This window comes from Sphaerisporangium melleum (assembly GCF_014646695.1).
Taxonomy (GTDB): Bacteria; Actinomycetota; Actinomycetes; order Streptosporangiales; family Streptosporangiaceae; genus Sphaerisporangium; species Sphaerisporangium melleum.
Genome location: NZ_BMNT01000002.1, coordinates 250,930 through 292,948 on the forward strand (window position 1 = coordinate 250,930; position 42,019 = coordinate 292,948).

Annotated in this window: 40 protein-coding genes; 20 read left to right on the plus strand and 20 right to left on the minus strand. The window is 72.4% G+C overall.

The features are described 5' to 3' along the window. The 5 genes from IEY93_RS37760 to IEY93_RS02890 all read left to right on the plus strand — a co-directional run. Window positions 1-829, plus strand: an 829-nt coding sequence (locus IEY93_RS37760; RefSeq protein WP_308425730.1) for an acyl-CoA carboxylase subunit beta, incomplete at its 5' end; no start/stop codon positions are given. Window positions 830-838: 9 nt separating this feature from the next. Continuing rightward, window positions 839-1,042, plus strand: coding sequence for an acyl-CoA carboxylase subunit epsilon (locus IEY93_RS39665; RefSeq protein WP_189161343.1), 204 nt, complete (start codon window positions 839-841; stop codon window positions 1,040-1,042). A gap of 104 nt (window positions 1,043-1,146) precedes the next feature. Then, entirely contained in the window at window positions 1,147-2,091 is a 945-nt protein-coding gene (locus IEY93_RS02880; RefSeq protein WP_189161344.1) for an NYN domain-containing protein, read from the plus strand. A gap of 258 nt (window positions 2,092-2,349) precedes the next feature. After that, the gene (locus IEY93_RS02885; protein ID WP_189161345.1) at window positions 2,350-3,945 is read left to right on the plus strand and encodes an AlkA N-terminal domain-containing protein; all 1,596 of its coding nucleotides are present in this window, start codon (window positions 2,350-2,352) and stop codon (window positions 3,943-3,945) included. Continuing rightward, window positions 3,942-4,448 (plus strand): methylated-DNA--[protein]-cysteine S-methyltransferase, encoded by a 507-nt coding sequence (locus IEY93_RS02890; protein ID WP_189161346.1) that lies wholly within the window; start codon window positions 3,942-3,944, stop codon window positions 4,446-4,448. Before IEY93_RS02885 ends, IEY93_RS02890 begins: the two co-directional genes overlap by 4 nt. Before the next feature lie 452 nt (window positions 4,449-4,900). Here IEY93_RS02890 and IEY93_RS02895 read toward each other — a convergent pair whose 3' ends face one another. The 13 genes from IEY93_RS02895 to cutA all read right to left on the minus strand — a co-directional run bounded on the left by IEY93_RS02895 (window position 4,901) and on the right by cutA (window position 17,484). Next, the gene (locus IEY93_RS02895; RefSeq protein ID WP_189161347.1) at window positions 4,901-5,551 is read right to left on the minus strand and encodes an MOSC domain-containing protein; all 651 of its coding nucleotides are present in this window, start codon (window positions 5,549-5,551) and stop codon (window positions 4,901-4,903) included. A gap of 208 nt (window positions 5,552-5,759) precedes the next feature. After that, window positions 5,760-6,695 (minus strand): hypothetical protein, encoded by a 936-nt coding sequence (locus tag IEY93_RS02900; RefSeq protein WP_189161348.1) that lies wholly within the window; start codon window positions 6,693-6,695, stop codon window positions 5,760-5,762. Next, window positions 6,692-7,384: a hypothetical protein gene (locus tag IEY93_RS02905; RefSeq protein WP_189161349.1), complete on the minus strand. Its 693-nt coding sequence runs from the start codon at window positions 7,382-7,384 to the stop codon at window positions 6,692-6,694. The genes IEY93_RS02900 and IEY93_RS02905 overlap by 4 nt, the downstream gene beginning before the upstream one ends. 149 nt (window positions 7,385-7,533) lie before the next feature. Continuing rightward, window positions 7,534-10,689 carry a bacterial transcriptional activator domain-containing protein gene (locus tag IEY93_RS02910; protein ID WP_229690799.1) on the minus strand — a complete coding sequence of 1,052 codons (3,156 nt, stop codon included), beginning with the start codon at window positions 10,687-10,689 and terminating at the stop codon, window positions 7,534-7,536. Window positions 10,690-10,717: 28 nt separating this feature from the next. After that, window positions 10,718-11,125, minus strand: a complete 408-nt coding sequence (locus tag IEY93_RS02915; RefSeq protein ID WP_189161350.1) for a pilus assembly protein TadG-related protein — start codon at window positions 11,123-11,125, stop codon at window positions 10,718-10,720. Window positions 11,126-11,160: 35 nt separating this feature from the next. Continuing rightward, window positions 11,161-11,526, minus strand: coding sequence for a TadE/TadG family type IV pilus assembly protein (locus IEY93_RS02920; protein WP_189161351.1), 366 nt, complete (start codon window positions 11,524-11,526; stop codon window positions 11,161-11,163). A gap of 47 nt (window positions 11,527-11,573) precedes the next feature. Beyond that, the gene (locus IEY93_RS02925; RefSeq protein ID WP_189161352.1) at window positions 11,574-11,810 is read right to left on the minus strand and encodes a hypothetical protein; all 237 of its coding nucleotides are present in this window, start codon (window positions 11,808-11,810) and stop codon (window positions 11,574-11,576) included. After that, window positions 11,811-12,746 (minus strand): type II secretion system F family protein, encoded by a 936-nt coding sequence (locus IEY93_RS02930; protein ID WP_189161353.1) that lies wholly within the window; start codon window positions 12,744-12,746, stop codon window positions 11,811-11,813. Then, window positions 12,739-13,653: a type II secretion system F family protein gene (locus tag IEY93_RS02935; protein WP_189161354.1), complete on the minus strand. Its 915-nt coding sequence runs from the start codon at window positions 13,651-13,653 to the stop codon at window positions 12,739-12,741. The genes IEY93_RS02930 and IEY93_RS02935 overlap by 8 nt, the downstream gene beginning before the upstream one ends. After that, entirely contained in the window at window positions 13,653-14,960 is a 1,308-nt protein-coding gene (locus tag IEY93_RS02940) for a TadA family conjugal transfer-associated ATPase (RefSeq protein ID WP_189161355.1), read from the minus strand. The genes IEY93_RS02935 and IEY93_RS02940 overlap by 1 nt, the downstream gene beginning before the upstream one ends. Before the next feature lie 114 nt (window positions 14,961-15,074). Beyond that, a complete protein-coding gene (locus tag IEY93_RS02945) occupies window positions 15,075-15,866 on the minus strand; it encodes a CpaE/TadZ family protein (RefSeq protein ID WP_189161356.1) in 792 nt (263 codons plus the stop codon). A 1-nt stretch (window position 15,867) separates the two neighbouring features. Next, window positions 15,868-16,569: a hypothetical protein gene (locus IEY93_RS02950; RefSeq protein ID WP_229690800.1), complete on the minus strand. Its 702-nt coding sequence runs from the start codon at window positions 16,567-16,569 to the stop codon at window positions 15,868-15,870. A gap of 585 nt (window positions 16,570-17,154) precedes the next feature. Continuing rightward, complete coding sequence (gene cutA / locus IEY93_RS02955; protein ID WP_189161357.1) at window positions 17,155-17,484, minus strand: divalent-cation tolerance protein CutA; 330 nt, start codon at window positions 17,482-17,484, stop codon at window positions 17,155-17,157. 566 nt (window positions 17,485-18,050) lie between these two features. Between cutA and IEY93_RS02960 the strand changes: the two genes are divergently transcribed. Next, entirely contained in the window at window positions 18,051-22,829 is a 4,779-nt protein-coding gene (locus tag IEY93_RS02960; protein WP_203968304.1) for a type VII secretion EssC family protein, read from the plus strand. Between the two features lie 37 nt (window positions 22,830-22,866). Here IEY93_RS02960 and IEY93_RS02965 read toward each other — a convergent pair whose 3' ends face one another. Next, entirely contained in the window at window positions 22,867-23,412 is a 546-nt protein-coding gene (locus IEY93_RS02965; RefSeq protein ID WP_229690801.1) for a TadE/TadG family type IV pilus assembly protein, read from the minus strand. A 10-nt stretch (window positions 23,413-23,422) separates the two neighbouring features. Further along, window positions 23,423-23,695, minus strand: coding sequence for a WXG100 family type VII secretion target (locus IEY93_RS02970; RefSeq protein WP_189161358.1), 273 nt, complete (start codon window positions 23,693-23,695; stop codon window positions 23,423-23,425). A 229-nt stretch (window positions 23,696-23,924) separates the two neighbouring features. Here IEY93_RS02970 and IEY93_RS02975 point away from each other — a divergent pair, with 229 nt between their 5' ends. The 7 genes from IEY93_RS02975 (at window position 23,925) to IEY93_RS03005 (ending at window position 31,366) form a co-directional block, all read left to right on the plus strand. Next, window positions 23,925-25,673, plus strand: a complete 1,749-nt coding sequence (locus IEY93_RS02975; RefSeq protein ID WP_189161359.1) for an acetyl/propionyl/methylcrotonyl-CoA carboxylase subunit alpha — start codon at window positions 23,925-23,927, stop codon at window positions 25,671-25,673. Window positions 25,674-25,778: 105 nt separating this feature from the next. Next, window positions 25,779-27,179 (plus strand): hypothetical protein, encoded by a 1,401-nt coding sequence (locus IEY93_RS02980; RefSeq protein WP_229690802.1) that lies wholly within the window; start codon window positions 25,779-25,781, stop codon window positions 27,177-27,179. 91 nt (window positions 27,180-27,270) lie between these two features. Continuing rightward, complete coding sequence (locus IEY93_RS02985; protein ID WP_189161360.1) at window positions 27,271-27,711, plus strand: helix-turn-helix domain-containing protein; 441 nt, start codon at window positions 27,271-27,273, stop codon at window positions 27,709-27,711. Between the two features lie 288 nt (window positions 27,712-27,999). Beyond that, window positions 28,000-28,521: a hypothetical protein gene (locus IEY93_RS02990; protein ID WP_189161361.1), complete on the plus strand. Its 522-nt coding sequence runs from the start codon at window positions 28,000-28,002 to the stop codon at window positions 28,519-28,521. After that, on the plus strand, window positions 28,505-29,437 hold the full coding sequence (locus IEY93_RS02995) for an oxidoreductase (RefSeq protein WP_229690803.1): 933 nt from the start codon (window positions 28,505-28,507) through the stop codon (window positions 29,435-29,437). Before IEY93_RS02990 ends, IEY93_RS02995 begins: the two co-directional genes overlap by 17 nt. 61 nt (window positions 29,438-29,498) lie before the next feature. Next, window positions 29,499-29,813: a hypothetical protein gene (locus IEY93_RS03000; protein ID WP_189161362.1), complete on the plus strand. Its 315-nt coding sequence runs from the start codon at window positions 29,499-29,501 to the stop codon at window positions 29,811-29,813. A 275-nt stretch (window positions 29,814-30,088) separates the two neighbouring features. After that, window positions 30,089-31,366 (plus strand): pentapeptide repeat-containing protein, encoded by a 1,278-nt coding sequence (locus tag IEY93_RS03005; RefSeq protein WP_189161363.1) that lies wholly within the window; start codon window positions 30,089-30,091, stop codon window positions 31,364-31,366. Between the two features lie 13 nt (window positions 31,367-31,379). Here IEY93_RS03005 and IEY93_RS03010 read toward each other — a convergent pair whose 3' ends face one another. After that, window positions 31,380-32,771 carry an NAD(P)H-quinone dehydrogenase gene (locus IEY93_RS03010; RefSeq protein ID WP_189161364.1) on the minus strand — a complete coding sequence of 464 codons (1,392 nt, stop codon included), beginning with the start codon at window positions 32,769-32,771 and terminating at the stop codon, window positions 31,380-31,382. A gap of 220 nt (window positions 32,772-32,991) precedes the next feature. Here IEY93_RS03010 and IEY93_RS03015 point away from each other — a divergent pair, with 220 nt between their 5' ends. Then, complete coding sequence (locus tag IEY93_RS03015) at window positions 32,992-33,444, plus strand: gamma-glutamylcyclotransferase family protein (RefSeq protein ID WP_189161365.1); 453 nt, start codon at window positions 32,992-32,994, stop codon at window positions 33,442-33,444. A gap of 28 nt (window positions 33,445-33,472) precedes the next feature. On the opposite strand, the gene IEY93_RS03020 is transcribed toward IEY93_RS03015, so the two are convergent. From IEY93_RS03020 to kynU, 3 genes are read right to left on the minus strand one after another with little or no spacing between them, the layout of a single operon-like run. Beyond that, the gene (locus tag IEY93_RS03020) at window positions 33,473-33,775 is read right to left on the minus strand and encodes a CopG family antitoxin (protein ID WP_189161366.1); all 303 of its coding nucleotides are present in this window, start codon (window positions 33,773-33,775) and stop codon (window positions 33,473-33,475) included. Between the two features lie 5 nt (window positions 33,776-33,780). After that, window positions 33,781-34,059, minus strand: coding sequence for a BrnT family toxin (locus tag IEY93_RS03025; RefSeq protein WP_203968302.1), 279 nt, complete (start codon window positions 34,057-34,059; stop codon window positions 33,781-33,783). 45 nt (window positions 34,060-34,104) lie between these two features. Continuing rightward, complete coding sequence (kynU, locus tag IEY93_RS03030) at window positions 34,105-35,286, minus strand: kynureninase (RefSeq protein WP_189161368.1); 1,182 nt, start codon at window positions 35,284-35,286, stop codon at window positions 34,105-34,107. A gap of 167 nt (window positions 35,287-35,453) precedes the next feature. Here kynU and IEY93_RS03035 point away from each other — a divergent pair, with 167 nt between their 5' ends. Both IEY93_RS03035 and IEY93_RS03040 read left to right on the plus strand, forming a co-directional pair. Further along, the gene (locus tag IEY93_RS03035; RefSeq protein WP_189161369.1) at window positions 35,454-35,915 is read left to right on the plus strand and encodes a GbsR/MarR family transcriptional regulator; all 462 of its coding nucleotides are present in this window, start codon (window positions 35,454-35,456) and stop codon (window positions 35,913-35,915) included. Window positions 35,916-35,985: 70 nt separating this feature from the next. Next, window positions 35,986-37,188, plus strand: a complete 1,203-nt coding sequence (locus IEY93_RS03040) for a cytochrome P450 (RefSeq protein WP_189161370.1) — start codon at window positions 35,986-35,988, stop codon at window positions 37,186-37,188. Between the two features lie 110 nt (window positions 37,189-37,298). Here the strand turns inward: IEY93_RS03040 and IEY93_RS03045 are convergent, their stop codons facing one another. Then, window positions 37,299-37,928 carry an RDD family protein gene (locus tag IEY93_RS03045; RefSeq protein WP_189161371.1) on the minus strand — a complete coding sequence of 210 codons (630 nt, stop codon included), beginning with the start codon at window positions 37,926-37,928 and terminating at the stop codon, window positions 37,299-37,301. Between the two features lie 121 nt (window positions 37,929-38,049). On the opposite strand from IEY93_RS03045, the gene IEY93_RS03050 reads away from it, so the two are divergent. From IEY93_RS03050 to IEY93_RS03065, 4 genes are all read left to right on the plus strand, one after another. Beyond that, entirely contained in the window at window positions 38,050-38,868 is an 819-nt protein-coding gene (locus IEY93_RS03050; protein WP_203968301.1) for a hypothetical protein, read from the plus strand. A 74-nt stretch (window positions 38,869-38,942) separates the two neighbouring features. After that, window positions 38,943-39,746: a purine-nucleoside phosphorylase gene (locus IEY93_RS03055; protein ID WP_229690804.1), complete on the plus strand. Its 804-nt coding sequence runs from the start codon at window positions 38,943-38,945 to the stop codon at window positions 39,744-39,746. 198 nt (window positions 39,747-39,944) lie between these two features. Next, entirely contained in the window at window positions 39,945-40,133 is a 189-nt protein-coding gene (locus IEY93_RS03060; protein ID WP_203968300.1) for a hypothetical protein, read from the plus strand. Between the two features lie 34 nt (window positions 40,134-40,167). Next, on the plus strand, window positions 40,168-41,802 hold the full coding sequence (locus IEY93_RS03065; protein ID WP_189161374.1) for a phospho-sugar mutase: 1,635 nt from the start codon (window positions 40,168-40,170) through the stop codon (window positions 41,800-41,802). The last annotated feature ends 217 nt before the right edge of the window (window positions 41,803-42,019 follow it).

The following is a 42,019-nucleotide window of genomic DNA, read 5'->3' on the forward strand; positions in this document are numbered from 1 at the left end:
GCTGTCCTACCTGCCCTCCAACAACATGGACGAGGCGCCTGTCTTCGACGCCCCCGCCGACCTCACGGTGACCGAGGCCGACCTCGAGCTGGACACCCTGATCCCCGACTCGGCCAACCAGCCGTACGACATGCAGCAGGTGATCGGGCACGTGCTGGACGACGGGGAGTTCCTGGAGATCCACGCGGGTTTCGCGCCGAACATCGTCGTCGGATTCGGCCGGGTCGAGGGGCAGTCGGTTGGGGTGGTCGCCAACCAGCCGATGAGCTTCGCGGGCACGCTCGACATCGCCGCCTCGGAAAAAGCCGCGCGATTCGTCCGCACATGCGATGCCTTTAATATCCCTGTCCTCACTTTTGTAGATGTACCGGGCTTCCTACCGGGTACCGACCAGGAATGGAACGGGATCATCCGGCGCGGCGCCAAGCTGCTCTACGCCTACGCCGAGGCGACCGTGCCGCTGGTGACGGTGATCACCCGCAAGGCGTACGGCGGCGCGTACGACGTCATGGGGTCCAAGCACCTCGGCGCCGACATCAACCTGGCCTGGCCGACGGCGCAGATCGCCGTCATGGGCGCCCAGGGCGCGGTGAACATCCTGTACCGGCGCGAGCTGGCCGCGGCGGCCGACCCCGAGACCGAGCGGGCGCGGCTGATCGCCCAGTACGAGGACACGCTGGCCAACCCCTACCTGGCCGCCGAGCGGGGGTACGTCGACGCGGTGATCAGGCCGTCGACCACCCGGGTGCAGATCGTCCGGGCGCTGCGGGCGCTGCGCAACAAGCGCCGGACGCTGCCGCCGAAGAAGCACGGCAACATCCCCCTGTAGGAGACCTCGATGAACCAGCCGTATCTGAAGATCATGCATGGCGACGCCACCCCGGAGGAGGTCGCCGCGCTCGTCATCGCAGTCGCCACAAGAACCTCAAAAGCCTCTCAAGCCCCCCGAAGCCGCGAACTATGGCGTAACCCAGCACACCAGATGAGAACAGTGTTCCCCACCGGGCCCGGAGCCTGGCGGGCAAGCTCACGACCGCATTAGATGCAAGGAAGTGGGTGTCAAGCGCGCCGAGAGTTGGGACTATCTAGAAATGGGGGAATATAGTCAGCCGATCATCGCCTAGACCCGAGGCCCTGGAGGAGAGCATGGCAATCCCGGACCTCACACCACACCCGGTGGCGGCGAAATACGCCGTCCTGGTGGATGTCGGCTATCTGTACGCGGCGGCGGGCGAGGTCCTCCTTGGCGCCAGGGAGCGCAAGGAATATCGTGTCTCCGCCGACGAGCTCATCCAGGCCCTCAAGAAGCACGCGATGGAACGCATCCCGGGCGAGCTGCTGCGGGTCTACTGGTACGACGCCGCCCGCGACCGGGTGCCCACCGTCGACCAGCGGGTGATCGCCCAGCTTCCCTGGGTCAAGGTGCGCCTGGGCAACCTCAACGCGCGCGGCCAGCAGAAGGGCGTGGACGCGCAGATCCGCAGCGACCTCGAGGCGCTCGCCCGCCACCACGCGGTCAGCGACACGATTCTGATCGCCGGGGACGAGGACATGGTCCCCGCCGTGGAGGCCGCGCAGACGTTCGGCGTCCGCATCCACCTGTGGGGCGTCGAGCCGCCCTACGGCACCAACCAGGCCGAGCGCCTGGTCTGGGAGTCCGACACCGTCGAGGAGCTCACCGCCGACTTCCTGCGCCCGTACTTCAGCCGCGCCGCACAGGTCGTGCCCGCCGCCCCGCCGGCGCCGCCCTCGCCCGCCCAGGTGTTCGCCGGGCGCACCGCCGTGACCAAGCCCGCCGTCCGGACGCCCGGCCAGGTCACCAAGCTCGGGCCGAGCCGCCCCCGGGTGGAGGAGGTCGGCGAGCACGTCGCGCAGAAGTGGATACTCACCCGCGGGCGCGACAACGTCCGCGACCTGCTCCCCGGTCCGCTGCTACCGACCGTGATCGACACCGAGTTGCTGATCGAGGCCGAGAAGGAGCTGGGCCACTCCCTGCGCCCGTACCCCGAGGCCCGGGTCTGGCTCCGCGACGGCTTCTGGGCCCGCGTCTACCGCGAGTTCGACCTCGGCGTCGGCATCTCCACCAAATGACCACCCGGCGCCGGGGACACCTTCACGCCACCACCCACCCCGGCGCCGGGCCCCCTCCCCTGACCGTCCCGGCTCCGGCTCCGGCTCCGGCTCCGGCTCCGATGAGCATGCCCGTCCCCGGCACAGGTCCCTCCGTGGCCGTCCCGGGCCGGAGGACACGCCGTCGTGGCCGCGCCGGGCGTGTGATCGTCCGCGCGGCCACCGCCGGGTCCGATTCCCGCCAGTGCGGTGCCCCGGGCAGGGCATAACGTCGTAGTCGTGACCGCACATCAGACGCTCGACTTCGACGCCTGTTACCGCGCGGCGAGCGCTCGGGACCTGAGGTTCGACGGGCGGTTCTACACGGCCGTGACCTCCACCGGCATCTACTGCCGCCCCATCTGCCCGGCGCGCACCCCCGCCCGGCGCAACGTCCGGTTCTACCGGCACGCCGCCTCGGCCGAGGCCGCGGGGTTCCGCCCCTGCCGCCGCTGCCGTCCGGAGCTGAGCCCCGGCGACCCCGGCTGGGACGCGCCCGCCGACCTGGTGGCCCGGGCCCTGCGGCTGATCGAGGACGGGGTGGCCGACGAGTACGGCGTCGCGGGGCTGGCCGACCGGCTGCACGTCACCGAACGGCACCTGCTGCGCCTGTTCACGGCCCGGCTCGGCGCGGGCCCGCTGGCGGTGGCGCGCACCCGGCGGCTGCTGCTGGCCAAGCAACTGCTGACCGAGACCGCGCTGCCCGTCACCGACGTCGCCTTCGCGGCCGGCTTCGGCAGCGTCCGGCAGTTCAACGCGACCATGAAGGCGGCGTACGGCTTCGCGCCGAGCGAGCTGCGCACCTCCTCCCGCCCCGCGGCCGCGTCCGGCCGGGAGGGCCCGGCCACGCTCACGCTGCGGCTCGGGCACCGCACTCCCTACGACGCCGGCGCGCTGCTCGGCTTCCTGGCCGCCCGGGCGATCCCCGGAGTCGAGCGGGTGGGCCCGGACGGTTACCATCGCGCGGTCCCCGGCGGCACGATCACCGTCCTGCCGGGCGACGGGCACATGCGCCTGTCGGTGACGCCGGCCGACACCCGCCACCTGGCCCGGATCGTCGCCCGCTGCCGGCGGCTGCTGGACCTGGACGCCGACCCGGCGGCGATCGACGACGCGCTGGGGGCGACCGCGCTCCGGCCGCTCGTCGCGCGGCGGCCCGGCCTGCGGGTGCCGGGCGCGTTCGACGGCTTCGAGCTGGCGGTGCGCGCCGTGGTCGGCCAGCAGGTCTCGGTGGCCGGTGCCAGGACGCTGCTCGGCCGCATCGCCGCCCGCGCCGGCACCCCGTCCCATTCCGGCGGCGGGGCCGGTGACGGCGAGCCGTTCCTGCTGTTCCCGACGGCGGAACACCTTGCCACGTCCGATCTGTCCGGTCTCGGACTTACCGGGCGCCGCATGGCGACGCTGCGGCTCCTGGCCGAGCAGGTGGCCTCGGGCGCGCTGCACCTGGACGCGGGCGCCGACCCGGCCGAGGCCGCGGAGCGGCTGCTGGCCATCCCCGGCATCGGCCCGTGGACGGCCGGCTACATCGTGATGCGGGCCCTGCGCGACCCCGATGCCTGGCCCGCGGGCGACCTCGGCCTGCGCCGGGCGATGTCGGCGCTCGGCATCCCGGACGACGACGTCGAGCGCTGGCGTCCCTGGCGCGCGTACGCCGCCGTCCACCTCTGGAGCACGCCGGCCCCGGAGACTTCCGGAACATCGCCGAGTGCGCGAAGCCCGCAGAACACCCATGGCTCGAAGAACGCGCGGAGCCCGCGGAGCAGGGGAGATTCCCCAGGCCGCCGGAGCTCGCGGAGCTCGCGGAGTTCCGCGGCGACCACCAAGGAGATCGCATGACCTCGACCATCGACGCGCAGGTGCTCCCCACGCCCACCGGGCCGCTCTCGCTGCTCGTGCACGAGGGTGTGCTGGTCGCGGGCGGGTTCACCGACGATCCCGGCGCCATGTTCGCCCGCCTGCCGGTCGCGCTCAGGGAGCTTCCCCTGCGGACCGTCCCGGACCTCGGCAAGCCGGCCCAGGCCGTACGGGACTACCTGGACGGCGATCTGTTCGCGCTCGACCTCGTCGAGCTGGACCAGCCGGGCACGCCCAAGCGGCAGCGCCTGCTGGCGGCCCTGCGGGCGGTGCCGGCGGGCACGACGGTGAGCTACGCCGAGCTGGCCGAGCACGCCGGGCTGCCGCGGACGGCCGCGCGCGCGGCGGGGGCGGCCTGCGCCCAGAACCTCATCGCCCCGTTCGTCCCGTGCCACCGCGTGCTGCCCTCGTCCGGCGGCTTCGGCGGCTACTACTACGGCACCCCGGTCAAGGAGTGGCTGCTCCGTCACGAGCAGGCGCTCTGACCCCTGAGCCGTCCCGGACGTTCACCGGGTCGGACTCCGTAGCCGGCGCCGGCATCGCCGTTCCACGACCCGCCGACCCGGCGCCGATCACCTCCGGCACATGGCCGGAGGGCGTTGTGCGGCGAGGCCACCCGCTGGTAGGCGCGGCACAGGTGCTCCTCGCGTCCGTGCCCGTCGCGTGCGGCGAGCGCGGCGGAGACCGCCTCGCCGAGCTCGGCCGAGCCGCCGAGCCGGGCGGAGCCTGCACCCGGTGAAATGTGCTCACCGCACCAGCAGCCTCCGTCTCCTTCCGCGGCCCGCGGCACCAGATCGGTCTGACGGGCTAGTGGGCCGCGCCAGAAGTTCGTCCTCTAAGTCGATGGGCCCAAGTGACCAGGTAGGCGAGCGGTCCTCATGCATCCCGCCTGGTGGGAACCGGCATGACTTACCCGGCGGATCTCCGGCTCGGGACACTAGGAGTTCAGGCGGCGGCGGAGTCGGTTCTTCGTCTCCTGCGGCAGGGCCTCGGCGGCGGTGAGGCGGGGCAGCAGGCCGGGCTCACGGGTGAGCGCCCGGAAGGCGACGGCGACGGTCACGTCGTGGTCCGGCCGGTACACCGGCTCGACCAGGTCACCGGCCCGGATCTCCCCCGGCTCGACCACCCGGAGGTACGCGCCGGGCATCGCCGCCTCGGTGAAGCGCTTGATCCAGCCCTCCTGCGCCAGCCACCCCTGGAAGGTCGAGCACGGGATGCGCGGGCAGGACACCTCGACGACCACATGGGTGCCGATCCGCCAGCGCTCGCCGATGAGCGCGCCGTTGACGTCGAGGCCGGCGGTGGTGAGGTTCTCGCCGAAGGAGCCGTTCACCAGCTCCCTGCTCAGCTCGGCCGCCCAGCCGTCGAGATCTTCGCGGGCGTACGCGTAGAGCGCCTGGTCGGAGCCGCCGTGGTTCTGGACGTCATGGACACGGTCACCTGCGAGAGCGACGGCGCCGGTGCCCTTGGGCCCGGGGTCGCGCACGGCCACCGGCCCCTCGACCGGCCGCTTGTCGATGCCCGTCGAGCCGGTTTCCTTCCACGGGTTGGGCCGGGGCCTGCCGACGTTGACCGAGAGCAGTCTCATGGCAGCGACGATACGTCGTCATCCACGGCACGACGAGAGGCGAAGTCCGGGCACGCCCGGCCTTCCTGTCCCGGCGAGGGCGTACCCCGGGCGGCCACCCGAAACCGGCACGGCGCCTCGGCGACCCGATCGAGCCCAACGCCCTGCTCTCCACCTACGGCAAGGACCGCGACCGCTCGCCGCACGGACTGCTCCCGTCGCGGGGCGGTCAGGAGCCGGCGGGTTGCTCGCGGACGGTGGTCTGGACCTCGCCTACCGGGACGTCCCGGGTGGCGGTGGCCTGGGCGGGCTGGAAGGCGAAGTCGACGCCCGCGCCGGTGACCGGCCAGACCGTGGTCACCGACATGACGTACACCCCGCGCGGCCGGTCGACCGAGGCGCGCAGGTAGCGCACGCCGCAGCGGAACGTGCCTCCCTTGACGTAGGGGTGGCCGGTCGGGCCGCAGTCCCCTTGGACCTCGGCCCGCCCGTCGGGGGCGCCCGACTTGATCTCCACCTTGTCCAGCCGGGCCGTCACGGTGGCGGACATGACGCCGGGGATCTCGGCGGTCACCGACCGGGTGGTGGCCCCGGTGCCGGCCAGCCACACCCAGGTGGGCAGGTTCACGTAGCTCTTGACCTCAGGACTGAGCCTGATCTGCGGCTCGGGCACGGTGAGCGCGGCCCGGGCGATCTGGTACAGCTCCTCCAGGGTGATGCCGCCGGGCGGTGTGCCACCCGCGGGCACCCAGACGGCGCCCTCCAGCGCGGTCCAGCACGACAGCCCGTCGGGATCGGCGGCGTTGTACGCGGGCACCCACCACCGGCCGTCCTGCCCCACCTTGTCCTTGTACTGCTTGAGGAACTTGTCGAAGTCCTGCTCGGTCCCGGTGGGATTGGTGTGGAACCAGTACTCCCGGACGTCCTGCTGCCGGTCGAGCATGGCGTCGGCGTTGTCCCCCGGCTCGTACCAGCAGGGACGCTTGACGCGGTAGCCGTCGCTCTTGGCGCCCAGGCCGTTGCCGCTCAGCACGATCTTGGAGTTGCGCAGGACGACCCCGCTGGTCCGGTCGTTCTGGAACCCGTCCCCGACCGGGCCGCCGGGGTCGGCTCCCGGCGCGGTGACCAGCGTCGCGGCCAGGACGTACGTCAGCAGTGATCTCATCGGCGGCACTCCTTCGCACGCTGATGGGGGTAGGAGGCGTGCATGTAGGTCTTCACCCGCCACGCGCCGTCGTCGCCCTTCCGGACGGCGGCCACCTGGAGGTACACGGCGGCGGGCGGGCGGGTCCAGGCGGGCTGCCTCGCCACCGGGCGGCCGGTGCCGGCGTCGGTCACCCGCACCCCCGACTGGTCGACGCACGCGTCGACCTCGGCGCCGCGCCCGCTGACCGACGGCACGCGAATGGCGTAGAGCTTGGCGGTGCCGGTGGCGGCCTCACGGCGGTCCACGAAGCCGCGCACCCAGGTGTAGGCGTCGCGGCCGGCCTGGTCCTGGACGCTCCCGAGGTAGGCGTCGTCCTCGCCCTGGGTGACCACCGCCCGCCAGGAGGCGACGTAGCCGTCGGTGAACGCCTTGACCATGGCCTGCTGCTCGATGTCGAGCCCGGCCGGCCACTCGATCGACACGTTCATGCCCTGCCCGGCATCGACGGTCTGCTCCGTGGCGACGGACAGTCCACCGGCCGAGGCGGAGGCCTGCCCCGCAGGGCCGCCGGACGGAGCGGAGGAGGCGGGCGCGGCGTCGCCGCCGGGGGTGAACGGGCGGGCGGCTCCGGCCTCCGCGCAGCCGGCCGCGCCCAGCAGGCAGCTCCCGGACAGGGTGACGGCGGCCACGGCGGCCCGCAAGCGCATGCCGCCGACGCTAACCACGCCCACGCCTGCACGGCCACCGTTATCTGCGTATCGGCATGAGTCCCGATAAACCCGCCGAACCGCCCGCCCGGTACCGATCTCCGGCGCCACCGTCACCTCTGCTTTCTTGATCACCTTGTCCCCGCTGGTCAGGCCGACGGCATCGAGTGCAGCCGCCAGCTCGGCAGCAGTTCGTCGATCAGGGCCTCGGTCTCCGGCGCCATCCCGCCGCCGTAGGGATGGGAGGACGAGCGGCGGTGCAGCCCGTCCACGACCGCGCGCAGCTTGAGCGGGTCGCCGGTGGCGTGCGCGGCGCGCAGCAGGTCGCGCCACAGCCCCTCGTCGTCGGCCGCGAGCAGCAGCCCCGCCCGCACGGCGGCCACGGCGGCCTCCGGGTCGTCGTGCGCCAGCCGCACCTCGCACAGCCGGTGCGCCGCGTCCGCCACCCCGGCCATCACCTCGTACTCCAGCTCGTCGGCGGCCAGCCAGGCGTACCGGCCGCGCGGCCTGCCGTTCAGCAGGGGCCCGCGCACCAGGCCCAGCGCCTTGTCCAGCAGGACGGCCCGCGCTCCCGGGTCGTTGTGCGACCGGCGGACCAGCTCGCGGAACAACTGCCAGTCGGTACGCACCTCGGGGCCGAGCCGCAGCCGTCCGGTGTCGTCGGTGCGGAGGTTGGGCCTGCCTTCGCTGTCGGTGCCCAGCCAGTCGGCCACGCGGGCGATCGTCGCGTCGCGCACCACGGCCTGCACTCCGCGCGGCCACAGGATGCCGCCGAGCACGACCGGGTGCACGCCGGACGGGTGGGTCGCCAGGTAGACGACCAGCTCGCAGGCCAGCTCGGCCCGCCCCTCCTCCAGCGGCGGCACCGGGCCGATCTCGATGGGGCCGAGGATGCGCACGTTGATCGAGGGCGTGGTGGTGAACTCGCGGGGTGGCGGCTCCTCTTCGCGCACCGGCTCGCCGTCGCCCCGCTCGGCGGTGCGGAACAGCTCGATCACCGCGTCGTAGTGCCTCCGGGGCAGCAGCTGGGCCGACGCCGTGACGCCGAGGGCGGGGATCGCCGCCTTGCCGTCCTCGGTGATCTCCCAGGTCCAGGTGGCGTGCGGGATGTCACCGGCGACGACGTACCCTGCGGCCATGCGGGTGCCGGCCCGGCCCAGCCGGGCCAGGCGGCGCGCCTCCTCGGGGTCGGGCTCGATGGCCGACAGCAGGTAGTGCGGGGACCAGGCCGGGTCGGCGGCCCGGCCGCGCACCCGGCCGGTGAGCACCTGGTCGCCGGTCGCGGCGGCCTCCTGCGCGCGGGCCTCCAGCTCGGGCAGCGCCTCGGCCAGGCTGCCGACCGCGCGTACGCGGTGCGGGGCGATCATCACCAGGTCGGCGCCGAAGCCGACCAGCGTGATGCGCATCTGGTCCGACCAGCGGTTGGTGGCCAGTTCGACGGCGAGCGCGGACAGGGCGTCGCGCACCCGGTGCCCGGTGACGGCGATCAGGCCGTGCGCCGCCTCCAGGTCCACCAGCACCCGGCCGGTCTCGATCACCCCGAGTGAGACCAGGCCGGGGTAGGGCGCGGGGACGTCGGCCAGCGCGTGCTCGTCGATCGCCCGGCCCTCGTGGGCGAGCAACCGCCAGGTGCGGCCGCCGTCGTGCGACTCCCACGGCTCGGGCGCGTCCGGCTCCGCGGGGTGGATCCACAGGTCCAGCCCGCGGGCGGACAGATGGACGGCGTAGATGGTCGGTGGCACGCGTCCCTGGTCGGCCAGCAGCTTGCCGAGCAGGCGCAGCGCGTTGTCGAGCATGCGACTGCCGGGGGCGTCCGAGCCGAGACGCAGCGCGACCTCCGCCGCGGCGGCGTCACCGCGCGGCCGGGGGATGCGGTGGCCGAAGGCGCGCCGCCAGAGCTGCTCACGGCGGCGCCGTCCGAGCGCGGCCAGCAGGCCGGCGGCGGCCAGCGACCCGCCGGCCAGGTACTCCAGCAGGTCCAGACCCGTCCCGGTGTCGCGCGCCTCGGGCTCGGCCACCGGTGTGACGGCGGCCTTCGGGGCCTTGGCCGCGGCGGAGGGCGGCTTGGCAGTGACGGCGGGCGGCTTGGCCGAGACGGAGGACGGTTTGGCCGGGGGCGGCAGGTGGTAGATCGGGCCGGGCACGCCGGTCGTCGGCAAGGTCACCCCGCCGGGTGCGCGGCCGCCGGCGTCCCCCGCCCGGCCGGTGCGGTCGGCGTCCCCGGACCGCTGCTCCGCGGCGTCGCCCGTCCGCGCTCCGGAGCCGGGCGTGCCCTCGGTCCGCTGCGCCCCGCCCGCACTCTCCTGGGTTCCGGTGGTCTCGCGGCCGCTGTGCACACCACCCGTCGTCGTGGCCGGGGTACGCGCCTCGCCGCCGGTGGACACCCCCGTCCCTGCGGTGCCGTCGGCCAGGCCGGCCTTGGCGGGAGCCTTCAGGAACTGCGTACGGCCGTCCAGCTCCGCCGGTTCGCCGGGGTGCCGTTTCAGGGTGGTCGCACGCCGCTCGTCCACCGACACGACGTGGACGTTGCGCGCGTCGTCCGGCATGTCGAGCACCCAGCCCGGCCTGATGAGATCGGCCATCTGGAGCCGGCTGCCGTCCGGCTGCGTCTTGTGCTGGTTGAGGCGGTAGATCTCCGGATAGCGCCGCCCGTCCCCCAGGCACTTGTCGGCGATCTCCCACAGGCTCTCGTGATGACGGCCGTGCGGAGGCTGGACGACGTACACCTTCTTGGTCTGGCGCACCTCCGAGAGTGCCGTCCCCGCCGGCGTCTGCGCGTCCGACGCCGTCTCCTGGAGGGGGACGGTGATCGCCGCGGCCACCACCGAGGGGCGGGCGGGCGGCGGGGCGGAGCCGATGCCGGCGATCGGGATGGCGGCGGCGGACACGGTGAACAGCATCAGCGCCGTCGAGACCAGGCGGTTGGCCAGGGCCTGCGTGCCGCCCGACATCGGGACGCGGACCGGCATGCCGATGCGGCGGATGCCGGAGTACACCTCCACGATCACGCAGACGACCAGTTGCAGCCAGCAGAGCCACACCAGCAGCACGAGGATGGCGATGGCCGTGCTGGTGCCGATCTGCCGGGTGAGCAGGTCGCCGTTCAGCAGTTCCGCGGGCAGCGGCGGGCCGGTCAGGCGCAGCAGGGCATAGGGGACGCCACCCATGAGCGCTGCCAGGGCGGCGAGCGCGGCCACACCGGCGATCACGTCGCCGAACGTGCGCCGCGGCCGGATGCGCTGCACCGTCGCCGGCGCGGCCGTTCGGTACGGCGGGCGCGAGGCGGGCCCGCGTTCGGCGGTCATCGTGCCGCCTCCTTCCTGTCCGCCCCGGTCACGGCTGCTGATCGCCGCTGTCGGGGCCCGCGGTCGCGGCGCCGGTCATCGCCGAGCCCGCGAAGCCGAACGCCGCGAGGAACATCGCCTCCCATCGGGCGCTGACCACCACCGTCACCGCCCCCTGGCCCGGGGCGACGGCGCATCGGGCGAGCTGGAGGCCCGTGTCGCGGTGCATGGTGACGATCTCCCTGGCCCGGCCGCAGACGACGCCCTCGTCGCCGAGCAGGCGCACCTGGCCGGTGGCGCGCAGGTGCTCCTCGTCGATCTGGTCCGCGGCGGCGCGGGCCGCCTGCTCGGCGACGTCGGCCGCCCGCAGCCGGGCGTTGATCGCCGCGCCGCCGTCCACGAGCAGGCCGGCCAGCAGGAAGACCACCACGGAGAAGATCACTACGAACACCGACATGGACCCCCGCTCATCCCACCCCACCCCGGTAAGGGTCATTCGACCCTCCGGAAGCGTTCCAGGGGGACCACCGAGTCGCCCTGCATCCGCCTGGTCGCCCCCCAGCCGAGGAAGTCCAGCTTGAGCTCGCAGGTCACGGCCGCCCGGACGGTGCCGCCCTCGCGCCAGTCGCTGCCCGACAGGCTCACCTGCGGGCCGCACTGCCCGTCGAGCGCCGAGCGGGCGGCCTCGCGGGCGGCGCGCTCGGCGGCGCCCATGGTGCGCTGGACGGACGCGGCGCGCGCGGCGTCCCTGGCGGCGCCGTTGACCTCGCCCTGTGCCTCGACGACGCGGCCGGCGCCGACGAGGAAGGTCAGGAACAGCAGGATGACCGGGGCGAGCATGACGGTCTCGACCGCCATCGACCCGCGGTCGCCGGCCCGCCTCCGGTCCGCAGGCGGGCATGCCGTCACTGCTTCGGCCCGCCGGAGCCGCCTCCGCCGCCGAAGTTGCTCTGGATCTCGGCCTGCTTCTGGGTGACCAGCGTCCTGATCAGCGTGGCGAGGCCGAGGGCCACCCCGGCGATGATGGCGGTGATGATCACCCATTCGACGGCGGAGGCGCCGCGTGAGGGAGCGGTCCTGGCACGGTGGAGCCGCACGTTCAGGACGGCGAGCAGATAGGTGAGCCACGGTGGTGTGAACATCTACGACCCCAACATCTTCATCGCTGCCGGATAACTGAGAAAGATCACGAAGCCGGCGCACAGCAGGAGCTGGGCGACGAGTATGGACTGTGACCGCTCTCCCGCCTGGCCTTCGATCTCGGCCAGCTCGCGCCGCCGCATCGTGGCCGAGCGGGCGGTGAGCGAGGCGCGGACCTTCGCGCCGTCGTCGGCGACCAGGCCGAGCGCCGCCGACAGGTCGCGCAGCTCGTCGACGTTGATCTCGTCGCCGAGGCGGCCGAGCGCCTGCCAGGGGGTGATGCCGATGATCCTGGCGTTGGCCAGCGCCTCGCGGATGCGGGCCATCGCCCAGTTGTCGGCGTTGCCGCCGGAGCCGCCCTCGCCGACCGACACCGCCATGAGCAGGGCCTCCGGCACTCCCCTGCCTCCCGCGAGGTTCATGGCGACCAGGTCGAGGAAGGCGCCGACCGCGTGCCGGAAGTCGCGCCGGCGCACGGCGGCGTCCCTGCGGATCTGCAGGTCGGGCAGGAAGAAGAAGACCACGGCCACGATGAGCGCGGACCACAGCGGCACCTGCAGGGGCACGCCGAACTCCATCAGCGCCAGCCAGCCGGCCAGGATCGGGAAGGCCAGCAGGCCGGACACCCCGAGCAGCGCCTTGGTGGCCAGGTAGCCCTCGAACGAGCGGCCGAGCAGCGCCAGGTCGGCCCGGGTGGAGCGGACCTCCCAGCCCCGCGCGGCGTACAGCCGGGCCAGGCGGACGCCGAGCTCGCGGCGCAGCGGGCTGACCTCCTCCTGGAGGTCCACCAGCCGCATCCGTGTCGCCTCGTCGCCCTCGCGGGCCGAGTCGAGTGCCAGAAGGCGGGTCACCAGGCCCGGCCGGGGCGGGAACAGTGCTCTGACCAGCAGGAAGACGCCCAGCCCGAGGACGGCTCCCGCCAGGATGTTCTCAACCATGGACGCTCACTCCTCCCGTCACCGGCTCGCGCTCGACCGGGGCGCCGGAGGCCGGGCCGAGGAGCCGGGCCGGCTTGTCGAACCTGGCGAGCCGCCGCATCCAGGCGAAGCCCGCGCCGAACAGCCCTGCGACGACCACCAGCACGGCCTGGCCCAGCAGCGAGTCGTACTCGGCGACGTAGGAGGGGTTGAAGATCACCAGCGCGGCGGCGAAGGCCACGGCCGTGCCGACCACGATCTGTACGCTGCGCCGCGTCGAGCGCCGCTCGGCCTCGACCCGCCGGCGCATGTCCAGCTCTTCGCGTGCGGACACCGCGAGCGCGCCGAGCACCTCGCGCAGCCCGGGGCCGCGGAGCTTGGCGTTGAGGATGAGCGCGGCGATCACCAGGTCGGCGGACGGGTCGTCCAGCTCGTCGGCGAACAGCCGCAGCGCGTCGGGCAGCGGCATCCGCGTGTGCAGGCGGTCGACCAGCGACCGCAGGTGGGGACGCAGCGTCGGGGCCGCTGCCCTGATCGAGGACGGGATGGCCTGCTCCAGGCCGGCCGCGCCCGCGATCGTGTCCCGGAGCGACTCGGTCCAGGCGGCGAGCCCCTCCAGGCGGCTCATGGCCGCGCGTTCCTCGGCCGCCCCGCCGGTCAGGCCGCGCCAGGCCAGCACGAGCAGGACGGCGCCCGCGGCCATGACCGGCCAGCGGGTGACGACCAGCACCAGCCCGCCGGTGATCGTGGCGACCGCCGAGCGGGTGGACAGCCTGCGCAGCAGCTCACGGCGCCGCGCGCTGCGGTCGGGCGTCGCGGGCCCCGGCCGCACGCCGTACAGGGCCAGGCCGAGCAGGAACAGGCCGCCGCCGATCGCCGCGCCCGCGAGGATCGCCAGCGGGTCGAACAGCCCTGCGGGCAGCGGCATCACGACCACATCTCCATCGCCGGGTCGTAGCCGTACTCGGCCAGGTCGTCCAGGCAGGCGATCGGCGCATGCGGGACGGCGTGCCCGTCCGGGCCGGGCGCGAAGACCTCCGAGGACAGCACCCGGCCGTCGACGCCGGCGACCTCGCGGACGCTCGCCACGTACCGCCGCAGCCGGCCGCCCTGGTGGTAGTCGTTGCGCTTCTCGATGAAGACCACGAAGTCGATGGCGCCGGAGATCAGCATGTGCGTCGCCTCGATCGGCAGGCGCTCCTCGGCCTGCAGGGCGTAGGTGGCGATGCGGTTGAAGACCTCCATCGAGGAGTTGGCGTGGATGGTGGACAGCGACCCGTCGTTGCCCTGGGTCATCGCGTTCAGCATGGTGACGATCTCGTCGCCCAGCACCTCACCGACGATCACCCGGCTGGGGTTCATGCGGAGCGACCGGCGCACCAGCTCGGCCATGGTGATCTCGCCCTGGCCCTCGGAGTTGGGCAGGCGCTGCTCGAAGGCCACGACGTTCGGGTGCAGCTCGTGGAACTGGTCGAGCCCGAGCTCCAGCGCCCGCTCGACGGTGATCAGCCGTTCGTGCTGCGGGATCTCGTTGGCCAGGGCGCGCAGCAGCGTCGTCTTGCCGGCGTTGGTCGACCCGGCGATCATGATGTTCTTCCTGGCCGCGACGGCGGCCGACAGGAACCGGCCGAGCTCGGGAGTGAGCGTGCCGTTGCCCACCAGGTCGCTGAGGAAGACCTTGCCCAGGCGGGCACGGCGGATCGACACCGCGGGGCGCACGGTGACGTCCATGACGGCCGACAGGCGGGAGCCGTCGGGCAGGCGCAGGTCGAGCTGGGGGTTGGCGGTGTCGAAGGCCCGGCTGGACAGGCCGCTGTACGCCGCGAGGATCTGGATCAGCTCGATGAGCTCCTCGTCGGATTCGGCCACCGGGTCGTGCATGACCTCACGGCCGTCGGCGTACCCGACGAACACCCGGTCGCAGCCGTTGACGTCGATGTTCTCGACCTCGGGATCGTCCAGCAGCGGCTGGAGGCGGCCCACGCCGAACAGCGCCGCGTGGATGCCCGCGGCCAGGGCCTCCTCCTCCTCGGCGGTCGGCGGGGTGCGGCCCGAGCCGATCTCGTTGCGGGCGTGCTCCTCCAGGACCTGGGAGATCAGCGCCCGCGCGAACTGGCGCTCGTCCTCACCGCTCATCGGGACGAGGCCGCTGGCCTGGTCGAGCCGCCGCTGGTGGGCCAGCCGGTCGCCGACCTCCTGCCGGAACCGCTTCACCAGGGAGTGGTCGGTGCTCATGCGCCTTCCCCCGATCGGCTCATCCGTGATCCCCCGGCCGGACTCTTGCGCGAGGTGCCGACCGGCCTCATGGGCGGGCCCCCGATCGGCTCGTCCTGCGGCCCTCGGTCGGCGTCATGCCGGCTCCCCCGTACGGGGCCGGGGCAGGTCGGCGACCGGGGCCGTGGAACGGGCCGGGGCGACGCGGGCGGCGAGGCGTCCGGCCAGCTCGCGGGCGGTGCGGATCAGCAGGGAGCGGTCCAGGCGGCCGCCCCACTGCCCCTTGAGCAGCTCGGCGCCCTTCGGGTCGTACGCCAACCCCGCCACGAAGGCGATGTCCCGGCCGCCGGCCCCGACGATGCGGCGCACCTCGTCGATCGAGGGGCGGTAGGAGCGCGGGTCGGCGATGACGACCACGCCGACCTGCCCGCCGGTGATCATCAGCCGCTCGCGCAGGTGGGCCACGTGGTCCAGGCTCGGCCGGGTGAGCAGCAGCGTCACCTCGGCCTCGGCGAGCAGGTCGGCCATCTGCGGGTGGGCGCCGAGCCTGCCGCAGTCGGCCAGCACATCGGCCCCGGGCAGCGCGGCGAGCGCGCGGCCGAGCGGCCCCCACAGCCAGGTGAGCCCGGCGGCCTGCTCGCCGTGGGTCAGGCCGGTCAGGACGTCCAGCCCGCCGACGAGCTTCTGGGTGTGCTCGTAGATCTGCTCGGGCTGCAGGCCGCGGCGGGCGGTCGCGCCGAGGCTGAGCAGCCCGCGGGCGGGGTTGAGCACGCCGCCGTCCATTCCGGGGAGGCGGTAGACGAGGTCGCCGCCGGCGGGGTCGCACTCGGCCAGCAGCACCGGCCGCGGCCACACGGCGCCGAGCGCGGTGGCGGCGGTGGTGACGCCGGGCGCCCCCTTGTCGGCGGCGAGCGCGATGAGGGCCACGTCAGCCCGCTCCGGAGAGCTTGCCCAGGGCGATCTCGCCGCTGGAGGAGTACATCGCGATCGCCGGGGAGACGGTGGCGTCGACGACGATGGAGACCAGGCCCGAGGAGCCTCCCTCGCCGTCGCCGGCACTCTCGACCAGCGCGCTCGGCGCGAGCACCTTGCCCTGCGCGGTGCCGCGGTTGGCGCCCGGTACGTAGATCACCTGGACGTGGTCGCCGCGCGCGAGGCCCTGGGGCACCTGCCCGGCCTTGAGGGCGAGACCGACGGTGACCTTGCCGGGCCCGACCTGCTCGCTGGTGGAGCTGACCATCTGCTCGGTGAGCAGGGTGCCGGGCAGGAGGGTGACCCGGGCGAACGTCGCGGCGACCTCCTGGCGGTGGACCCAGGAGACGTACCCGATGCCGGTGTCGGCGATCTGGACCTCCTCCATCGCCTCGGGGAGGACGGGCTGGCCGGGGCCGATCTGCTGGGTGATCCGAATGGCGGACACCCGGTCGCCGCTGCGCAGCACCAGCAATGTGGTGCCGAGGGCACCGCCGAGGACGAGCAGCAGCGCCAGGGCGGCGAGGGCGGGTTTGCGTTCGCGCGGCGGCACGGGGAGCTTGCGGGAGGCCGGCCCGGACAGCGCGCCCGGCGACCCGACACGCTCCGCGTTCGCGGAGGCACGGCCGTCGCGGTCGGATTTCTCGCTGATCCTCATGGGTGGGGGACTCCCGAATCAGGGACCTGACCGGCGCCGCACCATGCGCTGACACCGGCCGGCACCGGGCCGGTCGTGCTGAACGGCATGACCACGATGCGGAACGGCATGGTCACGGATATGGAGGACGAAGGGGGTCGCAGGGCTATCTTCCGGAAATGTCATGCCATTGTGTGCAGCTTGCACCATGCGCGGGGACAGAAACCGGACCCATGCTCAACCACTATGGATCGACTGTCAACGGGAGCGTCAAGAACCGTAATGGCCTGGTGACCCCGTCTAGACGATATTTCCAATGATATTCCATTTTGTATCGCAGGCCACTCCGATCACGATCACCACTCCCCTTATCCCCAGCACGTCCTTTCCTCAACCCTGGATGACCGGGGCTTCACCTGGTGTTCGACCTGGCACCCCCGGCGGGCCACCCGCACCCTCGCGTCGGCGTCCTTCCCCGGCGCTCCGCAGCGCCATCGTCGGCAGAGGCCACCGCGCCCGAACACGTCCGCACGGGAGCTTTCGCCGGACCTGCCCGTCGTTTCCAGACGAGGGCCCGCCGCCCGGCCGGGGCCGGCGTCGCTCCGCCTATGCCTGCGAGGTCCGGGTCTCCTCGCCGATCCAGCTCAGGTAGGCGTCCAGGCCGCCCTCGATGGGCAGGCAGATGATCTCCGGGGTCTCGTACGGGTGCGCGCGCCGGAGGTGCTCGGTCAGCTCGGCGGAGCGCTCGCGGGTGGTCTTCACCAGGAGCAGGAACTCCTCGGCCGCCTCCACCTCGCCCTTCCACCGGTAGACGCTGGTGATCGGCCCGACGATCTGCGCGCAGGCGGCGAGCCGGGCGCGGACCGCCGACCCGGCGAGCTCCGCCGCCTTGGCGCGGTCGTCGATCGCGACCTGGACCTGGACGTACTGCGTCATGGGCGTCCCCTCCGGCTCCTCCGCGCGCCTGCCATGGCACACCGCGGCCAGGCTCTCATGACGAGACCGCGCGCCTCCGGCCTCGGGCCGGGGCGGGTGATCGGTGCGAGGCTCGAACGAGATGGGTCCGGCGAGCAGGGTGGGATGTACACAGAGTTATCCACAGCACCTGACGGTTGTCCACCGATCCACCTCCGCCGGAAAGATGGCAATGTATCCGATTTAGTACCGAAAATCCCACCAAAAGACCCCCGAGTTATCCACAGGACCACGGGTTGTCCACAGCTCCACCCACAGGCCCTGTGTACAGTCGGCCCACCCACGGAGGCCCACCTTGCCGTGCAGCCCAAATATCGGACGCAGGGTTACATAAAGCACATAGATCGCTTTCACCCTATAAGCCGGACAGTGCACACCACAGCCCCCCGGACGGTGAGGGACGTAAGAAGTCGCGCAACGGGAAAGCACAGGTCCGGTTGACGTGAACCTCCAGAGCGGATGGACTCGCGTCGCTACTTTGTAGCGCGAAAAGGCCGCCGAGCCCGTGGACCCGGAGGAGACGACGCATGCGGATCATGCTTACCGTGGTCTCAGAGGACGGCCGTCGTGACGTCGTCGTCGAGGGCGATGAGGAGACCACGGTCGCGGGGCTCGCCGCCGCACTGGAGGGTCCACCGGCCGAACGCCACGACAACGTCGTCCGCCTGTCCCGTGCCCGCGCGCCGTACGGCCTGGGCGGGCGGGCGGCGCGTCCGCCGCTGCCCGACGCCCCTTCACTATGGGTGGAGGGCAGGCGGCTGGCCCCGGACGCCCCCGTCACCGCCGCCCTGCGCGATGGCGACCTGGTCACGCTCGACCAGCGTGCCGCCACCTCCACCGTCCTGGCCGAGCCGGGCGGCGTCGTCGAGATCAGGGTGGCCGGCGGCCCGGCGGCGGGTTCGGTGCACCGCCTGGGGCTCGGCGTCCACGTCATCGGCTCCGACCCCTCCTGCGCGGTCCGCGTCGACGACCACCACCTCGCGCCCGAGGCGGCGGAGGTGCGGGTGGGCCCGGACGGAGTGCTGGTGCGGTCGATGTACGTCACGCCCGAGGCCAGGCCCTCGCGTAGGGCCCGGCGGGCCGCGCGCCGCCGGGGCCGGGCGACCAAGGACGCGGCGACGGCCCGGGCCGGGGCCGAGATCATCGGCGACCTGACGCGGGGCACGGCGTACACCGTCCCCCGGCTGGACGGCGAGCCGATCGGGGCGCCCCGGCCGTGGCCGGAGGGCGCCGCGCTCGCCTGCGGCACCTCGGTGCTGGAGCTGCGGGCCACCGAGGCGCCGGACGCGCACCTGGACGGGTTGCCGGACGGCGGCCTGGCCTACAACCGGCCGCCGCGGCTGCGTCCCGCCGGCCGGGGCCGCCGGTTCGAGGTGCCGGTCGAGCCGGTCCGCGGCGAGGGGATACGCCTGCAGTTGCTGGCGGCCTGCCTGCCGGCCGTCCTCGGTCTCACCCTGGCGGTGGTCTTCCAGATCTGGTTCTACCTGCTCATCGCGCTCATGACCCCAATGATCATGATCGGGCAGTGGATCAGCGACCGGCGGCACGGGCGCAAGAAGCACCGGCAGGCCACCAAGGCGTACAAGGAGCGGCTGGCGGCTTTCGAGTCGGCGCTGGAGAAGGCCAGGGCGGTCAACGAGGTCGAACGCCGGGCGGCCTTCCCCGACCCCGCCGAGCTGCTGCTCACCGCGACCGGGCCGCGCAGGCGGCTGTGGGAGCGCAGGAGCCACGACCCCGACGCGATGCGGCTGCGCATCGGCCTCGCCGACCTGCCCGCCGAGATCGACTTCGTGCCCGAGCGCGGAGCGCCGCCGGACACCCCGATGCCCGACCCGCCGACCGCCGGGGCCGTGCCGGTGTCGCTGGCCATGCGCAGGCTCGGCGTCGCGGGCGTGACCGGGCCGCGCGACGTCGCGCTCGGGCTCACCCGGTCGCTGGTCGGCTCGGCCGTCACCTTGCACAGCCCTCGCGACCTGGCCGTGGTCGTGCTGTCGGCCAACGCCGACGGCGCCGCCCAGTGGGGCTGGACACGCTGGCTGCCGCACTGCGCGCCCCGGGACGCCGACTGCGTCGCGCTGGTCGGGGCCGACCCCGAGGCGGCCGCGCAGCGCGTGGCGGAGCTGGCCGCGCTGATCGGCGAACGGCTCGGTGAGGACGACCACGGGCTGGGCGCGCTGACCTCGGCCAAGGGCTGGGGCCGGTCCCTTGGGGCGGAGGAGGAGCCGCTGTACGCCGCCTACGACGACCGCCCGTACGACATCCTGGTGATCATGGACGGCGCCCAGGTGCTGCGCGCGCTGCCCGGCATGCCGCAGGTGCTGCGGCAGGGGCCGCGCGCCGGGGTCTACACGATCGCGATCGACGAGGACCAGCGCCTGCTGCCGGAGGAGTGCGCGACGGTGGTCGACTGCGGGACCGACGGCTTCGTACGCCTGCGCGGCGGCGGGCTGGAGGCCATCGGGGAGATCCTCGCCGACCAGGTCACCTCCTCCTGGAGCGAGCGGCTCGCCCGCGCGCTGTCCCCGCTGCGTGACGTGAGCAGGGACGACTCGGCCGCCGTGCTGCCCGGCTCGGTGCGCCTGCTCGACCTGCTCGGCCTGACCGCCCCGTCCGGCCGGGCGATCGCGTCGCGGTGGCGGGCCGGGGGCCGCACGACCGAGGCGCCGATCGGGCTGGGCGCCGATGGGCCGTTCAGCGTGGACCTGCGCAGGGACGGCCCGCACGCGCTGGTGGCGGGCACCACGGGAGCGGGCAAGTCCGAGCTGCTCCAGTCGCTGATCTGCTCGCTCGCGGTGGCCAACCGGCCGGACGAGATGACGTTCGTGCTGATCGACTACAAGGGCGGCGCGGCGTTCAAGGAGTGCGTGCGGCTGCCGCACACGGTCGGCATGGTCAGCGACCTGGACGAGCACCTGACCCAGCGGGCGCTCGCCTCGCTGGCCGCCGAGATCCGCCGCCGTGAACGGCTGCTGCTCGCCGCCGGCGCCAAGGACATCGACGACTACCACGCGCTCAGGGACCAGGCCGCGCACGCCTCGCTCACGCGCGGGAGCACCGCGGCCGAGCCGCTGCCCCGGCTGCTGCTGATCATCGACGAGTTCGCCGCCATGGTCGCGGAGCTGCCCGACTTCATGGACGGCCTGGTCGACATCGCCCGGCGCGGCCGTTCCCTCGGCATCCACCTCGTCCTGGCCACCCAGCGGCCGGGTGGCGTGGTCACCGCCGACATCCAGGCCAACACCTCGCTGCGCATCGCCCTGCGCGTCACCGAGCCCGCCGAGTCGGCCGACGTCATCGCCGGGCCGGAGGCCGCGCACATCTCCAAGTCCACCCCCGGCCGCTGCTACGTCCGCTCCGGCGCGGGCCCCGCGCAGGCCGTGCAGACGGCCCGGGTCGGTGGCCGGGCGCCGCGGGCGGCGCGCCGTGGCGGCGGGCCGAAGGTCGTGGAGGTCGGCTGGCGCGACCTCGGCCACCCGCTGCGCACGGCCCCCGAGCCGGACGGCCCGTCCGGCGCCGACGGCGGGCCCGGCAGCGACCTGGCCCTCCTGGTGGACGCCATCGTGGACGCCGCGCGGCTGGCGGGCGTCCCCGGGCAGCCGAGCCCCTGGCTGCCGCCGCTCCCCGGTTCCGTCCTGCTCGACCCACCCTCCCCGCGCGGCGGGCCGGCCACCGGCCGCGCCGAGCTCGGCGAACCCGGTGGCGAGACGGTGATCCGCCTGCGCGCCGACGCCGCCATGCCCCCGGAGCCTGAACGGTTCGCCGAGTACGCGGGGACCGGCGGCGAGGTGCCGCCGCTGCCGTTCGGGGTCACCGACCTGCCCGCGGCGCAGGACCGCAGGCCGCTCGTGCTCGACCCCGTCCACGGCGGCCACCTGCTGGTCGCCGGGACCGCACGCACCGGCCGCTCGACCGTGCTGCGCACCCTGGCCGGGTCGATCGCCATGCTCACCTCGCCGCGCGACGTCCACCTGCACGCGATCGACTGCGGGTCGGGCGCGCTGCTCCCGCTGGTCGCGCTGCCGCACTGCGGCGCCGTGGTGACCCGTGACCAGCTCGACCGGGTGGAACGCCTGCTCACCCGGCTGCGCGACGAGGTCGGCCGCCGCCAGCAGCTCCTCGCCGAGGCGGGGTACGCCTCGCTGGCCGAGGCCAGGGCCGCCGCCCGGCGCGACCCGTACGCGGGCGAGACGCTGCGGATGCCCTGGCTGGTGCTCATGCTCGACCGGTGGGAGGGGTTCACCGCGGCGTTCGAGGGCTACGACTACGGGCGGCTGCTGGAGGCGTTCATGCAGTTGCTCCGGGAGGGGCCCGCGGTGGGCCTGCGCGCCGTGGTCACCGCCGACCGGTCCGGGCTGCTCGGCCAGATCTCCACGCTGTTCGAGGACCGGCTGATCATGCGGCTGGCCGACCCGGCGGACTACGGACTGGCCGGGCTGCCGCCGAAGGCCATCCCGTCCGCTCTGCCGCCGGGACGGGCGCTGACGGTCGGCGAGCAGGGCGTCGTGGAGAGCCAGATCGCCCTGCTCTGCGATGACCCCTCCGGCCCGGCCCAGGTGGCGGCCGTGCAGGCCCTCGCCCGTACGGCCGCGCAGGCCGGGGTCGAACCGGGCGGGCTGCTGCGGGTGGACGCGCTGCCGATGCGGATCACCGCCACGCAGGCGCTCGAGTTGTCCCCCGGCTTCACGCCGCCCTCGCCGCTGTGGGCGCTGCTGGGCGCGGGCGGCGACGCGCTGGCCCCGCTCGGCGTCGATCTGCTGGCCCAGGGCCCGGCCGCGGTGGTCGCCGGGCCCGCGCGGTCCGGACGTTCGTCGGCGCTGCTCACCGCCGCGCGCTTCCTGCTGTCCGCCGGCACTCCGGTCGTCGTGGTCGCGCCGCGGCGCAGCCCGCTGCGCGAGCTGTCGGGCGAGAAGGGGGTGCTCGGGGTGGTCACCGGTGACGGGCAGGACCTGGCCGCGGTCGTCGGCGACCGCGAGCGGTACGTGGTGACGGTGGACGACGCCGAGCTGGTCTCCCCCGACTCCCCGCTCGGCATGGCGCTGGAGAACACTCTGCGCAGCGGCAGGGACGGCGAGCACGGGCTGCTCATCGCCGGGACGACGGGCGACCTGGCCACGGCCTACCGCGGATTCGTGGCCGAGGCCCGCAAGGGACGCACCGGGCTGCTGCTGTCGGTGCAGAGCCCGGCGGACGGCGACCTGTTCAACGTCCGCCTGCCCAGGGGCGCGGTCGGCGGCCCGCCCGGACGCGGCCTGCTGGTCGTCAGCGGCACCCCGACCCCGATCCAGGCCGCCGTCACGGCCCTGTGACCGCGCCGCCCGGGACGCGGACGGCGGGTCAGGGCGCTCACTGGCAGCCGGTGGAGCCGTCGTCGGGGCGGAAGCACTCGATGGGGCCGCCGAAGGTGGAAGTGATCGTGAAGCTCATGCCGGGCAGCAGGGGGACCGCCGCCACGGCCTGGCCCTCGACGACCACGCCGCGCTGGTCACCCCGCTCCCAGGCCCGCACCTGGACCGCCTGGAGCATCTTGGGCCCGACCGCGCGGACGACGCTCCGCGCGCGGGCCTCGGCGGCCGCCTGCCAGCCGGACGAGGAGGTGCCCGCCGCCCGGGCGACGCGCGCCCCCTCACGGGCCGCGGCGTCGGCGACCTGCCTGCCGTGGAAGACCAGCGCGAACTGCACGACGAGCAGGATCACCACGAGCACCACCGGCATGATCAGCGCCAGTTCGACGACCGAGGCGCCCCGATCACTCCCGCCTCGGTCGCACGCGTGCCGCCGCCCCACCGTCGGGTCGTCCGTGCGCCCGCAGTTCCCAAGCCGGCACTCCGGTCGCCGCCCGCTCACCGGACGGCCGCCCGGCCGCCGCCGGGCGTCGCCCGCCGAGGCCACGGCCGTACCGTCAGCGGGTCGCGGACTCGATGTTTCCGCGGTAGGTGGTGATGATGCGCGAGGCCTCGGTCAGCTCTTCCGACATGCGCTGGAAGGCCTGCCGGTAGTTCTGCCAGGCGCCGCCGAAGCGCACCGCGCCCGGCCCCGTCCAGGCCGTGCCGACCTTCGCCGCCTCGCGGTCGAGCGCCGCCATGGTCTGGCGCACCTGCTCGGCCTGCTGCGTGAACTGGGCGGCCATGTTCTGCATTTCCGCGGGGTCGCCGCCGAGCAAGCTCTGGCTCATGCCGGTCTCCTTCGGGATCGTCTGCACACAGGGGGTAGCCAAACGCCCTTACTTTAGACGTCGATCTCATCTGACGCACCGGTTATGCCCAGCGAATATCGCCCTCGACCCCTAGCGCCGGGCGCCCGGCGCGAGTAAGTAACGAGGGGGGTAGGGGCTTACGGCAGATCAAAGGCCGCTTACACTCCGTTGAAGGCGTGCAAGGCCGTGAGGGAAAGGGACCACCTCGGTGCAGAAGGTGCTTATCGCCAATCGCGGCGAGATAGCGGTGCGAATCGCCCGGGCATGCAAGGACGCAGGGCTCATCGGCGTGGCGGTGTACGCCGACCAGGACCTCGACGCGCTGCACGTGCGCATGACCGACGAGGCGTACGCCCTTGGCGGGCAGACGCCTGCGGAGACCTACCTGGACATCGGCAAGCTGCTGCGCATCGCGGCCGAGTCCGGCGCGGACGCCGTCCACCCGGGATACGGCTTCCTCGCGGAGAACGCCGAGTTCGCCAAGGCCGTCATCGACGCCGGCCTCACCTGGATCGGGCCGCCGCCTTCGGCGATCACCGCGCTCGGCGACAAGGTCGCCGCCCGGCACATCGCCCAGGCCGTCGGCGCCCCGCTGGTCGCCGGCACGCCCGACCCGGTGTCGGGGGTGGAGGAGGTCGTGGCCTTCGCGGCCGAGCACGGCCTGCCCATCGCGATCAAGGCCGCGTTCGGCGGCGGCGGGCGCGGGCTGAAGGTCGCGCGCACGATGGAGGAGATCCCCGACCTGTACGAGTCGGCGGTGCGCGAGGCCGTCACCGCGTTCGGGCGTGGCGAGTGCTTCGTCGAGCGCTACCTGGACCGTCCCCGGCACGTCGAGACGCAGTGCCTGGCCGACCGCTACGGCAACGTCGTGGTGGTCTCCACCCGCGACTGCTCGCTCCAGCGGCGCCACCAGAAGCTCGTGGAGGAGGCCCCGGCGCCGTTCCTCACCGGCGAGCAGCTCGACCTGCTCTACTCCTCCTCCAAGGCCATCCTGAAGGAGGCCGGCTACGTCGGCGCGGGCACCTGCGAGTTCCTCGTCGGCCAGGACGGCACCATCTCCTTCCTGGAGGTCAACACCCGCCTGCAGGTCGAGCACCCGGTGAGCGAAGAGGTCACCGGCATCGACCTCGTACGCGAGATGTTCCGCGTCGCGGACGGCGAGCCGATCGGGTATGACGACCCGGAGGTGCGCGGCCACTCCATCGAGTTCCGGATCAACGCCGAGGACGCCGGCCGCAACTTCCTGCCCGCCCCCGGCACGCTGACCGCGATGCGCGCCCCCGCCGGGCCCGGTGTGCGCCTGGACGCCGGCTACGAGGCGGGTATGACCGTGCCGCAGTCGTTCGACTCCCTGATCGCCAAGCTGGTCGTCACCGGCCGCACCCGCGAGGAGGCCCTGGCCCGCTCGCGGCGCGCGCTGGAGGAGTTCGTCGTCGAGGGCATGCCGACCGTCCTGCCGTTCCACCGGGCCGTCGTCTCCGACCCCGCGTTCACCGGCGAGCCGTTCACCGTGCACACCCGCTGGATCGAGACGGAGTTCACCGGCGCGATCGAGCCCTACGCCGGGGAGACCGCGACCGAGGAGCCCGTCGAGCGCGAGCGCGTGGTCGTCGAGGTCGGCGGCAAGCGCCTTGAGGTCGTGCTGCCCGCCTCCGCGGGGATGTCCCGGCCGTCGTCCGCCGCGCCCAAGAAGCCCTCGCGCCGGGCCGCCGGCAAGGGTCCCGCGGCGGCCGCCGGCGGAGACGCCCTGGTCAGCCCGATGCAGGGCACGATCGTCAAGGTGGCCGTCTCCGACGGTGACGTCGTCCAGGCGGGCGACACGATCGTGGTGCTGGAGGCCATGAAGATGGAGCAGCCGCTCACCGCGCACAAGGCCGGCACGGTCAGCGGGCTGTCGGCGACCGTCGGCCAGACGGTCACGGCGGGCGCGGCGATCTGTGAGATCAAGGAGGGCTGAGCCCTGCGGCTGCGGGGTTTTCCGGTACGTATGAAGATACGGTTGCGTACCGAGGAACTCTGACGATTCGCCATTCGTCCTGTAGGACGAAGGAGGCATAAAGCCGTGACCACTGATTCGAAGCGCCGCGTGTCCGCCATGCTGGTGGGCGCGCTGGCCGCACTGCTGACGCTGTTCGCGGCGGCTCCCGCGGCCCTGGCCGCGGCCCCGCCCGACCCGAACGCGATCATGGCCGCTTGGAAGACCGGCGACCCCGTGTACGTCGGGCCGGGCGTGAAGCTCGACTCCGGCCAGATCTCCGGCATCCGGGACGCCGTCAAGGGCGCCGACAGCCGGATCTACGTCGCCGCCCTGGCCGACGGCAGCGTCACGACCGACGCCCAGGCCGGCCAGTTGATCACCGCCCTCGGCCAGGCGCTCGACCTGGAGAACCGCCCGGCGTCCACGATCGCCGTCCTCGACGGCAACTCGCTGTTCGCCGGCTCCAAGTCGATCAAGAAGCGCGGCCTGGCCGCCCAGCTCGCGAACGCGGCGACCAGCAACAACAGCGACGTCGTCACCGGCATGCAGGACTTCGTGAACCGGGTCGACAAGGCCGTCGGCGGTGACTCAAGCGGCGCGCTGAAGTCCGGCAGCGCCGCGGGCGGCGGCGGTGGCGGCGGCGTCCTCATCGGCATCCTCGTGCTGGCCCTGGCCGGTGGCCTCGGCATCTTCTTCATCTCGCGCCGGCAGCGCCGCAAGCGCGAGGAGAAGGAGGCCGCGGAGCTGGCGGCGGTCAAGCAGACCGTCGAAGAGGACGTCACCAAGTTCGGCGAAGAGATCACCGGGCTCGACCTCGACGTCAAGGTGTCCGACAACTCCGCCACGACCGGGGACGACTGGCAGCGCGCCCTCGACTCCTACGAGCGGGCCAAGACCCAGCTCACCGAGGTCAAGCGCGCCGACGACCTGCGCGGCGTGACCACCACCCTGGAGGAGGGGCGCTACGCCCTCGCCTGCGTCAAGGCCCGGGTGAACCACGAGCCGCTGCCCGAGCGGCGCGCCCCCTGCTTCTTCAACCCGCAGCACGGCCCGTCCGTCCGCGACGTCGTCTGGGCCCCGCCCGGCGGCGCCCCGCGCCAGGTGCCGGCCTGCGCGTCCGACGCCCAGCGCATCGATCAGGGCTTCGACCCGCAGATGCGCGAGGTCATGGTGGACGGCCACCGCCGGCCCTACTGGGACGCCGGCCCGGCCTACGCCCCCTACGCCTCCGGCTACTACGGCGGCTTCGGCGGCGACCTGATGACCGGCATGCTCATCGGCACCGTGCTCGGCAGCTCGTTCGGCGGCTTCGGCTTCGGCGGCTATGGCGGTTACGGCTCCGGGTACGACGCCGGGTACGCCCAGGGCGCCGAGTCCGCGGGCGGCGGCGACTGGGGCGGTGGCGGCGGCGACTTCGGCGGAGGCGGCGACTGGGGTGGCGGTGGCGACTTCGGTGGCGGCGACTTCGGCGGAGGCGACTGGTAGAGCCTGTCCCGGCACATCCTTCTTCGGCGAGAGCCCCGGCGCGCCCCTTCCCTTCTAGTGGTCGTCGCAACACCCCAGCTCGGGGAGTGCGATGGACTTCGAAATCCGCAAGATCCGATCCTCTCAGGGGCCGAAGAAGCCGACCGCAGAGCGGGGGGAATACTTCCGCCTTATGGATCAAGGCTTCAGCAGCTATGAGGCGTGCCGGGTCGTCGGGATCAACCGGCGGACCGGCAAGCGGTGGCGCAACGGCTGGGCGCCGAACAAGTCCAACAAGAAGGGGGCACCACCGGTCAAACGACCGGTGGTGCCCCCTTCTGGCGCGTCCGGCTACCTGCGCGAAGACGAGCTGATCCCTATCCTGACACCAGTCACGTACGGCGTGGATGTCGACCAGGTCGCGACACAACCGGAACAGCTCCGACACCGTCAAGACGTCGCCACGGTGCGCGGCCGCGGCGACCTTGGCAAACGCGGGACGCTCCAGCGCCGGGATCCAACCCGCGATGCAGAGCAATGGTTGATCCGCTGATGTCCGATTTTTCGGGCCGTCGAGCACCGCTTCGGCGGCCTGTCGGGAAACCTGCTAATCCCGACACACCCCTTGAGGACCTCAACCCCCCGTAGAGCAGCTACCTGCCGACTGAGGACGCGCTCGGGACTGGCCCGGGTGGTCCCTGTTCAGCTCCCGATGACGGGCGGACGGCGCTGTGTCAGCCTCTTTGCCCGGATCTAAGGTGCCCGGAAGGTCGCCATCCCGATACTTGACGACAAATGTCTAGTACTTGATACTGAGCGTCAAGTAGGAGTTGGAGTTGCGATGGCCGAGGAACTGCCGTCCTGGGGCGAACTGGCCTCCCAGTTGATCGGTCTGGTGGAGGTGCGCCTGCTCGATCCGCTGGAGATCCTTCTGGAGTCACGCTCGGAGCTGTCACCGGTGCACAGCCGGCTGGCCGAGCGCGCCGGAGCGTGGGCTCTCGCGCTGCTGGGCGAGGACGAGGACCTCGCCCGGCGCACCGCGATCCGGCTGGTGATCACTCTCTATCCCAGTGACCACGGCTTCAACCCGCCGCCAGGGTGGTGGCAGACCCCACTCGGCCAGGTCATGGTCCGCAGGGTCGGCCACCCGGCGGCGGAGGCCGTCTCCTACGCGGTGGCGGGCGCGATGCTCGGCATCACCCGTCAGGGCGTCCACGACCTAGTAACCCGGGGCAAGCTCGACCGGCACGAGAGCGGGGGCGTGACGACTGCCTCGGTACAGCGACGAATCACTTCATCCGACGCGCGGGAGACCCGCCCGCGCGCACTACGAGAGGAGGCCAGCAGTGAGTCAGGAAAGTAAGCCCGCCGCCACCGCGGGACGGATCCAGCCGGCCAACGGCCTGAGCGTCAACCGGCTCGGCTACGGCGCCATGCAGCTTCCCGGCCCGATGATCTGGGGCCCGCCTGCGGACAAGGACACCGCGCTGGCGGTGCTATGCCGGGCGGTGGAGCTGGGCGTCGACCACATCGACACCAGCGACGCCTACGGCCCGCACATCGCCAACGAACTGATCCGGGAGGCGCTCCACCCGTACCCGGAGAACCTGGTGATCGCCACCAAGGTGGGTGTCGTCCGGGACGAGTACAAGACGTTCAATGCCGAAGCCGGCCCCCAGGCCCTCCGCGACCAGGTCGAGGAGAACCTGTCGACCCTTGGCCTGGCGAGGTTGGACCTAGTGTATCTGCGGGTTGGCGGCGACGGCATGCTGTTTCCCGGCGAGACCCCCTTTGAGGAGTCCTTCGGCGCGCTCGTCCAACTCCAGGAGCGAGGCCTGATCCGGAATCTTGGGCTGAGCGGTGTCACCGTGGATCAGTTGGAGAAGGCCCGCGAGATGGCCCCGGTGGCGTTCGTGCAGAACCGTTTCCACCTACTCGACCGGGGCGCGCTGGACGTGTTGCGCTACTGCGAGGACCACGACATCGCGTTCGCGCCGTACTTCCCGATGGTGTCGGGCATGCTGAACCCGGGCATCGACAAATCCCAGCTTCCCCCGGGCCTGAGAGTGACCGATGACCAGGAAAAGGCCCTCGATGCGATCGCCGCCCGGCACGGCGCCACCCGCGCCCAGATTGCCCTGGCGTGGCTGCTGGCGGTGTCCCCGGCAACTGTCTTGATCCCCGGCACCAAGTCCGTCGCCCACCTCGAGGAGAACCTCCGGGCTGGGTTGATCGAGCTGACCGGCGACGACATCGCCGAGCTAGACAAGTTCGCCTGATCGCGCACGTTTGCGGGCGCCCGAGGCGACGCCGCAAACGTCAGGCAGACAGGCACGCCTGGTGGTCCTCGCCGCCGACCACCTGTTCGGCGAGATCCCGCTGCCCGACACCGCCACAGCCGGGTGGCAGGACGCCGCCGCGTCGCTGGCGCCATGGAGCCTATGCCATGGTCGTGCGGCGCACTACTGGTCGATCCCGGCGATGAGCACGCACCTCATCCACGGCGCCTACAAGGCCCGCTTCGACGAACAATCCCTAAATAATCTACAAGTCGGCGGGGTTCACCCAAGCCGAGATCGACCAGGCGGCCGCTACCGTCAGGCACCCACCGGTCGCAGGCCGGTGAGCACCAGCGTGTCACCGATGAAGCCATAGCCCACCGGACCGAAGGACCGAACGATCATGAAAATTCCCGCCGTCCAGGTGTGATCGGCGCCGGGTCGGCGGGTCGTGGTACGCCGATGCCGGCGCCGGCTACGGCGTCCGGCCGGTCGACGTTCATGGACAGCCCACCAGCGCCTTGCCTCCGGCCACCGGGCCGGATCTCCGTCCTCGCGTGCCTTCGCGTGGGAAAGCGATCTGCAAGGCGGGTGCAACCCCGCGTATATGATCAGCTGCCAGACTCGGCGCAGTAGTCGAGGAGGCTTGCGTTGCGTTCCATCCCCCTGGCCCTGATCTCCGGGCTGTTCCTGCTCGCCGTCCCTGCCGTACCGGCGTCGGCGGCGTCCACGCCAGCGACGGCTGCGCTCGCGGCATCGGCACGGCACGCCGTGGTGCCGACGCTCCCGGCCTCCGCGCGCGGGCCGCTCGCGGCGCCGTGCCGCCCCGGGTCGGGCCTCAAGCTGCGCGGCAAGGACTTCACCGGCGGTGCCGCCCTTCCCGACAACCTGCGCTGCGCGGACCTGACCGGCGCCAAGCTGGACGAGGTCGACTTCACTCAGAAGGATCTGACCGGGGCGATTCTCCGCAAGGCGTCGATGAAGGAGGCCGACTTCACCCAGGCCCACCTGGAGTACGCCGACCTGACCGGCGCCGACCTGACCAAGGCCGATCTCGGGCAGTTGCACGCCAAGCACGCCACGCTGCGGGACGCGATCCTGGAGGACACCGAGGGCGGGCAGGCCGAGTTGCCGCATGCCGACCTCACCGGCGCGAAGATGGCGCGGGCCGAGCTGACCCAGGCCGATCTGACCGACGCCAAGCTGGTCGGCGCCGACCTGGAGGACGCCACCCTCGGCCAGGTGCAGGCGAGGAAGGCCGACTTCACCCGGGCCAAGATGGAGGACGTGAAGCTGGGGCAGGCCAGGCTGCAGTTCGCGTCGTTCAAGGGCGCCGACCTGACCGAGGCGGAGTTCACCCAGGCCGAACTGGAGGGCGCCGACCTGCACGGGGCCACCGTGGAGCGCGCCTCGTTCATCCAGGCGGACGACCTGAACCTCGCGGGGGCGCTCGGCGAGCCGGTGAACGTCCCGGATGACGCGGTCGGCGACACCGAGGACCTGCCGGAGGATGTCGCCGGCACCGGCACCGGCGGTGACGGGGTGCCGGCGGCGCAGCGCGGCAAGAGCGGGCTCGGCCTGGTGCTGGTGATCCTGGCCGGTGCCGGGCTCAGCATGACCCTGATCTTCTGGGGCCTGTCGTACCGGCGCAGGACCGAGCGGGCCGCGCGGTTCGCCGAGGCCCGGCGGGCGGCCGAGGAGCAGGTCATCAGGCTGGGCGAGGAGATCGACGCGCTCGACTTCGACTACAAGATCAACCACATGACGTCCGGCAGCGTGGACCAGGACTGGCGGCGCGCGCTGGACGCCTACGAGGCGGCGAAGCACTCGCTGGGCACGGCCCGCTCGGAGCCCGAGCTGGCGGGGGTGGCGGCGGCGCTGTACCACGGCCGCGACGCCCTCGGCCGCGTCCGCTCCCGCATGACCTGAGCCGGCCTGCGCCTCAGATGATCGAGGTGCCGGGGAGCATGAGCCGGCGGGCGGCCTCGGTGACGGAGCCGGACAGCGACGGGTAGACCGCGAAGGTGTGCGCGATCTGGTCCACGGTCAGCCGGTGCTGGACGGCCAGCGACAGGGCGAGGATCAGCTCGGAGGCGCGCGGGGCCACCACGACGCCGCCGAGCACGATGCCGGTGTTCGGCCGGCAGAACAGCTTGACGAAGCCGTCGTGGAAGCCCTGCATCTTGGCGCGGGCGTTGGTGGCCAGCGGCAGCTTGACGACGTTCGCCTCGACCTCGCCGGCCTCGATCTGCCGCTCGGCGATGCCCACGGCCGCGATCTCGGGGTCGGTGAAGATGGTCGAGGCGACGGTGGCCAGGCGCAGCGGCTGGACCGCCTCGCCCAGGGCGTGCCACACGGCGATGCGGCCCTGCATGGCGGCCACCGAGGCGAGCATGAGCACGCCGGTGCAGTCGCCCGCGGCGTACACGCCGGGGGCGGAGGTACGCGAGACCTTGTCGACCTGGATGAACCCGTGCCGGTCGAGGGTGACCCCGGCCTCCTCCAGGCCGATGCCGGAGGTGTTCGGGATCATGCCGACGGTCATCAGGCAGTGGCTGCCCTCGGCCGTCCGGCCGTCCTCCAGGGTGACGACGACGCCGTCCGCCGTGCGCTTGACCGACGACGCGCGGGACTTGCCCATGACGTTCATGCCGCGGCGCCGGTACACCTCTTCGAGCACCTCGGCGGCGTCGGCGTCCTCGTTGGGCATCATGCGGTCGCGCGAGGAGACGAGCGTGACCTGTGAGCCCAGCGAACGGTAGGCGCCGGCGAACTCCGCGCCGGTGACGCCGGAGCCCACGACGATCAGGTGCTCGGGCAGTTCGGGCAGGTCGTAGAGCTGGCGCCAGTTGAGCACCCGCTCGCCGTCCGGCTCGGCGCCGGGCAGGACCCGCGGGGTCGCGCCGGTGGCGATGATCACCACTTCGGCTGTGATCGTCTCGTCGCCGACCTGGACGAGCTGCGGACCGGCCAGGCGTCCGGTGCCGCGGACGACCCGCACGCCCTCGGCGGCGAGCCGGGCCGCGATGTCGGCGGACTGGTGGGCGGCGAGTTCCTTGACGCGCTCGTTCACCAGCGGCAGGTCCACCCGCACCCCGCCCACGTCGCCGTCGGCGCCGCCGGTGAAGTGCACGCCGAGGGACGAGGCGTCCAGCAGGGCCTGCTTGCGGACGGACGTGGCGATCATCGTCTTGGACGGCACGCAGTCGGTGAGCACGCAGGCTCCGCCGGGGCCTTCGCGTTCGACCACGGTGACCTCGGCCCCGAGCTGGGCGCCGACCAAGGCCGCCTCGTAACCGCCGGGCCCACCACCAATGATCACAATGCTCGTCACGTCCTCCATTGTCCCGCATAGCAAGGAGTGCGAGACGTGCGATACCCCGGCAACAACCCCGAAGACCAGTAAAAAGCTCGATTTCCCCCGAAAAACCCCTACGAATCCACGGGTGGTGACTCTCGTCACCGGAAGAAGGCAGCGCCTCGGCCATGGTCGCGCGCGTGTTGCGACGGCGACGCCGGTCCTGCGCGCCGATCTTGGATTAGGCTTGTGTGCCGTGCCGGTTTACGCCGCCTATGGCAGCAACATGGACCCCAAGCAGATGGCCCAGCGGGCCCCGCACTCACCCATGCGGGGTACGGGCTGGCTGCAGGGCTGGCGCCTCACCTTCGGCGGGGAGGACGTCGGCTGGGAGGGCGCGCTGGCCACCATCGCCGAAGACCCCGCCGAGCAGGTCTTCGTCGTCCTGTACGACGTGCCCGAGTGGGACGAGGAGTCTCTCGACCAGTGGGAGGGCGCCGTGCTCGGGCTCTACCACAAGGTGCGGCTGCGGGTGGCCACCCTGGACGGCGAGGTCGTCGCCTGGTTCCACGTGCTGAACGACTACGAGGGGGGCCTGCCCTCGGCCCGCTACCTCGGCATCCTGGCCGACGCCGCGGAGAAGGCCGGCGCGCCCGACGACTACGTCGCCGACCTCCGCAACCGCCCCTGCACCTCCATCGGCTCCTGAGTGTCACAGGACCCGAAGAGAGGCTGACCTACGAGGCGCGCCTCTGCCCGTACTCCGTGACGGCAGCCAAGATCACGCTGACCGGCACGACGGCATCCTGTCCTGCCAGCGCCGCCTCCACCCACTCGCGGATCAGTGCGGTCGGCTTGACCCCGCGCGCCCGCGCACGCTCACGTACCTGATCCATTACCGGCTTGGGAAGCCGCAACGATGTCACGATCATGACTTCGTCGACCGGCACGGCCTCACGAGGCACCGCCTTTTCCAGTTCGGCCGTCGTGTCATGCTCGTCGTAGTAGGCGGCAAGCTCATCGATCTTGTCCTGTGGCATCACCATCACCTCGCCTTCTGCACGAAGAGTTTCCTTTCGCGCTGAGTCATGTCCCGTGCGGTGGCCACGTACCAGGCCTCCGACTCCGCGACGCTGTCAGCCAGTACAACGAGCAGGTAACGGCCCGCATCAGTGGTGCCGTAGACCAGAGTGCTGTCATCGCGGCCGAGTGCCTCCCATTGCGGCCGACTGAACACCACCTCTTCCACTTCCTCCGGCGTCACGCCATGTCGGGCGATGTGCTCCTCAGATCGTTCTGTCCACTGAATGGGCCTGTATCCCACGCCTTCATCGTAATACATTCGCAGTACGAGTGCCCAACGCTGACGTCAGCCGGTGGCCAGGAGGTCGGCGAGGGTGGTGGCGGCCTGGTGGGCGTCCTGGTAGCGGACGTACAGCGGGGCGAAGCCGAAGCGCAGGACGTCCGGGGCACGGTAGTCGCCGATCACCTCACGGGCGGTCAGCTCGGCGACCAGGGCCTCGGCGTCCGGGTGCCGCAGCGACACCTGGTGGCCGCGCCGGTGGTCGCGCGGGGTGACCACCTCGACGGCGTCGCCGGTCAGTTCGTCCACGCACTCAATGAAGAACCCGGTCAGCGCCAGGCCCTTGGCCCGGACGTCCGCCAGGTCCACCTCGCGCCAGACGTCCAGTGCGGCGTCCAGGGCGAGCAGCGACAGGATGTCAGGGGTGCCGGCCCGGGCCCGGGCGATCCCGGGAGCCGGCGCGTACCTCGCCTCCATCGCGAACGGGTCGCGATGCCCGCCCCAGCCGGACAACGGCTGCCGGAACGATTCCTGCAGGGCGGCCGGCACGTAGATGAACGCCGGCGCGCCGGGGCCGCCGTTGAGGAACTTGTAGGTGCAGCCGACCGCGAGGTCCACCCCGAGCGCGTCCAGCTCGATCGGCAGCACGCCCACGCTGTGGCACAGGTCCCAGACGATCTTCGCCCCTGCGGCGTGCGCCTTGGCCGTCGCCGCGGCCATGTCGTACAGCCGCCCGGTCCGGTAGTCCACGTGGTTGAGCAGCACGACCGCCGTCCGGTCGCTCAGCGCCTCGTCCAGCGCGTCCGGCGGCACCGGCCGCAGCACCGCGCCGGTCAGCTCGGCCGCCGACTCGGCGATGTAGCCGTCGGTGGGGAAGGTCGCGGCGTCCACCACGATCTCGTCGCGTCCCGGGTTCATCCGGACCGCCGCGACGAGGGCCTTGAAGAGGTTGACGCTGGTCGAGTCGGCCACGACGACCTGCCCGGGCGCGGCGCCGACCAGCGGGGCGATCTTCTCTCCGACCCGCTCCGGGGCCGTCCACCAGCCCTCCGGCCATGAGCGGATCAGGCGCCGCCCCCACTGCTCGCGGACGACGTGCTCCACCCGAGCCGCCACCCGCTTCGGCGGTGCGCCGAGCGAGTTGCCGTCGAGGTACACGACCGCGGGGTCGAGGTCGAACTCGTCCCTGACCTTCGCCAGCGCGTCTTCCGCGTCCAGCTTCGCCGCACGCTCGGCCAGGTCACTCATTTCCGTATCCTCCACCGCCGACTCGCCGTTTCCCCTCGAACGTTACGCAATCCCCCCGTTGCCGGACATCTCCCCCCACCGGTTCGGTCATGACGATTGCCGGGGGCCGTGCATCGGCGTAGCGTTCGTCAAGTACGAACTTTACGAACGGGACAAGGTTGATTCCGATGGAGCCGCAGGAACGTGAGTTCATCGACCGGATGGGCCTGGTGATGGAGCGCCTGGGTGGAACGCGGACGATGGGCCGGCTGTACGCGTGGCTCCTGATCTGCGACCCACCGGACCAGTCCCTCACGGATCTGGCGGCGGAGCTCGGCGTCAGCAAGACCGCGGTCAGCACGGTCGCCCGGCAACTGGAGTCGGGCGGAATGATCGAGCACGCGCCCACACCGAACCGCGAGCACCGCTATCGCGTGGTCGCCGGCGGCTGGGCGCAAGCCATGCGGGTGCAGTTCGACGGGGTACGGCGGAGCCTCGAGACCCTGGACTTCGGGCTGTCCATCGTCGGCGACGACCGTCCCGAGCAGCGCACCAGACTGGAAGAGACCCGCGACTTCTTCGCCTTCACCGTGCAGGACGCGGACGACTTCCTCAAGCGCTGGCAGGACTACCGCGACCGATCCGGCTGAGAACCCGGAGATCGCCGGAGGTTCCGAAACCCGTTCGACCGAGCATCGAGCCAGGACCAAGGGAGAGGCGATGACCAGCTTCATCGAGCGGTACCACGTTCCCGAACAACACTTCTGGGTGCGCGGATCCCGGTCCGGTCCGCCGGTGGAGTACGACGCCGGCACCGGCCTGTGGAGCGTCTACGGCTACCCGGAACTACGGGAGGCCCTCAACGACCCCGTCACGTTCTCCTCCGACACCATGCGGGTGGTCCCCAAGGAGATGCTGCCGGAGAGCGAGGACTTCTCACTGTCCGGCTTTCTCACCCAGATCGACCCGCCCGAGCACACCAAACTGCGCAAGCTGGTCAGCAGCGCCTTCACCCGCAAGGTCGTCGCCGACCTGGAGCCGAGGATCGCCGACCTCACCCACGAACTCCTCGACGCCGCCCGCGAACGCGGCGGCCACCTGGAGCTCGTGACCGATCTGGCCTACCCGCTTCCCGTCACCGTCATCGCCGAACTGCTCGGTGTGCCGAGCAGCGACCGCGACCTGTTCCGGCAGTGGGCCAACGCGTTGTTCGAGCGTGACACGCAGGTCTCGCTCAACAAGTCCACCGAGGAGCAGCGGCAGGACCTGCAGGCGGCGCTGACGCCGCTCAAGGAGATGACCGACTACCTCGGCACCCACGCCGCCGAACGCCGGCGGCAGCCGCGCGCCGACCTGCTCACCAGGCTGGTCGAGGCCGAAGTGGACGGCGAACGCCTGCCCGACCGGCAGGTGGTCAACTTCGCGATGATCCTCCTGCTCGCCGGGCACGTCACCACGACGATGCTCCTCGGCAACACGGTGCTGTGCCTGGATGCCTTCCCCGAGCAGCAGGCCAGAGCCCGCGCCGACCGCGCCTCGATCCCCGCCGTCATCGAGGAGTCGCTCCGCTTCCTCACCCCGTTCGCCGCCGTCACCCGCGCCACCACCCGCGAGGTCGAACTCGGCGGAGAGACCATCCCGGCCGACCGCCTGGTCATGCTCTGGCTCGGAGCGGCGAACCGGGACCCGCGCCAGTTCTCCGACCCCGACGTGTTCGCCCCCGGCCGCGACCCCAACCCGCACCTCGGCTTCGGCCACGGCATCCACTTCTGCCTGGGCGCTCCCCTGGCCCGGCTGGAGGGCCGCGTCGCGCTGAACATCCTCCTCGACCGGTACGACCCACTGCGCACCGACCCCGACGACCCCGTGGCCTTCATCCCCACCCCCACCATGACCGGAGTCCGCCACCTCCCCCTCCGCTGACCCGCCCGCCGGCGGCACGACTCCACCGAGAGGCGCGGTTTCCGAAGCGACGCCTCTCGGAGGAATCTTCAGCGGCGTTCAGGCGGCTCGCATGGTGTCCGCCCGAAAGATCACCTACTCCAGGCGAGGAAGAGGAAGGCTCCGGCGAGAAGGACTATCAGGCCTAGGCCGACGAAGAGGGCGATGCCGGGTCCGCGTCCTCGGGAGCCTGCCGAGATGTCGATGACGATGCTGCCGGCCAGGACGTCGTGCAAGCAGCGCTTGCGCGGAGCGAAGATCCATAGTGCGTCCACCAGGCCGACCATCACGCCCACGTAGGGCACCGCGGTGGCTCCGGCGTAGATCAGCGCTCGTACCCCGGCCCGGCCTGCCGTCAGCCGCCCGCCGTCGGCGGCGACCACCTTCAGCCGGCACAGCCGCTTGCCGACGGTCTGCCCCCACAGCGCGTGCGAAAGCCAGAAGTAGAGCACCCACAGCACGATGAGCGTGAGGTCGAGGTACCAGTACGGGTTTCCGGCGTAGGGGTTGGACCAGAAGGTCTGCAGGATCGAGTCGTACTCCGCGTCCGGTCCGTAGGCGACGCCGGCCGATTCCGCGGAGGTGTCGCCGACCGGGGAGTTCAGCGCGGTTCTGACAGCAGCCCCGGCCACGACGAGGATCACGCTGTCGATGAGAAACGCGCCCAGCCGGTGCCGCCGGGCCGCGACCGCCGTCTGGGCGGCGGCATCCAGGAAAGTCACCGCGCAAGTCTCCCAGCAGTCGACTTGTCGCGACATAGCGATTCGATCACCGTTCGGCGCCATAAGTCATGCGATGAAGAACTGACATGACAGCGCGGTGAACGGTGGTCAAGATGGCGGCATGACGGGGGAGATGTGGGTGCGCGAGGCGGTGCGGAACAACGCCGGGTGGTGTGACGCGGTGTGCCGGGCGCACGGGATGCCGGGGACGTTCACCGAGACGGTGTGGGCGAACCCGCGCCGGTCGCCGCCGCTGTACCCGGACGCGGTCACCCTCTCCCCCGACGCGTCCGCCGAGGAGGTGCTGGCGGCCATCGACCTGGTTTCCGCCGAACCGTCGGTGAAGGACGGGTACGCCCAGCTCGACCTGAGCGATGCGGGCTTCCGGGTGCTGTTCGACGCGCAGTGGATCATGAGGCCGGCCGCGATCGAGGACAAGGACGCGGTGGCCGCGGAGAACACTGAAGGCGCCGTCATGGGATCACAGGCGGCCGCCGGGCACGCTGTCGGGAAGGCGCGAGCGGCCACGGGTGGCGTCGTCGCGGAGTCGCGGGCGGCCACGGGGGATGTGGTGGTCTGGGGGACGGTCGGCGGGGCGGAGGAACTGCGCGAGTGGGAGGGCAGTCTGCTCGGCGAGTACGACGGGGTGCTGTTCCCGGCCGCGCTGCTCGGCGAGCCCGCCGTGACGTTGCTCGCCGGGCGCATCGAGGGGGACGTCGTGTGCGGGGCGGCGCTGAACACCAGTGGGCGGGTGGTCGGCGTGTCGAACGTGTTCGCCTCCGGGTGCGACATGGACGCCGCCTGGGCAGGCGCCGTGGCCATGGCGGGTGCCCTCTTCCCGGCCCGTCCGATGGTCGGCTACGAACATCCCGGCGACCTCGGTCCCGCCCTCGCCCAGGGCTTCACACCGATCGGCCCGCTGCGCATCTGGCTACGGTGAAACGCCCGGCTCATGGCGAGAGGGCGGGGATGACGGGTACTGAAGCGGACATCAGGGCTGTAGCCTCGGTGAGCGTGAGCAATGACGCTTATTCACTGGCCGCGGAGGCGGCGGGGGCGCTGAAAGCCCTCACCGGGGTGGAGTCCTTCGATGTCGCGCTGGTCATGGGGTCGGGCTGGGTCCCGGCCGCCGACGCCATCGGGACGACGATCGCCGAGCATGCTGTGACCGAGTTGCCCGGGTTCACCGCGCCTGCCGTGGCGGGGCACGCCGGCCGGGTGCGGGCGGTCGAGACCGAGTCGGGTCGCAAGGCGCTGATCTTCCTGGGCCGCACCCACCTGTACGAGGGCCGGGGCGTCGAGCCGGTGGTGCACGGCATGCGTACCGCCGTCGCGGCCGGGGCCGGCACGGTCGTGCTGACCAACGCGGCGGGCGGGCTGCGGCCCGAGACGCAGAACGTCGGCGACCCGGTGCTGATCAGCGACCACATCAACCTGACCGGCGCCAACCCGATCACGGGCGCGACCTTCATCGACCTGACCGAGGTGTACTCGCGGCGGCTGCGCGAGCTGGCGCGCGAGGCCGACCCGTCACTGACCGAGGGCGTCTACGTCGCCTTCCGCGGCCCGACGTACGAGACCCCGGCCGAGATCCGCATGCTGCGCACGCTGGGCGGCGACCTGGTGGGCATGTCCACCGTCCTGGAGGCGATCGCCGCCCGGGAGGCCGGGGCCGAGGTGCTGGGCATCTCGCTGGTGACCAACCCCGGGGCCGGCCTGGTGGGCGAGCCGCTGAACCACGAGGAGGTCCTGGAGGTCGGCCGCGTGACGGCGGCCCGCATGGGCCTCCTGCTGGCCAAGGTCGTCAACAAGCTCTAGTGCGATGACCGTACGGCTGCACCGGTTCCCCGCCGTAGGGCGGCGCCGGCATTCACCGCACACCGTCCCGCCGACGCGGCGCCGATCGAAGCAGCCCATCGGACGGACGGAACACACCACCCGACGAAGGTGAGCAGTCGCAGAGCAGGCGAGCGAAGAGCCCCGAAGGCCGCCCCTTGGCCGGGGCCGGAGCGGTGGTTGGCGAGACTAGGGATCGACCTGGTCAGAACGGTGACAGCAGCGACGCACCCCACCGCGATCGGCCAGCAGGCCGTCTCCTCGGCCGGGGCCGGAGAGGCGGTGGGCGAGACTAGGGATCGGCCTGGCGAGGCCGGTGGCAGCGGCGCGCCGCCCACCGGGATCGGCCAGGACGGCTGGATGCGGTGAGGGTCATTGTGCAAGGTGCGGATGAAGAGGTGTGATGTCGGAACTGGTGACGCGGGCGGAAGAGTGGCTGGCGCAGGATCCCGATCCCGAGACGCGGGAGGAGCTCCGGCGCATCCTCGACGCGGGTGACGCCGTGGCGCTGGAGGACCGGTTCGGGGCCAGGCTGGAGTTCGGCACGGCCGGGCTGCGGGGCGAACTGGGCGCCGGGCCCAACCGGATGAACCGCGTGACCGTCATGCGGGCCGCCGCCGGGCTGGCCCGGCGGCTCGGCCCCGGCCGGCACGTGGTGATCGGGTACGACGCCCGGCACAACTCCGACGTGTTCGCCCGCGACTCGGCGGCCGTGCTCACCGGCGCCGGGCTGCGGGTCTCGCTGATGGCGCACCACTGGCCGACCCCGGTGCTGGCCTTCGCCGTACGGCACCTCGGCGCCGACGCGGGCGTCATGGTCACCGCCTCGCACAACCCGCCGCGCGACAACGGCTACAAGGTCTACTGGGGGGACGGCGCGCAGATCGTGCCGCCGCTGGACGTGGAGATCTCGGCGGCGATCGAGGAGACCGGGCCGGTGGACCGGCTGCCGCTGGGCACCGGCTGGGAGACGCTCGACGATGCGGCGATCGTGGAGCCGTACCTCGCGGCGGTGACGGCGCTGCCGATCGGCGACGCCCGTGACCTGCGCGTCGCCTACACGCCGATGCACGGGGTGGGCGGGGAGATCCTGCTGCGGGCCTTCGCCGCCGCCGGGTTCGCGCCGCCCGCCGTGGTGGAGGCGCAGTTCACCCCGGACCCGGACTTCCCCACGGTCTCCTTCCCCAATCCGGAGGAGCCGGGCGCGATGGATCTCGCATTGCGGCTTGCCGAGAAGACCGGAGCCGACCTGCTGATCGCCAACGACCCGGACGCCGACCGCTGCGCCGTGGGGGTGCCGACTCCCGACGGCGGCTTCCGGATGCTGACCGGTGACGAGACCGGCGGGCTGCTCGGCGAGTGGGTCATCGAACGCACCTCGGCGCCGGACCGCCTGGTCGCCGCGTCCATCGTGTCGTCCTCGCTGCTCGGCAAGATCGCGCGGGCGCACGGGGTGCGGCATGCCGAGACGCTGACCGGGTTCAAGTGGATCGTCAAGGCCGGCGACGGCCTGGTCTACGGGTACGAGGAGGCGCTCGGCCACAGCGTCGGCTCCGATCGCGGGCTGCCGGTGCGCGACAAGGACGGCATCGGGGCCGCTCTCACCATCGCGGGGATGGCCGCGGCGGCCAAGCGGGACGGCAGGACGCTGCTCGACCTGCTGGACGCGCAGGCCGGACGGTACGGCCTGCACGCGACCGCGCAGCTCTCGTTCCGGGTGAGCGACCTCGCGCTGATCACCGCTGCGATGGAACGACTGCGCTCGAACCCGCCGCAGGCCCTCGGCGGCCGGGGCGTCCACGAGGTGGACGATCTGAGCGCGGGTGTGGACGACCTGCCGCCGACCGACGGGCTGCGGTACCGGCTGGACGGGGACGCGCGTGTGGTCGTCCGCCCGTCCGGCACCGAGCCGAAGCTCAAGTGCTACCTGGAGGTCGTCGTCCCCGTGACCGGCGGCGACGTTCCTGCCGCCCGTACGCGAGCCGCGAGCGACCTGGCGGCCGTCAAGACGGACCTGGCAGCAGCCCTGGGCCTCTGAGCCCCGGTCACCGCGCCGGGCCCAGATGCCTCAATGGGCCCGGCCGGCCCCACGGCCCGCCTTCGAAGCCGCTCGCGGATCGTCTGACCCGACGTCGGCCAGGATGCCTCCGTGGGCACCGGAAACCGGCCTGGGGTCGAGTCAGACATCCCTGGACGTTGAATGTCAAGCGGCGAGGTCGTGGTTGCGGTGTGACCATGCGGTTGCCTGGTCGTAG

Bases quoted from the DNA above. Each gene is read 5' to 3' on its own strand.
- kynU (WP_189161368.1), bottom strand. From the start codon at position 35,286: ATGAGTGACCTGGCCGAGCGTGCGGCGAAGCTGGACGCGGAAGACGCG.
- IEY93_RS02890 (WP_189161346.1), top strand. From the start codon at position 3,942: ATGACCTCGACCATCGACGCGCAGGTGCTCCCCACGCCCACCGGGCCG.
- IEY93_RS39665 (WP_189161343.1), top strand. From the start codon at position 839: ATGAACCAGCCGTATCTGAAGATCATGCATGGCGACGCCACCCCGGAG.
- IEY93_RS02925 (WP_189161352.1), bottom strand. From the start codon at position 11,810: ATGTTCACACCACCGTGGCTCACCTATCTGCTCGCCGTCCTGAACGTG.
- IEY93_RS02905 (WP_189161349.1), bottom strand. From the start codon at position 7,384: ATGCGCTTGCGGGCCGCCGTGGCCGCCGTCACCCTGTCCGGGAGCTGC.
- IEY93_RS03040 (WP_189161370.1), top strand. From the start codon at position 35,986: ATGACCAGCTTCATCGAGCGGTACCACGTTCCCGAACAACACTTCTGG.
- IEY93_RS02940 (WP_189161355.1), bottom strand. From the start codon at position 14,960: ATGAGCACCGACCACTCCCTGGTGAAGCGGTTCCGGCAGGAGGTCGGC.
- IEY93_RS02910 (WP_229690799.1), bottom strand. From the start codon at position 10,689: ATGACCGCCGAACGCGGGCCCGCCTCGCGCCCGCCGTACCGAACGGCC.
- IEY93_RS02915 (WP_189161350.1), bottom strand. From the start codon at position 11,125: ATGTCGGTGTTCGTAGTGATCTTCTCCGTGGTGGTCTTCCTGCTGGCC.
- IEY93_RS02935 (WP_189161354.1), bottom strand. From the start codon at position 13,653: ATGCCGCTGCCCGCAGGGCTGTTCGACCCGCTGGCGATCCTCGCGGGC.
- IEY93_RS03035 (WP_189161369.1), top strand. From the start codon at position 35,454: ATGGAGCCGCAGGAACGTGAGTTCATCGACCGGATGGGCCTGGTGATG.
- cutA (WP_189161357.1), bottom strand. From the start codon at position 17,484: ATGACGCAGTACGTCCAGGTCCAGGTCGCGATCGACGACCGCGCCAAG.
- IEY93_RS02985 (WP_189161360.1), top strand. From the start codon at position 27,271: ATGGACTTCGAAATCCGCAAGATCCGATCCTCTCAGGGGCCGAAGAAG.
- IEY93_RS02895 (WP_189161347.1), bottom strand. From the start codon at position 5,551: ATGAGACTGCTCTCGGTCAACGTCGGCAGGCCCCGGCCCAACCCGTGG.
- IEY93_RS02930 (WP_189161353.1), bottom strand. From the start codon at position 12,746: ATGGTTGAGAACATCCTGGCGGGAGCCGTCCTCGGGCTGGGCGTCTTC.
- IEY93_RS02900 (WP_189161348.1), bottom strand. From the start codon at position 6,695: ATGAGATCACTGCTGACGTACGTCCTGGCCGCGACGCTGGTCACCGCG.
- IEY93_RS03020 (WP_189161366.1), bottom strand. From the start codon at position 33,775: ATGCCACAGGACAAGATCGATGAGCTTGCCGCCTACTACGACGAGCAT.
- IEY93_RS02950 (WP_229690800.1), bottom strand. From the start codon at position 16,569: ATGAGGATCAGCGAGAAATCCGACCGCGACGGCCGTGCCTCCGCGAAC.
- IEY93_RS02960 (WP_203968304.1), top strand. From the start codon at position 18,051: ATGCGGATCATGCTTACCGTGGTCTCAGAGGACGGCCGTCGTGACGTC.
- IEY93_RS02990 (WP_189161361.1), top strand. From the start codon at position 28,000: ATGGCCGAGGAACTGCCGTCCTGGGGCGAACTGGCCTCCCAGTTGATC.
- IEY93_RS02880 (WP_189161344.1), top strand. From the start codon at position 1,147: ATGGCAATCCCGGACCTCACACCACACCCGGTGGCGGCGAAATACGCC.
- IEY93_RS03065 (WP_189161374.1), top strand. From the start codon at position 40,168: ATGTCGGAACTGGTGACGCGGGCGGAAGAGTGGCTGGCGCAGGATCCC.
- IEY93_RS03050 (WP_203968301.1), top strand. From the start codon at position 38,050: ATGACGGGGGAGATGTGGGTGCGCGAGGCGGTGCGGAACAACGCCGGG.
- IEY93_RS02970 (WP_189161358.1), bottom strand. From the start codon at position 23,695: ATGAGCCAGAGCTTGCTCGGCGGCGACCCCGCGGAAATGCAGAACATG.
- IEY93_RS02920 (WP_189161351.1), bottom strand. From the start codon at position 11,526: ATGGCGGTCGAGACCGTCATGCTCGCCCCGGTCATCCTGCTGTTCCTG.